Annotated in this window: 42 protein-coding genes and 1 tRNA gene (2 of these 43 only partly in view); 21 read left to right on the top strand and 22 right to left on the bottom strand. The window is 67.0% G+C overall.

The genetic code is table 11. The features are described from left to right. Positions 1-251: the beginning of a DUF6250 domain-containing protein gene (locus tag MF607_RS09420; RefSeq protein WP_242117840.1), read on the bottom strand. The gene continues 427 nt to the left of window position 1, outside the view; only the first 251 of its 678 coding nucleotides appear in the window; the start codon lies at positions 249-251; its stop codon lies off the left edge, out of view. After that, positions 248-3,445 carry a TonB-dependent receptor gene (locus MF607_RS09415; protein WP_242117838.1) on the bottom strand — a complete coding sequence of 1,066 codons (3,198 nt, stop codon included), beginning with the start codon at positions 3,443-3,445 and terminating at the stop codon, positions 248-250. Before MF607_RS09415 ends, MF607_RS09420 begins: the two co-directional genes overlap by 4 nt. A gap of 172 nt (positions 3,446-3,617) precedes the next feature. Between MF607_RS09415 and MF607_RS09410 the strand changes: the two genes are divergently transcribed. From MF607_RS09410 to bglB, 6 genes are all read left to right on the top strand, one after another. After that, positions 3,618-5,498 (top strand): rhamnogalacturonan lyase, encoded by a 1,881-nt coding sequence (locus MF607_RS09410; protein ID WP_242117836.1) that lies wholly within the window; start codon positions 3,618-3,620, stop codon positions 5,496-5,498. After that, a complete protein-coding gene (locus MF607_RS09405; RefSeq protein ID WP_242117835.1) occupies positions 5,495-6,694 on the top strand; it encodes a rhamnogalacturonan acetylesterase in 1,200 nt (399 codons plus the stop codon). The genes MF607_RS09410 and MF607_RS09405 overlap by 4 nt, the downstream gene beginning before the upstream one ends. Positions 6,695-6,708: 14 nt before the next feature. Beyond that, the gene (locus MF607_RS09400; RefSeq protein ID WP_242117920.1) at positions 6,709-8,181 is read left to right on the top strand and encodes a rhamnogalacturonidase; all 1,473 of its coding nucleotides are present in this window, start codon (positions 6,709-6,711) and stop codon (positions 8,179-8,181) included. 66 nt (positions 8,182-8,247) lie between these two features. Beyond that, positions 8,248-8,562, top strand: a complete 315-nt coding sequence (locus MF607_RS09395; RefSeq protein WP_242117918.1) for an L-rhamnose mutarotase — start codon at positions 8,248-8,250, stop codon at positions 8,560-8,562. A gap of 5 nt (positions 8,563-8,567) precedes the next feature. Beyond that, on the top strand, positions 8,568-11,570 hold the full coding sequence (locus MF607_RS09390; protein WP_431311923.1) for a glycoside hydrolase family 35 protein: 3,003 nt from the start codon (positions 8,568-8,570) through the stop codon (positions 11,568-11,570). Positions 11,571-11,739: 169 nt separating this feature from the next. Beyond that, a complete protein-coding gene (gene bglB, locus MF607_RS09385; RefSeq protein WP_242117830.1) occupies positions 11,740-12,852 on the top strand; it encodes a beta-galactosidase BglB in 1,113 nt (370 codons plus the stop codon). A gap of 167 nt (positions 12,853-13,019) precedes the next feature. On the opposite strand, the gene alaS is transcribed toward bglB, so the two are convergent. Next, positions 13,020-15,665 (bottom strand): alanine--tRNA ligase, encoded by a 2,646-nt coding sequence (gene alaS, locus MF607_RS09380; RefSeq protein WP_242117828.1) that lies wholly within the window; start codon positions 15,663-15,665, stop codon positions 13,020-13,022. A 109-nt stretch (positions 15,666-15,774) separates the two neighbouring features. Here alaS and MF607_RS09375 point away from each other — a divergent pair, with 109 nt between their 5' ends. From MF607_RS09375 to MF607_RS09360, 4 genes are read left to right on the top strand one after another with little or no spacing between them, the layout of a single operon-like run. After that, positions 15,775-17,109 carry a dicarboxylate/amino acid:cation symporter gene (locus MF607_RS09375; protein ID WP_242117826.1) on the top strand — a complete coding sequence of 445 codons (1,335 nt, stop codon included), beginning with the start codon at positions 15,775-15,777 and terminating at the stop codon, positions 17,107-17,109. Next, the gene (locus tag MF607_RS09370; protein ID WP_242117824.1) at positions 17,109-17,933 is read left to right on the top strand and encodes a tryptophan 2,3-dioxygenase; all 825 of its coding nucleotides are present in this window, start codon (positions 17,109-17,111) and stop codon (positions 17,931-17,933) included. Before MF607_RS09375 ends, MF607_RS09370 begins: the two co-directional genes overlap by 1 nt. After that, complete coding sequence (gene kynU, locus MF607_RS09365; protein ID WP_242117822.1) at positions 17,930-19,156, top strand: kynureninase; 1,227 nt, start codon at positions 17,930-17,932, stop codon at positions 19,154-19,156. Before MF607_RS09370 ends, kynU begins: the two co-directional genes overlap by 4 nt. Positions 19,157-19,204: 48 nt before the next feature. Next, positions 19,205-19,426, top strand: a complete 222-nt coding sequence (locus MF607_RS09360) for a DUF3072 domain-containing protein (protein WP_242117819.1) — start codon at positions 19,205-19,207, stop codon at positions 19,424-19,426. Positions 19,427-19,586: 160 nt separating this feature from the next. Here the strand turns inward: MF607_RS09360 and MF607_RS09355 are convergent, their stop codons facing one another. Genes MF607_RS09355 through ccmC form a run of 7 tightly spaced genes read right to left on the bottom strand, consistent with a single transcriptional unit; the run spans position 19,587 to position 24,311 of the window. Then, complete coding sequence (locus MF607_RS09355) at positions 19,587-20,222, bottom strand: tetratricopeptide repeat protein (RefSeq protein ID WP_242117817.1); 636 nt, start codon at positions 20,220-20,222, stop codon at positions 19,587-19,589. Continuing rightward, complete coding sequence (locus MF607_RS09350; RefSeq protein ID WP_242117815.1) at positions 20,219-20,623, bottom strand: cytochrome c-type biogenesis protein; 405 nt, start codon at positions 20,621-20,623, stop codon at positions 20,219-20,221. Before MF607_RS09350 ends, MF607_RS09355 begins: the two co-directional genes overlap by 4 nt. Continuing rightward, positions 20,620-21,147, bottom strand: coding sequence for a DsbE family thiol:disulfide interchange protein (locus tag MF607_RS09345; protein WP_242117813.1), 528 nt, complete (start codon positions 21,145-21,147; stop codon positions 20,620-20,622). Before MF607_RS09345 ends, MF607_RS09350 begins: the two co-directional genes overlap by 4 nt. Next, positions 21,144-23,060 (bottom strand): heme lyase CcmF/NrfE family subunit, encoded by a 1,917-nt coding sequence (locus MF607_RS09340; protein ID WP_242117811.1) that lies wholly within the window; start codon positions 23,058-23,060, stop codon positions 21,144-21,146. The genes MF607_RS09345 and MF607_RS09340 overlap by 4 nt, the downstream gene beginning before the upstream one ends. After that, positions 23,057-23,485: a cytochrome c maturation protein CcmE gene (ccmE, locus tag MF607_RS09335; RefSeq protein ID WP_242117809.1), complete on the bottom strand. Its 429-nt coding sequence runs from the start codon at positions 23,483-23,485 to the stop codon at positions 23,057-23,059. Before ccmE ends, MF607_RS09340 begins: the two co-directional genes overlap by 4 nt. Beyond that, positions 23,482-23,589 carry a heme exporter protein CcmD gene (ccmD, locus tag MF607_RS09330; RefSeq protein ID WP_156359823.1) on the bottom strand — a complete coding sequence of 36 codons (108 nt, stop codon included), beginning with the start codon at positions 23,587-23,589 and terminating at the stop codon, positions 23,482-23,484. Before ccmD ends, ccmE begins: the two co-directional genes overlap by 4 nt. Then, positions 23,586-24,311, bottom strand: coding sequence for a heme ABC transporter permease CcmC (gene ccmC, locus MF607_RS09325; RefSeq protein ID WP_242117806.1), 726 nt, complete (start codon positions 24,309-24,311; stop codon positions 23,586-23,588). The genes ccmD and ccmC overlap by 4 nt, the downstream gene beginning before the upstream one ends. Positions 24,312-24,452: 141 nt before the next feature. Between ccmC and MF607_RS09320 the strand changes: the two genes are divergently transcribed. Next, a complete protein-coding gene (locus MF607_RS09320; RefSeq protein ID WP_242117805.1) occupies positions 24,453-25,220 on the top strand; it encodes a Crp/Fnr family transcriptional regulator in 768 nt (255 codons plus the stop codon). A 69-nt stretch (positions 25,221-25,289) separates the two neighbouring features. On the opposite strand, the gene MF607_RS09315 is transcribed toward MF607_RS09320, so the two are convergent. Both MF607_RS09315 and MF607_RS09310 read right to left on the bottom strand, forming a co-directional pair. Continuing rightward, complete coding sequence (locus MF607_RS09315) at positions 25,290-26,303, bottom strand: ferritin-like domain-containing protein (protein WP_242117802.1); 1,014 nt, start codon at positions 26,301-26,303, stop codon at positions 25,290-25,292. A 17-nt stretch (positions 26,304-26,320) separates the two neighbouring features. Continuing rightward, entirely contained in the window at positions 26,321-27,286 is a 966-nt protein-coding gene (locus MF607_RS09310; protein WP_242117800.1) for a ferritin-like domain-containing protein, read from the bottom strand. A gap of 141 nt (positions 27,287-27,427) precedes the next feature. Here MF607_RS09310 and MF607_RS09305 point away from each other — a divergent pair, with 141 nt between their 5' ends. Further along, positions 27,428-28,168 carry a Crp/Fnr family transcriptional regulator gene (locus MF607_RS09305; protein ID WP_242117799.1) on the top strand — a complete coding sequence of 247 codons (741 nt, stop codon included), beginning with the start codon at positions 27,428-27,430 and terminating at the stop codon, positions 28,166-28,168. Positions 28,169-28,171: 3 nt separating this feature from the next. On the opposite strand, the gene MF607_RS09300 is transcribed toward MF607_RS09305, so the two are convergent. Together MF607_RS09300 and MF607_RS09295 are read right to left on the bottom strand one after the other, a co-directional pair. Next, positions 28,172-29,482 carry a sigma-54-dependent transcriptional regulator gene (locus MF607_RS09300; protein WP_242117797.1) on the bottom strand — a complete coding sequence of 437 codons (1,311 nt, stop codon included), beginning with the start codon at positions 29,480-29,482 and terminating at the stop codon, positions 28,172-28,174. After that, a complete protein-coding gene (locus tag MF607_RS09295; RefSeq protein WP_242117795.1) occupies positions 29,479-31,197 on the bottom strand; it encodes a sensor histidine kinase in 1,719 nt (572 codons plus the stop codon). Before MF607_RS09295 ends, MF607_RS09300 begins: the two co-directional genes overlap by 4 nt. Before the next feature lie 241 nt (positions 31,198-31,438). Between MF607_RS09295 and MF607_RS09290 the strand changes: the two genes are divergently transcribed. The 4 genes from MF607_RS09290 (at position 31,439) to MF607_RS09275 (ending at position 36,537) form a co-directional block, all read left to right on the top strand. Beyond that, positions 31,439-32,779, top strand: coding sequence for a dicarboxylate/amino acid:cation symporter (locus tag MF607_RS09290; protein ID WP_242117792.1), 1,341 nt, complete (start codon positions 31,439-31,441; stop codon positions 32,777-32,779). Between the two features lie 84 nt (positions 32,780-32,863). Beyond that, complete coding sequence (locus MF607_RS09285) at positions 32,864-34,369, top strand: alginate export family protein (protein ID WP_242117790.1); 1,506 nt, start codon at positions 32,864-32,866, stop codon at positions 34,367-34,369. Between the two features lie 75 nt (positions 34,370-34,444). Further along, positions 34,445-36,058: an NAD-dependent malic enzyme gene (locus tag MF607_RS09280; protein WP_242117788.1), complete on the top strand. Its 1,614-nt coding sequence runs from the start codon at positions 34,445-34,447 to the stop codon at positions 36,056-36,058. A gap of 104 nt (positions 36,059-36,162) precedes the next feature. Beyond that, a complete protein-coding gene (locus MF607_RS09275) occupies positions 36,163-36,537 on the top strand; it encodes a hypothetical protein (protein WP_242117786.1) in 375 nt (124 codons plus the stop codon). A gap of 33 nt (positions 36,538-36,570) precedes the next feature. On the opposite strand, the gene MF607_RS09270 is transcribed toward MF607_RS09275, so the two are convergent. Both MF607_RS09270 and MF607_RS09265 read right to left on the bottom strand, forming a co-directional pair. Beyond that, entirely contained in the window at positions 36,571-36,771 is a 201-nt protein-coding gene (locus MF607_RS09270) for a hypothetical protein (protein ID WP_242117783.1), read from the bottom strand. A 38-nt stretch (positions 36,772-36,809) separates the two neighbouring features. After that, on the bottom strand, positions 36,810-39,014 hold the full coding sequence (locus tag MF607_RS09265; protein WP_431311922.1) for a TonB-dependent receptor: 2,205 nt from the start codon (positions 39,012-39,014) through the stop codon (positions 36,810-36,812). A 73-nt stretch (positions 39,015-39,087) separates the two neighbouring features. Between MF607_RS09265 and MF607_RS09260 the strand changes: the two genes are divergently transcribed. Then, a complete protein-coding gene (locus MF607_RS09260; protein WP_242117778.1) occupies positions 39,088-41,547 on the top strand; it encodes a PepSY domain-containing protein in 2,460 nt (819 codons plus the stop codon). A 7-nt stretch (positions 41,548-41,554) separates the two neighbouring features. Here MF607_RS09260 and hspQ read toward each other — a convergent pair whose 3' ends face one another. Next, complete coding sequence (gene hspQ / locus MF607_RS09255) at positions 41,555-41,929, bottom strand: heat shock protein HspQ (protein ID WP_242117776.1); 375 nt, start codon at positions 41,927-41,929, stop codon at positions 41,555-41,557. Between the two features lie 132 nt (positions 41,930-42,061). Between hspQ and MF607_RS09250 the strand changes: the two genes are divergently transcribed. Continuing rightward, positions 42,062-42,151: transfer RNA gene (locus MF607_RS09250), tRNA-Ser, on the top strand. Between the two features lie 176 nt (positions 42,152-42,327). Then, on the top strand, positions 42,328-45,630 hold the full coding sequence (locus MF607_RS09245; protein ID WP_242117773.1) for a trifunctional glycoside hydrolase family 18/polysaccharide deacetylase/glycosyltransferase family 2 protein: 3,303 nt from the start codon (positions 42,328-42,330) through the stop codon (positions 45,628-45,630). 10 nt (positions 45,631-45,640) lie between these two features. On the opposite strand, the gene MF607_RS09240 is transcribed toward MF607_RS09245, so the two are convergent. From MF607_RS09240 to MF607_RS09230, 3 genes are all read right to left on the bottom strand, one after another. After that, positions 45,641-46,912 carry a sensor histidine kinase gene (locus tag MF607_RS09240; RefSeq protein WP_242117771.1) on the bottom strand — a complete coding sequence of 424 codons (1,272 nt, stop codon included), beginning with the start codon at positions 46,910-46,912 and terminating at the stop codon, positions 45,641-45,643. A 71-nt stretch (positions 46,913-46,983) separates the two neighbouring features. Next, positions 46,984-47,667 (bottom strand): winged helix-turn-helix domain-containing protein, encoded by a 684-nt coding sequence (locus MF607_RS09235; RefSeq protein ID WP_242117768.1) that lies wholly within the window; start codon positions 47,665-47,667, stop codon positions 46,984-46,986. Continuing rightward, positions 47,639-48,037 (bottom strand): PDZ domain-containing protein, encoded by a 399-nt coding sequence (locus MF607_RS09230; protein ID WP_242117765.1) that lies wholly within the window; start codon positions 48,035-48,037, stop codon positions 47,639-47,641. The genes MF607_RS09235 and MF607_RS09230 overlap by 29 nt, the downstream gene beginning before the upstream one ends. Between MF607_RS09230 and MF607_RS09225 the strand changes: the two genes are divergently transcribed. After that, a complete protein-coding gene (locus tag MF607_RS09225) occupies positions 48,026-49,192 on the top strand; it encodes a LacI family DNA-binding transcriptional regulator (protein WP_242117763.1) in 1,167 nt (388 codons plus the stop codon). The two genes, MF607_RS09230 and MF607_RS09225, sit on opposite strands and share 12 nt — an antisense overlap. Here MF607_RS09225 and MF607_RS09220 read toward each other — a convergent pair. Further along, positions 49,189-52,287, bottom strand: coding sequence for a hybrid sensor histidine kinase/response regulator (locus MF607_RS09220; protein WP_242117761.1), 3,099 nt, complete (start codon positions 52,285-52,287; stop codon positions 49,189-49,191). The two genes, MF607_RS09225 and MF607_RS09220, sit on opposite strands and share 4 nt — an antisense overlap. Positions 52,288-52,336: 49 nt before the next feature. After that, positions 52,337-55,708 carry a trifunctional glycoside hydrolase family 18/polysaccharide deacetylase/glycosyltransferase family 2 protein gene (locus MF607_RS09215; protein ID WP_242117759.1) on the bottom strand — a complete coding sequence of 1,124 codons (3,372 nt, stop codon included), beginning with the start codon at positions 55,706-55,708 and terminating at the stop codon, positions 52,337-52,339. Between the two features lie 320 nt (positions 55,709-56,028). On the opposite strand from MF607_RS09215, the gene MF607_RS09210 reads away from it, so the two are divergent. After that, a protein-coding gene (locus MF607_RS09210; protein WP_242117756.1) for a beta-glucosidase family protein crosses the window boundary here: on the top strand, positions 56,029-57,671 show its 5' portion. The gene runs 649 nt beyond the window's last position; the window shows 1,643 of its 2,292 coding nt (coding positions 1-1,643); the start codon lies at positions 56,029-56,031; the stop codon falls past the right edge of the window.

Below are 57,671 nucleotides of genomic sequence, written 5' to 3'. Positions count from 1 at the left end.
CCCGCCGATACCGCCATCGCATCGAAGGCGATGCGTACCGGCCCGTCGAGCCGATCGGGATACCACAGGGTCAGCCCGCGCGGCGTGTCGATATCGATTACGCCGCCGGGGAGGTAGCGGACCTGTGCTCGCGGTGATTCCGCTTCGATCGACCACGCGATCACCGGCACCGGCGGATGCGCACAGCCGGTTAGCACCGCCAGCGCCAGCCAGCCGCCCTGACGTACAAGGCGGCCGGCATGGCAGGTCACAGCTTGAACTGCGCACCGACGAAGATGCGGCGGCCGAAATCGCTATATTCGATCGACCGGGCGTCATCGATATACGATCGGGCAAGTTCGTTGGTCAGGTTCAGCGCCTCGAAGAACAGGCTGTACTGCGGCGTGATGCGGAACTGCACCTTGGCATCGACATAGGTTTCGCCGCGGCGGAAAACCGGATTGTTGCTGGCACTCGCATCGGACGCAACCAGCAGATAGTCGCTCCGCTTGTTGTAGCTGACCCGTGCGTTCAGCCAGTCCTTGTCATAGAAGATGCTACCATTGTACGTGAACTTCGAGAGCCCTGGAAAGGCGTCTATCGGTTCGCCGGTCGCGACGTTCGTCAGCGAACTGTTCAGCGCGCGGCTGAAGGTAAAGTTGCCGTTGACGCCGAAGCCGTCAAATGGCGCCGGCAGGAAGGTGAACGCCGTCGACGCACTGATTTCGAGGCCGTCCAGCTTCGCGCCGAAACCGTTGGTCGGCTGCCGCACCGTGTAGAGCAGGCCGTCACCGAACAGGTCGACGCCCGTCCGGACCGATGCCGGCAGGACGAAGCTTTTGATGTCCTTGTAATAATAGCCGATGCTGACGATCGTGTCGGCATTGGGGTACCATGCTGCGTTCAGATCATACTGGTCGGCGCGATAGGGCTGAAGCGCCGGGTTACCGGCGGTACAGGTATCTTCCCCGGCGATGGTGTCGGCAAGGTCGATCACGCAGTTGACTGCCGGCGACAGATCGGTCGGACGCGGGCGTGCGAGATTCTTGGCATAGGTCGCCCGGACGAACAGGTTCGGCTGTACCTCCAGCGACAGGTTCACCGCCGGCAACCAATCGTGATAGTCGTTGGTCAGCGTGACTTCCTGCACCGCCGTCGTCGCGATTTCGATGACCGGCGGGATGCCGTTCACCCCGGTGCCGGGCCGAACCCGGTTTTCACGGCGCGTGTTGCTGCTGGTGGAGTCATCCCGCGTGTAAGTATAGCGCATGCCGCCGTTACCGGTCAGTGGCATGCCGAACACGGTGGTGCCGAAGTTCAGCTTGAGATAGCCGGCGACGATCTTCTCGTTGATGATGTACCCCGGAATCTGCGGCAACCCGTCGGCAAAGCGCACGCGGCTCTGATTGAAGTTCGACAGATCGTAAAATTTCGAAAGGTTGGCGAAGTCGAACAGGGGCTGGGCCAGACGTTCCGGTGCGCCTTCGATACCCTTGATGCCGCCGAACAGTGGAGCGCCACCGGTCACACCGCCATTGGTCGCCAGAAACTGCTGATACTGCGCAGCCGTGAAATAATAAGTGTTCGGCGCGGGACCCGTTGCCGGCGGGGCGCCGATAACGGTGTTGAGCGAGACGTTGTTATTATACTGGTACAGCGCGCTTTGCGTGACGGTACCGTTCGGTGCCCGGACTTCGGGCCGCAACAGGCGCGCGCCGCCCTGATTATAAAAGACTAGATCCTGGTTGCGATATTGTCCGCCGAACTCGAAGCTTCGCAGAAAGCCCCAATCGAGGTCGTAATCGACGTCGAGCTTCAGCTGGTCTTCCGCCGAGTCCCGCTGGCTGGGCCGATATTGGACTGACGGACCGGCCTGCACCAGCAACTGTCCATTGGCACCGCGCCGGGTGTTGTCACCATAGGCGGCGATGTTCGAGGGATCGAATGCCGACGGAAAGGTCAGAACCGGCAGCCCGTCCGCGTTGCGACGATCGACCGTGATACCCGACACGCCGGTGGTGATCGCTACCAGATTGGTTTCATCGACCCGGTTCCCTTCGGAACGCGAAGCCAGGAACACCATCTTCATCCGGTCGAGGTCCCATTTGAACCCCGACTGATAATAGCGCGTATTTTCGTCATAGGTGAAATCGCGCCGCTGTACGCCGACGATGTTGCTGGCCCCGCCCGAACCGGCGACGACACCGCTGCCCGGCGGCGTCCCGGCGTTCAGCGCGGTCGTCCAGCTCGTCAGGATATGGCCGTCGGTCGTGACATAGGACTGGGTCGGACGCGCCCGCGACGCACCGCCAGCGGCATTACTGGCCAGCGCCGCGTCGAGATTGTAGCGGGTGATGTCCGGCGTGCTGCTGACGATGCCCGAACTTGCAAGGCCGCCGCCCATATTCACCGCATAGTTGGTGTCGCGCAGATTCTGGTTGCGATAGTTGAGCGTCACCTGTCCCCAGGCGGAGAAGTTGTCGAAGAACTGGACTTGCGCCTGGAAATCGAGCGAGGTGCGCGCGTCGGTCCGTTCGTTGTTGCGATAGCGCACCGAACCCGGCGACCAGTCGAAGAATTGCGTTTCGCAGGCAAGGCGATTGGCGGTCGCAATCGCTGCCGTCGATCCGGTGGTGCCGGCGCAGCTCTCATAGGTGCCGAAATTTGCGTAATTGGGATCGGCAACCGTCTTTTCGGCCGAACGGTCGAAATCGAGATAGCGCTGCCAGTTGGTGTTCGCGATCGAGTCACCGCGGGTATCGACGACGCTGTGCGTGACGTTCAGCAGCAGACCCAGGCGACCGTCCAGAAGATCCGAACGCCCGGCCGTCAGGTTGAAACGTGGCCGCCACTTTTCGGTCAGGTTCAGACGCTGCGCCTCGCCCTTTATGCTGAACAGAGGTTTCGTCAGTTCAAGCGGACGACGCGTTTCCACCCGCACGGTCCCGCCGATGCCGCCTTCGGTCAGGTCGACCGTATAGCCCTTGTAGACGTCGACCGACTTGACCAGTTCCACCGCCAGTTCGCGAAAGTCGCCGCTGCGACCGCCGCCCGGTGACTGCTGGCTGACGCCGTTGATCTCGATACGGTTGAGGTCGGGCTCGACGCCGCGGATCGAGATCTGCGACCCTTCGCCAAAGTCGCGCTGCAACTGCACGCCGGTGACCCGCGCCAGCGCCTCGCCGACATTCTTGTCGGGGAAGCTGGCGATATCCTCCGCGACGATCGAGTCGACGACGGTATCGGCATTCTTCTTACGCGCGATCGCGGATTGCAGCGACGCGCGGGTGCCGGTGACGAGGATTTCGGCTTCTTCATCAAGCGGATCGGTCGGCGACTGGTTCGCTTCGCCGCCCGATGCGACGACCTGCGCAAAGGCCGGCGCGCTACCCAGCGCCACGATCAGCGCCAGGCCCGACGCGGCGGCGCGCAGCCTGGCTCCACGGATATTGGCGAACGACGTCATGCAAACCCCTCCTCATGTCCGGGACGGCGCGTGGGTGTTCCCCGTCGCCGATCAAAATCGCTTTGCTCGACCTCGGGCCTACCGTGGAACGGACCGCTTGCAAAGCAGAATCTTCGCAATATGATATTTGTGTCCATATGGTGAAACAATATGGTCGACAGGAGAGCGGACGATGCGCGGATTGATTCTGAGGATGCTGGCTGCGAGCGTGTCGGCAACCGCCTTCGCCGCGCCGAATGCCGCGACGGACGGCCGGCAAGTCGAGCGACTCGATCGGGGACTGGTGGCGGTGCCGGCCAAGGACGGCGGCAATCACATTTCGTGGCGGCTGCTCGCGACCGACCGGCCTGGAACCACGTTCCGCCTGCTGCGCGACGGCAGGGTGATCGCCGCGCGGGTGTCCAGGGCGTCGAGCTTCCACGACCGGAGCGGAACGTCCGCGGCGCGCTATCGGCTCGAGACGATCGGAATACGGGAGCCGGCGGCCACGGCGGGGGTCTGGTCGAAGGGATATTGGTCGATCCCGCTCGATCCGCCTGCCGAACGGGTGACGCCGGCCGGCGAGCGCTATGGATATACGGCCAACGATGCCAGCGTCGGCGATCTGGATGGCGACGGCCGCTATGAGATCGTGCTGAAGTGGGACCCGACCATTTCGAAGGACAATGCGTTCGGCGGCTATAGCGGCGAAACGTTGCTCGACGCCTATACGCTGGACGGCAAGCGGCTGTGGCGGATCGATCTGGGGCGCAACATCCGCTCGGGTGCGCATTATTCGCAGTTCATGGTCTATGACTTCGATGGCGACGGGCGCGCGGAGATCATGGTCAAGACCGCCGATGGCACGATCGACGGTGCGGGCCGCGTGCTGGGCGATGCCACGGCCGACTGGCGGGCGAAGGACGGTGAACTTCCGCAAGCCGACCGGACCGGTGCGACCACCCTGCCCGATGGCCGCAAGGTCGCCCGGGTGCAGGGGCGCATCCTGTCGGGGCCGGAATATCTGACCGTGTTCGAAGGAGCGACCGGACGGGCGCTCGCGACGCAACCCTATGCGCCGCCGCGCGGCAGCGATACGCCGGAGGGGCTGCAGGCACTGTGGGGCGATGGCTATGGCAACCGTTCCAACCGGTTCCTTGCCGGCGTCGCCTATCTGGACGGGAAGCGGCCGAGCGGGATTTTCGGGCGCGGCTATTATGCGCGATCGACGGTGGCCGCATGGGACTGGCGCGACGGCAAGCTGACGCAGCGCTGGCTGTTCGACAGTTCGGCGCCGGGCAATGCGAAATTCGCCGGACAGGGCAATCACAATCTGTCGGTCGCCGATGTCGATGGCGATGGCCGCGACGAGATCGTCTACGGTTCGATGGCGATCGACGACGACGGCAAGGGGCTGTGGAGCGCCGGTCTGGGGCATGGCGATACGATGCATGTCGGCGACCTCGATCCCGACCGGCCGGGGCTCGAAAAATTCGGCGTCCATGAAGAGGTGCCGCGCAATGGCGGGATCGGGTCGGCGATGCTCGACGCGCGGACGGGCGCGATCCTGTGGACGACGCCGGCGACCAAGGACACCGGACGCGGGCTGTCGGCCGATATCGACCCACGCTATCCGGGCGAGGAAAACTGGAACTCGAGCACACCCAACCTCTACACGGCCAAGGGGCAAATAATTTCCGGACCCAAGCCCAAAGTCGCCAATTTCGCAATCTGGTGGGACGGCGATGCGCAGCGCGAGCTGCTCGACCGCAACCGCATTACCAAATGGGACTGGAAGGCAGGGGTCGAGGTACCGCTGTTGATCGCGGACGGCGCGACGTCGAACAACGGCACCAAATCGACGCCCGCGCTGTTGGCGGACATACTGGGCGACTGGCGCGAAGAGGTGATCCTGCGCAGCGAGGATAATCGCGAATTGCGGATCTATGCGACGCCCTTCCCGACCAGCATCCGGCGCGAGACGCTGATGCATGATCCGATCTATCGGCTGGCCGTCGCGTGGCAGAACACGGCCTATAACCAGCCACCGCACCCGTTGGTCGCGCCGAAATGATCGTGGCGCTGGCAATGCTGCTTGCCGGACCGGTGACGCCGATCACCTATCGCCTCGACGATGCCCGACCGCGCGAGGGCGAGGTGCGGGTCGAGCGAGATCGTCCCTATCGGGATGGCTATGGTTACGAGCCCGAGGGGGGTCGTCGGTTCTCCGTGGCGTTGCCCGAGGGTAATTGGCGGGTGACGATGACGCTGGGTGATCGGCGGACGGCGACGACCACGGTGAAGGCCGAGGCCCGGCGGCTGATGCTCGACCGGGTCGTGACGCGCGCCGGACAGCGGGTGACCCGCAGCTTCGTGGTCAACACCCGGACGGCGATGCTGGCGCCCCCGCCGGCCAATGCGCCGGGAGGGACGATGGTCCGCCTGAAACCGCGCGAGACGGACAGTCCGACATGGGACGATCGCCTGACGCTCGAACTGCTCGGCGATGCGGCGGTCGACACGGTGCGGATCGAGCCGGCCGACGTGCCGACGCTGTATCTGGTTGGGGATTCAACGGTTACCGACCAGCCGTCCGAACCGGCGGCGAGTTGGGGACAGATGCTGCCAGCGTTTCTCGACGGGCAGGTCGCGGTCGCGAACCATGCGGAGTCGGGGGAGACGCTGAAATCCTTCCTGACCGAATTACGGCTCGACAAGGTGCTGGCGATGTTGCGCAAGGGCGACTGGCTGTTCGTCCAGTTCGGGCATAACGACCAGAAGGCGCAGTGGCCGCAGACCTATGTCGAGGCCGGGACGACCTATCGGGCCTATCTAAAGGCCTACATTGCCGAGGCGCGGCGGCGCGGCGCAACGCCGGTACTGGTGACCAGTCCCGAGCGGCGCAATTTCGATGCGGCAGGGCGGATCAAGCCATCGCTGGGCGATTATCCGGCAGCGGTCCGCGCGGTCGCGGCGGAGGAAGGGGTGGCGGTCATCGACCTGAATGCCGCCAGCATCGCCATCTATGAGGCACTGGGTCCGGCGGTTAGTCCGCAGGCGTTCAACGATAGCGGCAAGGACCGGACCCACCACAATAATTATGGCGCATGGCTGCTGGCGCGGGCAGTGGCGGAGGGAATTCGCACGCTGCCGGGCATGGCGGCGCATGTGACCGCCGCGCGCTTCGATCCGGCACGGCCGCCTTTGCCGGCGGCGGTGGCGATCGTGCCGAGTGCCGCGCGCAGCGACGTGCGGCCGGACGGCAATTGATCGACCGGCGCGCCATGTTGCTGGGAATGCTGGCCCTGCCCTTTCCCGCCCATGGCGCGCGCCGGTTCGATGTGCGGCGGTTCGGCGCGGTCGGCGATGGGCGGACGCTGGACACGGCAGCGGTGCAGCGGGCGATCGATGCGGCGCAGGGCGGCGGGACGGTCGTGGTGGCGAAGGGGCGTTACCGGTGCTTCACGCTGCGGCTGGCAAGCGATGTGACGCTGGTGCTGGAGCAGGGCGCGGTGATCGTCGCGGCCGATCCGGCGCGGGACGGCGGGCGCTATGCGCTGCCCGAGGATCGCGGCGAGCAGCTATATCAGGATTTCGGGCATAGCCATTGGCATAACAGCCTGATCGTCGGGGACGGCGTGGCGCGGGTCGCGATCCTCGGGCCGGGAATGATCGATGGCGAGGGACTGACCCGCGACGGCCCGGGTGCGCGGTGGCGCAAGCAGGCCGGCGAGCGACCGCTGTCGATGCGGCAGATGACGGCGGCGGAGATCGCGGCGCTGGAGCCGGACGCGGCGCGGATGAACGGGCTGGGGAACAAGGCCGTGGCGCTGGTCGAGGCGCGGGATGTCCGGATCGAGGGGATCACGATCGCGCGGGGCGGGCATTTCGCGATCCTGGCAACGGGCTGCCGGGGCATGGTGCTGCGCGACCTGACCATCGATACCAATCGTGACGGGATCGACCTGGACGGGGTGCGCGACGTGCTGATCGAGCGGTGCCGGGTGAATACGCCCAATGACGATGCCATTGTTTTGAAGAGCAGTTTTGCGCTGGGGCAAGCACTGCCCTGTAGCGATGTGACGGTGCGCGACTGTGTCGTGTCGGGGTTCGATCCGGGGACGCTGATCGACGGGACGCGGGGGCGGACACAGCAACTGGCGCCCGACCGCGACCGGGTGACCGGGCGGATCAAGCTAGGGACCGAGAGCAATGGCGGGTTCCGGCGGATCCGTATCGAGCGGTGCCGGTTCGAGCGGTCGCGTGGGCTGGCGCTGGAGACGGTCGATGGCGGGGTGATCGAGGACGTGGTCGTGCGCGACCTGACCATGACCGAGGTGACCACCGCGCCGCTGTTCCTGCGGATCGGGGACCGGCGGCGCGGGCCGGCGGGAACCGGGGTCGGTACGATCCGGGGCGTGACGGTCGAGGGGCTGCGGGCGACGGGGATCGACCATCGCTTCGCGGCGACGCTGGCGGGGTTGCCGGGGCACTGGATCGAGGACGTAACCCTGCGCGATATCAGCCTTTCCTATTTGGGCGGGGGACGGCCGGTGGCGATGCCGCCGGAGCTGGCCGATGCCTATCCCGAGCCGAGCATGTTCGGGCCAACGCCGGCCTGGGGGCTGTGGTGCCGGCATGTGCGGGGGCTGACCGTCGAGGGGCTTAACCTGACGACCAGGGGCGATGGGCGGGCGGCGATCCGGCTGAACAATGTCGCGGGGGCGAAGGTGACGAAGGTTACACGTAGCGATTGACCCACAGCACTGAACATTCTATTATTTGAATATAACGTTCACATAGTGAACATACAGGAGGGGCGGATGGCGCGGCAGGCGTTTCGGATGCAGTTGAAGCCGGGCATGGCCGCCGAATATCGCGCGCGCCACGACGCGATCTGGCCCGAATTGTCGGCGCTGCTGCGCGCGGCGGGGATTTCGGATTACTGGATCTTCCTCGACGAAGAGACCGGCGCGCTGTTCGCGACGCTGGAACTGGCCGAACAGAACCAGCGCGATACCTTGCCCGCTCATCCGGTCATGCAGCGTTGGTGGGAGTCGATGGCGCCGCTGATGGAGACGCAGGCCGACAACCGGCCGCTCGAATGGCCGCTCTCCCCCATGTTCCACATGGCATGACCGGCATGCTGCGTAGCCTGTTGCTGTGTGGCGTTGCCGCGTCGATGTTGACGCCGGCGGTCGCCCAGACGGCGAAACCGACCGCCAATCTGGCCGCGCCGGTCAAGAAATTCGGGCGTGTATCGTATGATGCACGCTCGCTGATGATCGATGGCAAGCGGCTCACCATCTGGTCGGCCGAGGTCCATGCGTTCCGCCTGCCCAGCCCCGATCTGTGGCGCGACGTGCTGCAGAAGATGAAGGCGAGCGGGTTCAATACCGTCGCCTTCTATTTCGACTGGGGGTTCCACAGCCCGAAGCGTGGGGTGTACGACTTCAAGGGCATTCGCGACATCGACCGGTTGCTCGACATCGCGGCCGAAGAAGGGCTGTACGTCATCACCCGCGCCGGGCCCTATGTGAATGCCGAGCTGACGCGCGGCGGCTTTCCCGGATGGTTGCAGAACCAGCGGGCGCGAGCGCGGACCGACGATCCCGACTATCTGGCCGCCGCCGACGAGTGGCTCAGCCAGATCAACCCGATCATCGCCCGCCACCAGATCAACGGTGGCCCAAAGGGAGAAAAAGGCGGCACGGTGATCCTGCACCAGATCGAGAACGAACTGGCGCTGACCACCCCGGCACAGGGGCGGTATATGGACCATCTCTATGCCAAGGCGCGGGCGGACGGGATCACCGTGCCGCTGTTCCACAACGACCAGGGGCGCAACGGGTATTGGGTGCCACGCGGGTCGAACGTCGCGAAGACGGTCGAGGGATCGCCCGACCTCTATGCGTTCGATGGCTATCCGGGCGGTACCTGCACCGTCGGCGGCAAGGTGACGCGCGGGTCGGCGGCACCCGACTGGGGTTTCTACGGTCCCGGCGGGGCGAAGGGTGGTGCTTCGGCCAGCCCCAACACACCGGGGTTCGCGGCCGAATTCGGCGGCGGCTGGTTCGATTACTGGGGATCGAACGGCGGCTATGAATGCAATGCCCGCCAGCGCGGCAAGCGGTTCCAGCGGGTATTTTACGGCACCAACCTGGCCAACGGCATCGCCATCCAGAGCTTCTATATGGGGTTCGGCGGGACCAGCTGGGGGTGGCTGCCGGCGCCGGTCGTCTTCACCAGCTATGATTATGGCGCGGCGTTCAGCGAGACGCGCGAGGTCCGCGAAAAGGCCGAGGAGCTGAAATCGCTGGCCGGCATGATCGCGGCGGTGCCCGATCTGGCCGGGATGGTGCCGGCGGGGCCGGTGACGATCTCTTCGCCGAACATCCAGGTCTATCACAACAAATCGCCCGAGACCGACGCCCGCTTCCTGCTGGTCACGCATAATCCGTCGAACAAGGCGAGCGACGACCGCTTCATCATCACCGCCGACCTGCCCGACGGGCGCTATGCGTTGCCCGAGATGCGGCTGAACGGGTTCGATGCGAAGTGGTTGATCGCGGGTGTCAATCTCGGCGGGCAGCGGCTGGTCTATGCGACGTCGGAATTGCAGTCGCATCTGCGGATCGATGGCGGCGATGTCCTGCTGCTATACGGGCGGGCGCAGGAGGCGGCGACAACGGTGCTGCGCTATGCCAGCGCGCCGACCGTACGGGTGATCGCCGGGGACGTGCGGTCGTCGTTCGATGCGGCGAAGGGGGATTTGCGGCTCGATTACACCCATGGGCAATTGGCGCGGGTGCAGGTTTCGGGCGGCGGGCGGCCGCCGATGACGTTGCTGATCGGCGATGAGGCCGAGGTCGCGAAAATCTGGAAATCGGGCGACGTGCTGGTGCGCGGGCCGGCGCTGGTGCGGTCGGCCAAGGGCGGTGCAACGCTGGCGCTGACCGGCGATACCAAGGAAGCGACGCCGCTGGAGGTCTGGGCACCGAAGCGGGTGCGCGCGGTCACGTGGAATGGCGCGCGGGTCGCGACCGGGGCGGGCAGTGCCGGCAGCCTGGTGGCGCGCGCGCCCCTGCCCGGCCCGGCGGCGGTGACGTTGCCGGTGCTGGCCGAATGGCGGATGGCGCCGGGAACGCCCGAGGCCGAGCCGGGGTTCGACGACAGCAACTGGGCCGCGATCGACAATCGCGCCTATGCCAGCATCACCGCGCGGCCCGATGGCCAGCCGAACATGCTGATGGACGCGTACGGCTTTCACGAAGGCGATGTCTGGTATCGCGGGCGCTTCAGCGGGACGGCGGATGCCGAGCGGTTGCGGCTCTATTACGGCGCCGGCGGATCGGGGATGGTGCAGGTCTTCCTCGACGGAAAGCTGATCGGGCAGGACGAACTGCCCGGCGGATTGCCGCGCCCGATCACGACGGGCACGGCGACGATCGCGCTTCCGCAAGCCGCGCGGATGCCGGGCGAGCATGTGCTGTCGGTGATGCTGCGCAACAACGGCCATAACTGGGACCTCGACGCCGACGATTTCCACAAGGAAGCGCGCGGGATCGTGTCGGCTTCGGTCGAGAAACAGGCGGGGCAGTCCTTCGCCATCCCCGTCGCGTGGAAGATTCAGGGGCGGCAGGGCGGCGAGGATATCGTCGACCCGGTCCGCGGGGTCGCCAATAATGGCGGGCAATATGGCGAGCGGATGGGATGGCACCTGCCTGGGTTCGACGATGCGCGCTGGGCCAAGGTATCGTTGCCGGCGACCTCGGCTCCGGCCGGGACCAACTGGTATCGGACCAGCTTCGACCTGAACGTGCCGAAGGGGCAGGATGCGACGATCGGCGTGTCGTTCGGCGATGCCGCCGTGCCGCGGTCGCCGGTAGATTACCGGGTGCTGGTGTTCGTCAATGGCTGGAACATGGGTCAGTTCATCGCCCATGTCGGGCCGCAGCGGACCTTCGTCGTGCCGGAGGGGATTTTGAACCATCGCGGGCGCAACTTCCTGTCGCTCGCCGTTACCAGCGATGGTGCGCCGGGCAACGCGCTGGAGCAGGTGCGGCTGGTGACGATGCGCAACGTTCGCGGCGGGGTGCCGGTGCGGATGGTCGATGCGCCGGCGGTGTTGGCGGCGGCGAAGTGAGCTGTGCGCCCGCCCTACCCCGACCTCGCCCCAGCGAAGGCTGGGGCATCCCGGTTGCGGAGGTGTCGCGCCTGCCGCGCGAGATCCCAGCCTGCGCTGGGATGACGACAATTTCCTGACGGATTGTCCGTCCGACCTACCTGAATACAACCCTTCACCCGGAGCTATCATGGCCGCGCTGACCCACGACATTCCCCGCCAACAGGTGACCGACGCCATCGCGCTGCTGATGGACAATCTGGTCAATATCAAGGACGAGACGGGCGAGTTCCTGCTCCATCTCGACGACGGGCGGATCATCGACACCAAGGGCTGGGCCGGGTGGGAGTGGACGCATGGCGTCGGCCTGTTCGGCATGTGGCGCTATTATGAGCAGACCGGCGACAAGGCGGCGCTGGCGATCATCAAGCAGTGGTTCGAGGATCGCTTTGCCGAGGGCACGCCGACCAAGAACATCAACACCGTCGCGCCGTTCATCACCCTTGCCTATCTCTACGAGCATGCGCCGGACCCGCGGTACATCCCCTATCTGGATACGTGGGCGGAATGGCTGATGGCGCCCGACGGCCTGCCCAAGACCGAAGAGGGCGGGTTCCAGCACATCGTCTATAACGACGAGAATCCGGGCGAGATGTGGGACGACACGCTGATGATGAGCGTGTTGCCGCTGGCCAAGATCGGCCTGTTGCTGAACCGCCCGCATTATGTCGAGGAGGCGAAGCGCCAGTTCCTCGTGCATATCAAATATCTGTTCGACAAGAAGACCGGGCTGTGGTTCCACGGCTGGGACTTTAACGGGCGGCATAACTTTGCCGAGGCGCTGTGGGCGCGCGGCAATTGCTGGGTCACGATCGCGATCCCCGAGATCATCGAGATTCTCGACCTGCCGCCCGGCGATGCGCTGCGCATGTTCCTGATCGATACGCTGGCGGCGCAGGTCAAGACGCTGGCCGAGACACAGGACGAGAGCGGGTTGTGGCATACGCTGATCGTCGACCCGACCAGCTATCTGGAGGCGTCGGCGGCGGCGGGTTTTGCCTATGGCATATTGAAGGCGGTGCGGAAGGGGTATCTGCCGCGTGCTTATGAGGCGGTCGGGATCAAGGCGGTGCGCGGGGTGCTGGCCAATATCGATGAAACGGGCGAGTTGAAGCAGGTCAGCTTCGGGACGGCGATGGGCGATACCCAGCAATTTTACAAGGATATCGCGCTGACTTCGATGCCGTACGGGCAGAGCCTCGCGGTGTGTGCGCTGGCCGAGTTTTTGCGGACGTATATTTGAGTTCCCGCACCCCCGCGGAGGCGGGGGTCCAGGGTCACGGGCAGTGCGCTGCTCGGCTCTGGATCCCCGCCTTCGCGGGGATACGGTTTGGGGCGGGTCTCGCCCTACCCCCATAAACGACGTACCCCGGCCTTCGCCGGGGTACGATAACGTCCGCGACCGGGCGGTCAGCCCGCCAGCAGCGTCTTAATCGCGTCGATCGCCTCGGCGCCCTTCGCTCCGTCCGGACCGCCGCCCTGCGCCATGTCGGGACGGCCGCCGCCGCCCTGCCCGCCGAGTGCCGCGACCGCCGCCTTGACCAGATCGACGGCGCTGATCCGGCCGACAAGGTCGCTCGACACGCCGACGCCGACCGAGGCGCGACCGTCATTGACCGCGACCAGCGCGACCACGCCCGAGGGAACCCGCGCACGGGCCTCGTCGATCGTGCCGCGTAGCGCCTTTGCCTCCAACCCGTCGATGACCTGGCCGAGGAACGCGATGTCGCCGACCTGTTCGGGACCGGCGGGCGCCGCTCCGGCACCACCGCCCATGGCCAGCGCCTTCTTGGCCTCGGCCAGTTCGCGCTCGAGGCGGCGGCGATCCTCGACGAGTTGCGTGACGCGGGCGGGGACTTCGTCAGGGGTAGCCTTGAGCGCGGCGGCGGCTTCGCGGAGCTTCGCGTCGCGGTTGCCGAGCCACTGGCGCGCGGCCTCGCCGGTCAGCGCCTCGACACGACGGACGCCCGAGGAGACGGCGCCTTCGGACACGATCTTGAACAGGCCGATCTCGCCCAGCGCATTCACGTGCGTCCCGCCGCACAGTTCGATCGAATAGGTGCCCTCTGCATCCTGCCCCATCGAGACGACGCGGACCTCGTCGCCATATTTTTCGCCGAACAGCGCCATCGCGCCCATCGCGATCGCGTCATCGGGGGTCATCAGGCGCGTCGTGACGGTGCCGTTGCCGCGCACCTGCGCGTTCACGTCGGCCTCGACCAGCGCCAGCGCGTCCGCCGCGATCGGCGAGGGCTGCGAGAAGTCGAAGCGCAGCCGTTCGGGCGCGACCATCGACCCCTTTTGCGCAACATGGGTGCCGAGCCGTTCGCGCAGCGCCTCGTGCAGCAGGTGCGTCGCCGAATGGTTGGCGCGGATCTGCGCGCGGCGGGTCGTGTCGATGGTCAACGCGACGCTGTCGCCGACCTTCAGGGTGCCGGCGTCGATCGTCGCGACATGGGCGTGGAGCTTGCCGAGCTGCTTGGCGGTGTCGGTGACGGTCGCCTTGAACCCGGCATCGGTGGTCATGGTGCCAGCATCGCCGACCTGCCCGCCGCTTTCGGCGTAGAAGGGCGTCTGGTTGGTCAGGACCAGCACCTCGTCGCCGGCCTGCGCCGATTCGACGCGGGCGCCGTCCTTGACGATGGCGACGACCTGTCCCTCGCCCGCCTCGACCGAATAGCCGATGAACTCGGTGGGACCGGCGGTTTCGAGGACGTCGAACCAGACATCGTCCGACGCCTTGGCGCCCGACCCCTTCCATGCGGCGCGGGCGGCGCGCTTCTGTTCGGCCATCGCCGCATCGAAGCCGGCGCGGTCGACGGCATAGCCCTGGGCGCGGAGCGCGTCCTCGGTCAGGTCATAGGGGAAACCATAGGTGTCGTAGAGCTTGAACGCGGTCTCGCCGGCCAGCGTCGCGCCTTCTGCGAAACCGGCGGTCGCTTCGTCGAGGAGCTTCAGCCCCTTGTCCAGCGTGCGGCGGAACTGGGTTTCTTCCTGTTGCAGCGTCGCTTCGATCAGCGGCTGCGCGCGGACCAGTTCGGGATAGGCGGCGCCCATTTCGGACACGAGCGAACCGACCAGCCGGTGCATCAACGGGTCCTTGGCACCCAGCAGATGCGCGTGGCGCATCGCGCGGCGCATGATGCGGCGGAGCACATAACCGCGCCCTTCATTGGCCGGCAGCACGCCGTCGGCGACGAGGAAGCCCGAGGCACGCAGGTGATCGGCGATCACGCGATGGCTGGCCTGGGTCGGACCCTCGGCACGGGTGCCAGTCAGTTCGCACGACGCGGCGATCAGCGCCTTGAAGGTGTCGGTGTCGTAATTGTCCGAGACGCCCTGCATCACTGCCGCGATGCGTTCGAGGCCCATGCCGGTGTCGATCGACTTCTTGGGCAGTTCGCCGACGATCTCGTTCGCGTCCTGCTCGAACTGCATGAACACGAGGTTCCAGATCTCGACGAAGCGGTCGCCGTCCTCGTCGGGCGAGCCGGGAGGGCCGCCGGGGATATGCTCGCCGTGATCGTAGAAGATTTCCGAGCACGGACCGCACGGGCCGCTGTCGCCCATCGCCCAGAAATTGTCCTTGGTCGGGATGCGGATGATCTTGTGATCCGGGAGCCCCGCGATCTTCTTCCACAGGTCGAACGCTTCGTCGTCGGTGTGATAGACGGTCGCGGTCAGTTTCTCCGCCGGCAGACCCCAGTCACGGGTCAGCAGGGTCCAGGCGTTCAGGATCGCCTGTTCCTTGAAATAATCGCCGAACGAGAAATTGCCGAGCATTTCGAAGAAGGTGTGATGCCGCGCGGTATAGCCGACATTGTCGAGATCGTTATGCTTGCCGCCGGCGCGCACGCATTTCTGCGACGACGTCGCCGTCACATAGGGCCGCGTTTCGAGGCCGGTGAACACGTTCTTGAACGGCACCATGCCCGCATTGACGAACATCAGCGTCGGGTCGTTCTGCGGAACGAGCGGGGCGGAGGCGACGCGGGCGTGGCCCGCCTTCTCGAAAAAGTCGAGGAACGAGCGGCGGACATCATTGGTCGAGGTCATGCGGGCTCGATACGCAGGCACGCGCGACTTGCCAAGCTGCGACAAGCACAGGGGTTGACCCGGACGAAACATTCCCGTCCTTTCCAGCGCAAACGATCAGGGATTGCGCATGGCCAAGCGGCTTACGACTTTCATTCTCATCGCCCTTGTCGCGGGACTCGTGCTCGGCTGGGCGCTGAACGCCGGCCTGGACGATGGGGGCGGCGCGGGCAGCGCGACGCTGAAGAACATCGCCTATTACCTCTCCGCCGTGACCACCGTGTTCCTGCGGCTCATCAAGATGATCATCGCCCCGCTGGTCTTTTCGACGCTGGTCGTCGGCATCGCGCATATGGGCGACAGTTCGTCGCTCGGCCGGGTCGGGCTGCGGTCGTTCGGCTGGTTCGTGATGGCGAGCTTCATCTCGCTGATGCTCGGGCTGGTGCTGGTCAATCTGTTGCAGCCGGGCGTGGGGCTGGGCCTGCCGGTTCCGCCGGTCACCGCCGCGACCGGCGTCGACAAGCCGGCGTTCGATTTCGTCAAGTTCGTCGGCCATATCTTCCCCGCCTCCGGCATCGAGGCGATGGCAACCAACGAGATATTGCAGATCGTCATCTTCTCGCTGTTCATCGGCGTCGCGCTGACGGCGGTCGGCGACAAGGGCAAGCCGCTGGTCCGCGCGCTCGAAGGCCTTGTCGCGGTGATGTTGCAGGTCACCGACTATGTCATGCGCTTCGCCCCGTTCGCGGTGTTCGCGGCGGTGACGGCGACGCTGGCCGAGCGGGGACCGGGGATCATCGGCGACCTCGCCTATTTCATGGGCAGCTTCTATCTCGGCCTCGCCACGCTGTGGACGGTGCTGATCGGCATCGCCTTCGCGATCATCGGCCCGCGCGTGAAGATGCTGCTGCGCTATCTGCGCGATCCGATCCTGCTCGGTTTTTCGACCGCATCGTCGGAAGCGGCCTATCCGCGTACACTGGAGGCGCTCGACCGGTTCGGGGTGCCGCCGCGCATCGCCAGCTTCGTGCTGCCGCTCGGCTACTCGTTCAACCTCGACGGGTCGATGATGTATATGACGTTCGCGTCGATCTTTATCGCGCAGGCGTACGGCATCGACCTGAGCTGGGGACAGATGTTCCTGATGCTGCTGGTGCTGATGGTCACGTCGAAGGGGATTGCCGGCGTGCCGCGCGCCAGCCTGGTGGTAATCGCCGCCACGCTAGGCATGTTCAACATTCCCGAGGCCGGGCTGTTGCTGATCCTCGCCATCGATCACTTCCTCGACATGGGGCGGACCGCGACCAATGTCGTCGGCAATGCGATCGCCGCCAGCGTCATCGCAAAATGGGAGGGCGGGTTCGACGCACCCGAATCGCCGGTGATCGAACCGTTGCCGACGCCGTCGGGGCATCCGCGTACCGACGTCCCCGACAGCTTCCGTGACATGGGCGAGCCGAGATAATGGAGAGCCGCGAGGCGGACCACTCCGCCCCGCCCGCCAGTGGCCCGACCTATGGCAGCTATCTGCGGCTCGACCGGCTGCTGACGTCGCAGGAGCCGTTGTCGGACACGCATGACGAATTGCTGTTCATCGTCATCCATCAGGCGTCCGAACTGTGGATCAAGCTGTGCCTGCACGAGCTGGAGGCGGCGCGGCAGGCGCTGATCGCCGACCGGCCGGACAGCGCGTTCAAGATGATGGCCCGCGTCGCCCGCGTGCAACAGCAGCTGATCCAGAGTTGGGAGGTGCTGGCGACGATCACCCCGGCCGATTATTCGGCGATGCGCGGCAAGCTGGGCGGCAGTTCGGGGTTCCAGTCGGTGCAGTATCGGCTGCTCGAATATATGCTGGGCGCGAAGAATGTCGGGATGCTGGCGGCGCATGACGGCGACCCGGATGCGCAGGCGGTGTTGCGCGAGGCGCTTGGGCGGACCAGCCTGTATGACGAAGCGCTGCGGATGCTGGCGCGGCGCGGGTTCGACATTCCGGCGGACCGGCTGGAGCGCGATTTCACGCAACCCTATGCGGCGTCGGCAGCGGTCGAGGCGGCGTGGCAGGCGGTGTATCGCGACCCCGATCGCTGGTGGGACCTGTACGAACTGGCCGAGAAGCTGGTCGACCTCGAATATCGGGTCCAGTTGTGGCGGTTCGGGCATCTGAAGACGATCGAGCGGATCATCGGCTTCAAGCGCGGCACCGGCGGGACGGCGGGCGTCCCCTATCTGGCGAAGGTGATTGACGAAGTGTTTTTCCCCGAATTGCTGGCCGTGCGGGTGGCGCTGTGAAGTCGCTGGCGGAGGCCGAGGCGCTGGATGCCGCTGAGCCGTTGCGCGGGTTTCGCGATCGGTTCGCGCTGCCTGAGGGGGTGATCTATCTCGACGGCAATTCGCTGGGCGCGCTGCCGAAATCGACGCCGGCGCGGTTGCAGGCGGTGACGGTCGAGCAATGGGGCGACGGGCTGGTCCGCAGCTGGAACGCACATGACTGGGTCGGCGCGGGACGGCGCGTGGGGGCGAAGATCGCGCCGTTCGTCGGGGCGCAGCCGCACGAGGTGGTGGTCGCCGATTCGACCTCGGCCAATATCTACAAGCTGCTGGTCGCGGCGGTGAAGGCGCAAGACGGGCGGCGGACGATCCTGTCGGAGCCGGGCAATTTCCCGACCGACCTGTATATGGCCGATGGGGCGGCATGGAGCATTGGCGACGCGCGGGTGAGGACCGTGCCGGTGGCGGAGATCGTCGATGCGATCGACGACGATGTCGCGGTCGTGCTGCTGACCCATATCCATTACAAGAGCGGCGCGATGCTCGACATGGCTTCGATCACTGCCGCTGCGCAGGCGAAGGGCGCGCTGGTGCTATGGGATCTGAGCCACAGCGTCGGGGCGGTGCCGGTCGGCCTCAATGGCTGCAACGCCGATCTGGCGGTCGGGTGCGGCTATAAATATCTGAACGGTGGGCCGGGCGCGCCGGCATTCCTGTATGTCGCAGAGCGGCATCAGGCGGTGTTGCGATCGCCGCTGTCGGGATGGTTCGGCCATGCCGCGCCGTTCGACTTCGGCGACGATTATGCGCCGGCGGGCGATATCGGGCGGTTCCAATGCGGGACGCCGCCGATCCTCGGCATCGCTGCGCTGGAGGAAGGAATTGCCCAGTTCGATGGTGTCGATCGGGCGGCGCTGTTCGCCAAGGGACGAGCGCTTGGGGATGCGTGTATCGCGCTGATGGCCGAACATTGTCCCGAAATGGAACTGGTGTCACCGCGTCGGGCGGCGGCGCGGGGCAGCCATGTCTCGTTCCGGCATCCACAGGCCTATGCGATCTGTCAGGCGCTGATCGATCGCGGGGTGATCGGCGATTTCCGCGCGCCCGACGTGCTGCGACTGGGCTTCGCGCCGCTCTATGTCGGCTTTGCCGATCTGTGGCGGGCGGTGGCGGTGCTAGCGGAGGTGCTCCGCGATGACAGTTGGGACGCGCCGCACTATCATGCCCGCAACGCGGTGACCTGACGGAACGAATTGAGAACGCGGCGGTTGGTGGCGGCGAAAGGAACTGCCATGACCGAACATGCCAATCCCAAGAGCGAACCCTTTTCGAATGCCGAGAAGGACCCGGACGACTGGACGACCGGCGACGAGAAGATGACCGGGGCGCAGGCGTCGTATCTGAAGACGCTGAGCGAGGAAGCGGGCGAGCCGTTCGACGACGGGCTGACCAAGGCGGAAGCGTCGAAGGCGATCGATGCGTTACAGGAGAAGACCGGGCGCGGGGCAGGCTGAGGTTCGGCACTTCCTCTTTCCCTCCCCTTCTTTCCGCGCCGCGTTCGCTTCGAGCATGTCGAGAACCGTAGTCGAGAGGGAGTTGCCCCAGGCGACCCATTCTCGACGGACGCTTCTCGGCATGCTCGAAGCTGCTCGAACCGAACGGTTGCGCGTGTGGTCAGGACGTCGGCCGCATCGCCATCAGTCGGTCGAGCAGCACCAGTCGGGTGGCGAGGTCGACGCGATAGGGCGCATTCGGCCGCGATCGCTTGAGCGCGGCCAGCCATGCCCGCTTCGCACCGGGTAGGTCGCCGGTCTGGATCAGCGCCATGCCGTAGTAGAAATACGGTCCGGGATGGTCCGGCGCGTAGGCGATGCCTTGTCCAAACGCGAGTTTGGCGGCGGGCGACAGGACGCGGCCGCCGTCATGCGCGAGGATCGCGGTGCCGAGTCGCGTCCACAGGCGCGCGCTTTGCGGATTACCCTGTAGCCCGCCGAGCACCGCGTTCACCGCCGCCTGCGTCGCGCCGGCGCGCGCCAAGCCGTCGGCGGCGACGGCATAGGCATAGTCGTAGGTGAACCGGCCCCAGATCGCGTCGCGCAGATCGTCGGCGGCGATATCGACCGGTTCGGTTTCGCGCTGTGCGGCGCGCGGCGTGCCGGGTAGCTCGGGGCTGCCCTGCCATGCATAGCCAGCTGCCCCCAGCATCAGCGCGGCGCCGACGAACCCCCGGAGCGGCCTGGCGACGCGTGCCACGACCAGCAGCGCGAAGCAGCCGACCAGCAGCGCAAACAGGATCAGCCAGCCGTTCATCGCCGTCTCCGCTTCAGGCTGCGCCGTGCGAGCACGATGCCGATGCCGAGCAGCAGCAGCGGCGTCGCCCAGAGCAGGATGCTGGCCGGCGAGAAGGGCGGATCGTAGCTGACATAATCGCCATAGCGCTGGATCAGCCAGTCGCGGACCTGATCGGGGCGTTCGCCTGCGGCGATGCGTTGCCGGACGAGCGCACGCATATCGGCGGCCATGTCCGCATCGCTGTCGGCGATCGACTGGCTCTGGCAGACGAGGCAGCGCAACGTTTCCATCAGCGCCTTGGCAGATCGTTCCTGCGCGGGATCGGGCAATTGCGTGTCGGCGAGTGCCGGGGGCGGCACGTTCGACTGTGCCGATGCGGGGCCGGCGAGCAGCAGCGCGAAAGGGAGCAACAGCCTCATCGCGCGGCCTTCAGCCTGGCAAGCAGGATCGGTACGTCCTCGTCGCGGATCGCGCCGATATGCTGGTGGGCGATGCGGCCCTGCCCGTCGATCACGAAGGTTTCGGGCACCCCCGACGATCCGAGCGCCAGTTGCACCGAGCTGTTGCGGTCGTCGCCGATCGCGGCATAGGGGTCGCCATAGTCGCTCAGGAAGGCCGCGACCTTGTCGGGCGTGTCGCGGATCGCGATCGCGTCGATCTTTGCGCCTGCCCTGGCCAGTTTGGCGAGTTGCGGGGCTTCGGCGGCGCAGGGGACGCACCAGCTGCCGAAGACGTTGAGCAGGCGCGGCTGGCCGGTGCGGAAGGCGGCGGTGGTCAGGCCCGGCTTGGTCGGGACGGCGGGAGCGAGGGTGAAGGCCGGCAGCGGCTGGCCGATCAGGCGCGAGCGGACCTGCCGGTCGGGCTCTTGCGACAACATCCATGCGAACAGGCCCGCGACGGCGACGAACGCCGCCAGCGGCACCCAGAACAGACGCCGCTTCACCGTGCCCTCCGCCGCCGGACGCGGCCGATCAGCGACACGAACCCGCCGAGCGCGATCAGCCCGCCACCGGCCCAGATCAGCGTCACAAACGGCTTCCACCACAGCCGCAACTGCCGCCGCCCGCCATGATCGTCCCGGCCAAGCACGGCGTAGAGCTGTCCGTCCCAGAAGGTCGCGAGCGCCGCTTCGCTGGTTTCGGTCGGCGGGTTGGCGAAGAAACGCTGTTCGGGGCGCAGCAGGAAGGGCTGGCCGCCGTCGCGGGTGACGATCAGCCGCCCCTGTATGGCGGACCAGTTGTCGCCAACGACTGGCTTGATCCCTTCGAAGCGAATGGCGAAGGGGCCGACCCGGTTGATTTCGCCCGGCCGCGCGGCGACAAGGCGTTCGGCGGTGAAGGCGCTGTCGCTGGCCATGCCGGCAAGGCTGACGGCGATGCCAAGATGCGCGACGACCATGCCCCAGATCGGCATCGGGGTCCGCCACGGGCTGCGCCCGACCAACGGCAGAATACTGGCAACCGCCAGCCCGGCGGCGAGCGACAGGCCGAGGAGCGGCATCAACCCGGCATCGGTGAACAGCAGCGCTATGAAAACAATTAGCGTCACCGCCGCCGGCATCGCGATCCGCCGGGCGACCGCCCTGCCGCGATCACGCCGCCAGCGCAGCAACGGCCCGACCGCCATGCCGGCGACCAGCAGCAATGCGATCGGCCCGGCGGCGCGGTTGAAGAAGGGCGGGCCAACCGACAATTGCACGCCGAACGCCTCGGCCAGCAGCGGATAGAGCGTGCCGATCAGGACGATGCCGAGAATGACCGACAGCAACAGGTTGTTGAGCACCAGCCCGCCTTCGCGGCTGACCGGTTCGAACAACGCCCCCTGCCGGACCGTGCCGACGCGGAAGGCGAACAGCGCGAGCGCCCCGCCGATATAGAGGATCAGCAGCGCGAGGATGAAGCTTCCGCGCGTCGGATCGACGGCAAAGGCATGGACGCTGGTGAGGATGCCCGAGCGGACGAGGAAGGTGCCGACCATCGACATCGAAAAGGCGACGACCGACAACATGATCGTCCATGCGCGCAGGCCGTCGCGGGTCGCGAGCACCGTCACCGAGTGGAGCAGCGCAGTCGCCGCCAGCCATGGCATCAGCGAGGCATTCTCGACCGGGTCCCAGAACCACCAGCCGCCCCAGCCAAGCTCATAATAGGCCCAGTAGCTGCCGGCGGTGATCCCGATCGTCAGGAAAATCCATGCGCCCAGCACCCATGGCCGCATCGCCCGCGCGAAATCGCGGCCGACATCGCGGGTGACCAGCGCCCCGACGGCGAACGAAAAGGCCACCGACAACCCGACATAGCCGAGATACAGGGTCGGCGGATGGAAGGCGAGGCCGGGGTCCTGCAAAAGCGGATTGAGACCAAGACCATCGAGCGGTGTCGGCGACAGGCGCGCGAAGGGATTGGAGGCGAACAGCAGGAACGCATAGAAGCCCGCCGCGATCGCCGCCTGCGCCGCCAGTGTCGCGACATGGGTGCGCGTGGCCAGCAGCCGCTCGAAGAGTGCGATCGCCCCGCCCGCCACCGCCAGCACGGTGACCCAGAGCAGCATCGACCCTTCGTGATTGCCCCAGGTCGCCGCGACCTTGTACAGCATCGGCTTGGCGCTGTGGCTGTTTTCGGCGACCAGCAGCACCGACAAGTCGGTCCGGGCGAACAGGGCGACCAGCGCGGCGAAGGCGCCGAGCGCCAGCAACCCTTGCGCAACGGCGACCGGCCGAACCGCAGCGAGCAGATCGCGGACGATCTGCGGCGGTTCCGTCGCGCGCGACGACAGCGCGATCGCCGCCATCGCCAGTTGCAGCAACGCCATTGCCGCCGCCAGCCACAGCGCCGCCAGACCGGCTTCGGCGATCACTGCGCGATGCTTTCGCTCTTGTGCATCTTTCCGGCGACCTGCGGCGGCATGTAGCGTTCGTCATGCTTGGCGAGCAGATTGTCGGCGACGAAGCCGCCGCCAGCCACGAATTTTCCTTCGGCGACCACGCCCGAATTCTCGCGGAACAGGTCGGGGACGATGCCCGAGAAACGGACCGGCACGGTCGCCTTGCCATCGGTGACCGTGAAGGCGATCGTCACGCCATCGGCCATGCGCTTCACCGATCCGGGTGCGACCATGCCGCCCAGCCGCACCGGCTTGTCGACCGGGGCCGAGGCGGCATCGGCGGGCGCGTAGAAGAATGCCGCTTCGTCGCTGAGAGCCGACATCGCCAGCAGCACCGCGCCGACGATCGCGACCACGGCCAGCAATGCCAGCGTCATGCGTTGCCGTTTCGGGCTCATCCCCGCTCCGCGCGGCGCATCGCCACCCATGCGAACAGGATCAGCGCGACGATCGCACCGATGGTCAGCCCATAGGCGGCGAGGATGAACGGCCAATGGTTCATGCCGCGGCCCGGCGACGCATCCGCGCCTCCGCCTTGATCCGCGCGAGATCGGCGCGCATCCGCATCAGCACGATGCCGCCGAACAACAGGCTGGCACCGCCGGCGGTAAAGCCGAGCGGCCACAGGATCGACGGATCGATGGTCGATTTCGTCAGCGTGATGCTCGGCCCCTGATGCAGCGTGTACCACCATAATACCGAATAGCGGATGACCGGCAGCAATGCGGTGCCCGCAATGCCGAACAATGCCGGGATCCGCCCGTCGCCATCGCGTTCGGCGTCGGCGCGGGCCAGCGCCAGATAGGCGAGATAGACGAAGAACAGAAGCAGCATCGAGGTCAGCCGCCCGTCCCATTGCCACCACGTGCCCCAGGTCGGACGACCCCAGATCGATCCGGTCGCAAGGCAGATGCCGGCAAAGACCGCACCGGGCAGCGCGATCGCCCGCGCCGCAACCGCCGCCAGCGGATGCCGCCATACCAGATAGACGATGCTGGCGATGGCGAGGCTCGACCAGCCGCCCATACCGAGCCATGCGGCGGGGACATGGACGTACAGAATGCGGACGCTTTCGCCCTGCAGATAGTCCGCCGGCGTCCGGGTCAGCCCTGCCCAGCAACCGAACAGGAACAGCGCAAGGCCGCCCCAGACCAGCAACGGGGTAAGCGGTCGCGCGATCGACAGAAATCGACGGGGATTGGCAAGGGCATGAATGCTGGGCACGGTCGCGCCCTGTCTATGCAAGCCGGGCGCAAACGGCAATGCGGATCGACGTCGCATCGACGCCCGCAACCGTAACGATAGATTACCGTTGGTACGCTACGGACTTGGACCCATGACAGGCTGGTTTGTACGGGAGCAATCATGAGTTTGCAGCACGATCATACCGGATTTGCGAACCGGACCGCCACCGCCCCCGCCGGCCGGCGCATATCGGCCAACCTGTTTCTGGCCAATCTGAGCGACGCCGATTTCGCGTTGCTTTCCCCGCACTTCGAACGGGTTTCGATCGCGGTCGGCGACGTGATCATGCCCGCCGGTGGACGGATCGAGCATCTGACCTTCCTCGATTCCGGCATCGCCGCGCTGCTCGACACGATCGAGGGCGAGCGGCTGCATGCGGTCGGGCTGATCGGTAACGAGGGGTATCTGGGCTGGCCAGTGCTACTGGGCGACGACCGGTCGCCCTATGCCACCATCCTGCGCGCCGAAGCCGGCACCGCGCTGCGCATTCCGGTCGAGCGGGTGGTCGCGGCGGCGGAACAGAGCGATACGTTGCGCCGCGCGCTGCTGCGCTTCATCGAGGTGTTCATGATCCAGATGGGGCGGACCGTCGTGTCGGCGCTGGGCCATTCGGTCGAGCGGCGGCTGGCGCGATGGATCCTGCTGTATCACGACCGGGTGCGCGGCGACGAGATCACCATGACGCACGAGGAATTCCGCATCATGCTGGGCGTGCGGCGCAGCAGCATCACCGACGCGCTGCACCGGCTGGAGGAGCAGCATGCGATCCGGTCGGTCCGCGGGCGGGTGATCGTGCGCGAGCGGGAAAAGCTGCTGGCGCTGGCCGCCGATACCTATGGCTCCGCCGAAGCGGCCTATGAACGGCTGGTGCGCACACTCGGAAACTGATTGAGAGCCGCGACCCAAAAAAAGGGCCGCCCCGGAACGGAGCGGCCCGAAAACCACAGGGGGCTGGGATCAGCTAGACGCGCTCTGGCGGATCGTGCCGTTGACGCCGTTCGGGAAGAAGCCGCCGGCGGTTTGGACGGTGTTGTTTAGGTAGACGATGTTCAACACCTGGCCCGGCGTGCGGCTGAAGGCGATGCCCATATTGTCGGCGGGGACGATGTTCGACACGAGGACAGACCCGCTGCTGGTGGCGCGGATGCCCTGATCCAGATCGGTGCTGCCATCGAGGCTGTCGCGCGCGTTCGAGATCGCATCGGCCGCATCGATCAGCGCCGGAGTGGCGACGCCCTTGCGATACAGCACGGTGCGGACCAGCCCGGCATGATAGGCCTCCGCCGCGTGGATGCCGGCAGCGGCTTCGAGGAAGGTCTTGTTCGAGATGAAACCGACCGCGCCCTTGTATGCCGTGACGCCGACATCCTCGAAGATATAGGCGCCGAGCAGGAAATTCTCGTCGCTGGCATAGACGTCGAAGGCCGCGCCTGCCCCGATCAGCCCCGCCGCGCGCGCCGCGTTCGAAAAGGCGCTGGTCGCAGTCACGCCGATATCGATCGCCGGTTGCGCCACCGCCGCCGATCCCAGCGCGAGGCGCAGGAAGTTGACGTGCGCGATCTCGTCCGCCGCAATTTCCCGGGCATAGCGGGCAACGAGCGGATCGGTGAAGGTCACCTGCCGGCCGCCGGTGACCGCTCCCTGATTGCCGGTACCCGACAGGCTGCTGCTGGGCAGGCCGGTACCGAGCGCGGCGTAGGAGTAGAATTGCGCTTCGAGATATTCGAGGTTCAGCGCGAAGTTCAGCACGTCGGCGTCGCTGATCGCGCTGGTCGGAGTCGGGGTGGGCGTAGGCGTGGGCGTCGGAGTGCCCCCGTTGATCGGGCCGCCGCCGCTATCGCTGCACGCGGCGAGCAGCGAGGCACCGGCGGTCGCCATCGCGGCGCCACCGGCATAGCGCATGAACTCGCGCCGGGCGTTGCGGCGTTCGTCACAGGCTTCGAGCACCTGAAGAATCGGATCGTTGGTCATGATACTGTCTCCCTGGCTCAGTTCGCGGCGCTGACGCGGATGGTGCCGTTCACCCCGTTGGGGAAGAAGCCACCGCCGCTGACCTGGGTGTTGTTCAGGTACACGATGTTCAGCACCTGCCCGGTCGAGCGACTGAAGGCGATGCCGTCGCTGTCGAGGGGCACGATGTTGCTAGCGTTCGGGTTGCTGGCGAGCGGCGTCAGCCCCTGATCGAGATCGGTCGTGCCGTCGAGGCTGTCACGCGCATTCGAGATCGCGTCGCTGGCGGCGATCAATTGCGACGAAGGCGTCTCGATCCCCTTCGCATAGAGCGTCGTGCGGACGATCGCGGCGTGATACGCCTCCACCGCAAGGATCCCTGCCGCGGCTTCGAGGAACACCTTGCTCGAGAGCAGCGGCGCTGCGCCCTTGTACGCGGTCACGCCGACATCCTCGAAGATGTACGCGCCGAGCAGGAAATTCTCGTCGCTGGCATAGGGGTCGAAGCTGGCCCCCGCGCCGATCAATCCAGCGGCGCGTGCGGCGTTCGAAAAGGCGCCGGTCGCCGACGCGCTGATGTCGATCGCCGGCTGGGCGACGGCGCTGGTGCCGAGGCCCGCGCGCAGGAATTCGACATGCGCGCGTTCGTCGGCGGCGATCTCCCGCGCATATTGCGCGACGATCGGGTCGGAGAAGGTCACCTGCCGTCCACCGGTCACCGCACCCTGTGCTCCCGTACCGCTGAGCAGCGAGGTGGGCAGGCCGGTGCCGAAGGCGGCGAAATAGTAGAATTGCGCTTCGAGATATTCGAGGTTGAGCGCGAAATTCAGCACGTCCGCGTCACTGGGCGCGGATTGCGCGATCGCTTCGTTCGATTCCGAGGCGAAGATCACGGCACCGCCGATCGCGGCCGCTCCCCCCAGCATCCGAAAGAAGTCTCGCCGGTCCTCGCGGCGTTTGGCGCGTGCTTCGAACGCCTCCGTCAACAACGTCTGATCGGTCATGGCACCGTCTCCCTGCATCGTTCTTGCGATGGAACGAAGCCTGTTCGAATAAAGATGCACGTCCAAACCGGACGTACGGTTCCGTACAGGGAGGGGCCGACGACTGGATTGCAAAAAATCTTGCAGGCAAAAGGTCGGCAAATGGCGTTCGTAGTGCAAACAGACATTTCGCCCGATAGCGGCAGTTTTCTGCCGACCACGGACAACCGGCTGATCGGGTCGCTGCGCGCGGAAACGCGGCGACGACTGGCGATGGCGGCGACCCGGATCGAATTGAATACGGGCGACGTGCTAACCCGTGCCGGCGAACCCATCGATCGACTGGTCTTTCCCGAAGGCGCGCCGGCGATGCTGTCGGTATCGACCGGTGGATCGTCGCAGGATGTCGGCATGATCGGTCGCGACGGCGTGGTCGGATGGTCGCGGCTGTTCAGCGACCAGCCGACACCGTTCACCGCGCGCGTCCATATTCAGTCGGGTAGCGCGATCGAGATCCCCGCCTCGGCGGTGGTCGACGCAGCGAACGAAGACCCGGCGCTGCTGAAGGCGGTGCTGACCTTTGCCCAGCGTTTCACGATGCAGATGGCGCGGACGCTGGCATCGGCGCTGCGCGACGTGCCCGAACGGCGCATCGCCCGCCTGCTGCTGATGATCGACGACCGGATCGACGGCGAAACCATGTCGGTGACGCATGCATCGATCGCGGCGACGCTGAACCTGCGCCGGGCGACGGTGACCGACTGCCTCCATATCCTCGAAGGCGAGCATATGGTGCGGTGTTCGCGCGGGCGGATCACGATGCGCGACCGCGCGGCGCTGGAGGCGCGGGCGGGTCTTGCCTATGTCGCCGATGACGGCCTCGCGCCCGAAACGCCGCGCTGATCGTCAGGGCTGGCCGCGCACCGTCTTCAGGTCGATGCCGAGCCGCTGCACCTTGTAGTAGAAGGTCTTGCGCGGGATGCCGAGGCGATCGATCGCCGCGCCGATCTCGCCGCCGGTCGCGGCGATCGCCGCGAGGATCGCCTCGCGCTCGAACGCGGCGATGCGTTCGGGGAGCGGGCGGCTGGCATCGTCGGCCGCCGCCATGCTGCCGCTGCCGTCCAACCCCAGCACGAAGCGGTCGGCGAAGTGCGCCAGTTCGCGGACATTGCCCGGCCAGTCGTGATGCGCAAGCAGGTCGCGCGCCTCGTGCGTCAGCGACGGCACCTCGCGCCGCAGCCGCGCCGCCGAGGCATCGACCAGATGCGCGAACAGCAGCGGCACGTCTTCGCGCCGTTCGCGGAGCGGCGGAATGCGCAGCCGCACCGCCGCCAGCCGGTAGAGCAGTGCCGGGGCGATCGCGTCGGGGCCCCGCTGCGCTTCCTCCGCAGCGGTCGCGATGACGCGGATGTCGACCGGCACGGCGTCGCGCGGGCCGCGGATCGCGCGATCCTCGATCACCTGGGTCAGCCGCCCTTGCAGCGCGCGGGGCGCCTGGTCGATATCGTCGAGGAACAGCGTGCCGCGCTGCGCCCCGACGATGCCGCGGTCGCCGACGGTCGCGAACAGTTCGTCCTCGATCGCCGGTCCGGGAAGCGCGGCACAGGCGACCGCGACGAAGCGATGCCGGGCCCGGCGGCCGGCACGGTGGATCGATCGGGCCAGCAATTCCTTGCCGGTGCCGGTCTCCCCCTCGATCAGCAGGTCGATATCGGTGTCGGCGAGGACCGGGATCATCTCGCGCAGGCGAAGGATGGCGGGCGAGCGGCCGATCAGCGCGACCTGTTCGCCGCCCGCCGCCTGCGCCCGCAACCGGCGATTGTCGAGCGCCAGCGCGCGCGCCGCCACGGCACGGGTGGCCGCTGCGACCAAGGCGTCGGGGTCGAACGGCTTGGACAGGAAATCCCATGCCCCGGCCTTCAGCGCATCGACCGCCATTTCGACATCGGCATGGCCGGTGACCAGCACGACCGGCAGCGTCGGGTCGCGTTCGCGTAGAGTTCGAAACAGTTCGATTCCCGACATATGCGGCATGCGCACGTCGGTGACGACGATGCCGTCGAAATCGGCGTCGATCGCGAGCAGCGCAGGCTGTGCCGCAACGAAGGGTACGACGTCGAACCCCGCCAGCGTCAGCAATTGCTGCGTCGAGGCACGCAGGTCGGCATCGTCCTCCACCAGCGCCACCCGCCCCCTGATCGCGCTCGCGTCGGTCATGACGCCCGCCGCAGCGTTGCTTCGAAGCGCGCACCGCGTTCCGTAGGCAGGAGGCGGAGCGTACCGCCAAGGTCGGTCATGATGTCCTGCGCGATCACCAGCCCGAGGCCGAGACCGTTCGGGCGGCTGGTGACGAACGGCGTGAACATGCGTTCGACGACCGTCGGATCGATGCCCGGCCCGTTATCGGCGACGATCAGCGAGACGATGTCGCCATCGACGCGCACCTCGATCGCGATCGCCGGATCGGCGCGGCCGTCCAGCGCCTCCAGCGCGTTCTGCAACAGGTTGACCAGCACCTGTTCCAGCCGGACCCGTCCCGCGATCACCAGCAGGTCGGCGGGAATGGTCGGTGCGGTGAAGTCGACCTCCGACAGCCGCTCCTTCAGGATCAGGCGCGCCCCGTCGACGATATCGGCCAGCGGCACCGGGCCGATCACGCCGCTGCCCTTGCGCGCGAAACCCCGCAGTTCGGCGGTCACGAGGCCGATGCGGTCGGTCAGCCGGGCAATGGCGCCAAGATTGTCGTCGACCTGCCGGGTGTCGCCGCGCCCCAGCAACTGGCGGGCGGCGGCGACATAGTTGCGGATCGCGGCGACCGGTTGCGCGGTTTCATGCGCCACGCTGGCGGTGATCTGTCCGAGCGCGGCGAGCCGATTGGCCTGTCGCAACCCTTCGCGCAATTCGGCGGCGCGCGCCTCGGCAGCGGCCCGTTCCTCCATCTCGTCGCGCAGCAGGCGGGTCCGATCGGCGACCGCGGCCTCCAGCTCGCTGGTCCGGATCGCGCGGCGGCGCGACCGTTCGCGCAGGCCCCACGCCATGGCCAGCAGCGCAAGGGTGGCAAGCGCGGCGGCGATCGCGCTGCCGCGCACGACACCCCCGACCGCCGGTTGCAGCGGCATGGCGAGATGGACGCGCCAGCCGGCCGCATCGGGTTCGGTCTGGACATGCTGCAACAGCCGCCGTTCGCCGTTCAGCCGGATCGCATCGCCGACCATCGCGAACGGTCGCGGGCGCAGCGATGCGGCTCCGCTGTCGGCGCGCATGGCGGCGGCGATCGCCGGCGCGATCGGCAGCGTCGCGGCGAAGCGCCATTGCGGGCGGCTGGAGATCAGCACCACCCCTGCCCGGTCGGTGACGAAGGTCAGCCCGCCCGCCGCGCGCCATTCCTGCTCGATCCGGTCGAATTCGAGCTTCACGATCAACACCCCGCCTTCCGCCGTCCGGCGGCTGAGATACAGGCCGGGCCGGTGGCTGACGGTGCCGAGCGCGAACTGCATGCCGGCCCCTGTCCGCATGGCGTCACGGTAATAACGACGGAACGTATAGTCCTTGCCCACGAAGCTTTGCGGATCGGCCCAGTTGCTGGCCGACACCGCCAGTCCGTCGCGTCCGATGACGTAGATGACCGACGCCCCGGTCGAGGTGGCGAGCGCGCTGAGCTTAAGGTTCAGCGCCTGTGCCGCGCCATCGACCCGGCGCACCGCGGCGACGACGTCGCGATCGTCGGCCAGCGCCACGGGCAGCAACCGGAACCGGGCGATCTCGCTGGCGAGCAGTACCTGTCGCAGCCGGGCATCGGCCTCCAAGGAAGCGACGAGATCGCCCCGGGCGCGGCGTTCGGCGACCCGGCCGACCAGCGCGGCGGCAAGCGCGCTCAGGAGCAATGCTCCGAACACCCACCGGATCCATGTCGATCTGAGTCCCGCCCGCATCGGCGTGCAGCTTTACGATCCGGAAAGCTTTTGTGCAAGAAGTTGCACTTTCAGGCAGCTGCCATGGCGGAAATCGGCGCAACATGCACGCAGTCGAATGTCTATGTCATTGTTTTTAAAACATATAATGACACAGATTGCACGAAAGACAACCCTGATTGCAATTCGCTAAACCATCCCGGTCGCGCCAACCGCCAGGGAAGAGCAGGGTCGGGCGCACCAGAGGATGAAAGGTCGTCACATGATAATCACTGGTCATTCAACCCACCCGCCGGTCCCGCCCGTAGCCAGGCCGTGGTATGCGCACCTCTACGTCCAGGTGCTCGTCGCCATCGTGTGCGGCGTGCTGCTCGGCCATTTCTACCCGCAGACCGGCGAAGCGCTGAAGCCGGTCGGCGACGCGTTCATCAAGCTCGTCAAGATGATCATCGCGCCGGTCATCTTCCTGACGATCGTCACCGGCATCGCGGGCATGCGCGATCTCGCCAGCGTCGGCCGCGTGGCGGGCAAGGCCTTCGCCTATTTCCTGTTCTTCTCGACCCTCGCGCTGATCGTCGGCCTGATCGTCGGCAACGTCATCCAGCCGGGCGCCGGGCTGAACATCGATCCCTCGACGCTCGATACGTCGAAGGTCACGGAGTACGCCGAAAAGGCGCATGACACGACCATCACCGGGTTCCTGATGGGGATCATCCCGGATACGTTCATCTCGGCGCTGACCGAGGGCAACATTCTCCAGACGCTGTTCGTCGCGATCCTGTTCGGCATCGGCCTCGCCATGATCGGTGACAAGGGTGAACGCGTCCTCGACGGCCTGAACGAAATCTCGATCGCCTTCTTCAAGGTCGTGGCGATCGTCATGAAGGCCGCCCCGATCGGCGCGTTCGGCGCGATGGCGTTCACCATCGGCAAATACGGCATCGGCACGCTGTTCAGCCTCGCGGCACTGGTCGGTACCTTCTACCTGACCGCCCTCCTGTTCGTCATCGTCGTGCTCGGCGCGGTCGCCCAGTTCTGCGGCTTCTCGATCTTCAAGCTGATCTCGTATCTGAAGGCCGAACTGCTGCTGGTGCTCGGCACCTCGTCGTCGGAAAGCGCCCTGCCCTCGCTGATCGAGAAGATGGAGCGTGCCGGCATTCCGAAGTCGATCGTCGGCCTGGTCGTCCCGACCGGCTATTCGTTCAACCTCGACGGTACCAACATCTACATGACGCTGGCGGCGCTGTTCATCGCGCAGGCGTGCAACGTCGACCTGACGCTCGGCCAACAGCTGCTGCTCCTCGCCGTCGCGATGCTGTCGTCGAAGGGCGCGGCGGGCGTCACCGGTGCGGGCTTCATCACCCTTGCCGCGACCCTGTCGATCGTGCCGACCGTGCCGGTCGCCGGCATGGCGCTGATCCTCGGCGTCGATCGCTTCATGAGCGAGTGCCGCAGCCTGACCAACTTCATCGGTAACGCGGTCGCAACCGTCGTCGTCGCAAAATGGGAAGGCAAGCTCGACAAGCACCAGTTCGACGAGGCATTGGCCGGTCGCAGCGTGCGGGTCGACCAGATGCCCGAAGGCGCCGTTCCCGCCGAATAATCGACCAAGGGGGATGCCGGTGCAGGGGTAACAGCCCGCACCGGCATTCGGTTTTCTGCCCCGCGAGGCACCGGAGAGATTTTGATGAACATGTTCCTGCGGCTCTGCTGCACCACCGCCGCCCTGATCGTCCCCGCCGCCGCGTGGGCCGGCGAGGCCCCCGCCCCCGAATCGGCCGTCACGGCCGCGGGTCAGGTCGCCGATCGCGGCAATGCACGCCCGGTCGCGCAGGAATATCCGACCGCCGGTGTCGGCGACGGCGTGACCGCCGGTGGCTACAACCAGTCGCGCTGGGCGGAGGACTGGACGAAGTTTCGCGATCCCAAGAAGCGCGACGACATTCTCGACCGGCTGAAATATATTCCGATCGGTGGCGACGACGTCTATCTGACGCTGTCGGGCGAGTTCCGCGCCCGCGTCAACCTGACCACCAATCCCAATCTGCGCGACCGCGAAGCGCAGCGGCAGGACATTTTTCGCGTGGTCGGTGGTGCCGACCTGCATCTGGGCGAGCATGTCCGCCTGTACGGCGAACTGGCGCATGCCGGCATGTCGGGCCGCAACCTCGGCGCGAAGGCCGGGCAGCTCCACAACGACCTGGTAGTGCAGCAGAGCTTCGCCGACGTGACCGGCACGATCGGCGGCGTCGATCTGGGGGTGCGCTATGGTCGGCAGACCTTTGCCGACGGCCCGAACCTGATGGTCGTGCCGCGCGACAACAACACCATCTTCTTCGTCTATAACGGCGTCCGCGCTTGGGCGAAGGGCGACACGATCCGCGGCGACGTGTTCGATTTCAAGACGACGCGCCTCGGCGTCGGCGGCACGCGCGACGATATCGTCGACGACAATCGCCGCTTTTCGGGGGCGACCGTCGGCTTCGTGCTGCCCAAGACCTTCCTCGGCGGATCGAACCTGTATTTCGACCCCTTCGTCTGGCGGCTGCGCAACAGCAACGCCGTGTGGGGCGGGCGGACGGCGGAGGAAGTCCGCAAATTCTACGGCCTGCACCTCTATGGCGACACCGGGCCGGTCAATCTCGACTGGACGGTCAACTATCAGGGCGGCGAGTTCAACAACCGTCCGATCTCCGCGTGGCTGGTGCTGCTGCAACAGATGTACAAGGTCGGCAAGTCGAAGACCGCACCGCGCGTCGGTTTCCACTTCGACTATGCCAGCGGCGGCGGCTCCTATGGCAACGGCACGCTCAAGACCTCGCTCGCGCCGTTCGGCAACAACATCTATTACAGCTATCAGCTGTATGCGACGCCAACCAACATGATCGCGTTCGCGCCCAGCGTGCAGTTGCAGCCGACGTCGAAGCTGCGGCTGGCGGCGGAATATCAGCTGTCGTGGCGCGACAGCCTGAACGACGCGGTGTACCGTGCCAACGGACAGGCCTTCGCCGGAACGCAGCTCGGCAATTCGCGCAAGATCGCCGACACGATCCGCTTCCAGGCGATCTATCCGCTGAGCCCGCGCGTCAGCCTGACCGCGCGCTACGAGCATCTGATCGCCGGACCCGCGCTGACCGATGCGGGGTACCGGAGTTCGGACTTCGTGGCAGGCTGGGTTAGCTTCCGCTTCTAGTTCCTTGAGCGACCTCGCGCCCCGGTGGTCTTCCACCGGGGCGTTTCTTTGTTTCCGAACCCGAAGGGCTCGCTTATGTCCCCCGCCGCCCATGCCGCCGCCCGCGCGCTGCTCGCCGATCCGCTGACCAACAAGGGCACCGCCTTTACCGAAGCCGAGCGCGACCTGTTCGGGCTGCACGGGCTGTTGCCGCCGCATGTCGGCACGCTCGACAGCCAGATCGAGCGGCGACGGCGGGCGCTGGCGGGGATGCCCGACGATTTCCACCGCTATTCCTTTCTGCGCGAATTGCAGGATTCGAACGAGATCCTGTTCCACGCGCTGGTCCAGCGCGATCTGCCGGCGATGCTGCCGCTGGTCTATACCCCGACCGTGGGCGAAGGGTGCGAACGGTTCAGCGACATCTGGCGCCGGCCACGCGGCCTGTTCCTGTCCTGGCCGAACCGGCACCGCATCGCCGATATCCTTGCCGATCCGGCACTCGACCGGGTGAAGGTGATCGTGGTCAGCGATGGCGAGCGCATTTTGGGCCTGGGCGATCAGGGTGCGGGTGGCATGGGCATCCCGATCGGCAAGCTGGCGCTCTACACCGCCTGCGCCGGCATCCATCCGGCGGAAGTCCTGCCGATCCTGCTCGACGTCGGCACCGACAATGCCGCGCGACGCGACGATCCGCTCTATGTCGGCTGGCGCAACCCGCGCATCCGCGGCGCGGAATATGATGCGTTCGTCGAGGATTTCGTGACAGCCGTCGCCGATCGCTTCCCCGGCGTGCTGCTGCAATGGGAGGATTTCGCGGGTCACAATGCCTACAAGCTGCTCGAGCGGTATCGCGGCCGGTTGCTGAGCTTCAACGACGATATCCAGGGCACTGCCGCCACCGCCGTCGGCACGCTGCTGTCCGCGATCGAGCGGACCGGCGTGCCTCTGACCGAGCAGCGCATCCTGCTGTTCGGCGCCGGGGCGGCCGGGTGCGGCATCGCGGACATGTTGTTGCAGGCGCTGCGGGCCGAAGGGCTCGACGAGGCGCAGGCACGCACGCGCATCTGGGCGGTCGATCGCGACGGGCTGATCCTCAGCGACATGGACGGATTGTCGCCGGCGCAGGCCGGACTCGCGCGCGATCCGGAGGACGTGGCGGCGTGGACGCGGACCGCGCATGGGGCGATCGACCTGTTCGACACCGTCGCCAATGTCCATCCGACCGTATTGATCGGCGCATCGGGCCAGCATGGCGCGTTCACCGAGGCGGTAGTGCGTACCATGGCACAGGCGGTCGCCCAGCCGGTCATCTTTCCGCTGTCCAATCCGGTGTCGCGGGCGGAAGCGCACCCCGACGACCTGTATCGCTGGAGCGCCGGTCGCGCGTTGATCGGCACCGGCAGCCCGTTCGGCGTGGCCGGTGTCACCCAGGTCAACAACGTCTATATCTTCCCCGGCGTCGGGCTGGGTGCCCTGGCGGCGGGTGCGACGAAGATCACCGACGGAATGTTCATGGCCGCCGCCCGGGCGCTGGGGGCGATGGGCGGCGAGGATATGCTGTTGCCACCGATCGAGCGATTGCGCGACGTAGCCCTCGACATCGCCGTGGTCGTGGCGGCGCAGGCCGTTGCGGACGGAGTCGCTTCGCCCGGCGCCGTGACCGACCGCGAGGGCATCGCGGCCCAGATGTGGACACCCACCTACTGACGATCGCGGAACCCTGCCGCTCCGATCGGCTTTCGCTTTGCTGTCGATACCGTCCAGCGCCGGTTCACTCGGACCGGCGCAGGACGGGGCAGAGAGGAACCGATATGAAGCAGTTGATGCAGATTCTTGCCGGTGTGGGCCTGACGCTCGCCGGGCTGACCGCCGTTCCCGCCGTGGCGGATGCGCAGCCGCGCCATCACGCGCACCGGCATGACGACGGTCCACGTGCGCGCGACCATGACCGCCGCCGCTGGGACGATCGCGGCCATTGGGACAACCGGCGTGGCTGGAACGACCGGCGGCGCTGGGACAACCGCCGGGCGTGGAACGACCGGCGTGGCGACGGGCGCCGGGACCGCTATGGCTATCGTGGCGAGCGGATCATCTATGGCGGGTCGCGCGAAGCTGCGGCGATGGGGGTCCAGTATCGCGGCCCATGCCGCTACGTGATCCGTAACGGCCGCCGCGTCTGCGGTTGAACTACCAGCCCCTCCTGACGATGTCGGGAGGGGTTATTTCTTGGGCGTGACCCAGACCGACACCGGCACCACTACCTTGCCGGGCGCGGGCTTGCCAACATCGACGCGGTCGGCAGTGACCAGTTCACCGGTTTTGAGATTGAACGACGCCCATGGCTTGGGCATGCGGCCGAAGGTCATCTTCTGGATCGGCTGGCCGGTGGTCGAATTCATGATCGTAGCGGTAATGGGCATGGCCGGGCGGGTAGCCCCGCCCGGCCCGTCCGTCCAGTTCAGAAACGCATGTCCCAGCCAAGGGTGAATGTCCGGCCGCGTCCGGCAAAGAAGGCGAAATTGTCGGTCGGCAGGCGGGTGTCGCTGTTATAATCGATATAGAAACGGTCGAAGATATTCTGCGCGCTGAGCGACAGTCCGCCGAATTTCGTCTGATAGCGGAGTTGCGCGTCGGTCACGTCATAGCCGGTGAAATTATTGTCGGGACTGGGGTTCGCCTTCCCCCGGAAATTGCGGGATAGGTAGAATTGCGTCTGCACCCGTGCGATCAGTGGACCGCTGGCGACGTCCGCTGCGAGGTTCAGGCGATCGGGCGAGATGTTGGTGCCGTCGAGATCGGTGTCGACCACCCCGTCGCCCGGTGCACGATCGCTGTCGTAGCGGCCGAGGATATGGGCATAGCCGGTCGACACGCGCAGGCCCGGCAGCGGGGTCTGGACGGCAAGGCTGACCTCCAGCCCCTCGATCTCGACCCGCTGGCGCTGGACCTCGAAAATGCCGTTGCCCTGCGCGATCAGCAACTGGCCACGATCGCTCGACGACCAGAAATAGGTGGTGCTCGCGTCGAGCGGTCCGCGCTTCACCTCGACGCCGATCTCGCGATTGTTCGACACGACCGGCTGGATATCGAGGAAGCTGTCGAGCCGGACATTGGGGGTGGCGATGGCGCGGGTGATGCGGCCGATATCGGCCATGGTGAAACCCTGCGCATAGCTGGCATAGGCGCGCACGCCGGTAACCGGCTCGACGATCGCGCCGCCGTTGAACAGCAGGTCGCTGAATTTCGGCGTGCCGCCGGTCACCGCGACGCCGCCATAGGTCGCCGCGTTGCGACCGTCATAGGTGGTGGAAGCGAGCGTGCGGAAATCGTCGATGCGGACCTGTACATTCTCCCAACGCGCGCCGCCGGCGAGGCGGACGACGCCGTCGAACAGCTTCAAATTGGCCTGCGCGAACGGCGCCAGGCTGCGGAAGTCGGCGGGCGGAACCCAAACGCGGTCGGTGGCGATCAGCCGCTGCTCGGTCTTGTCGAACAACGCGTCGAAGCCGATCGTCGCGACCAGTGCCTCGAACCCCGGCAGGGCGCGTTCGTAGCTCGCCTTCGCCCCCAATTTGCGCGAACGGTTTTCGGACTGGTCGAACAGCGTACCGATGGGGGCCAGCGCCGGATCCTGAAAGGTCGGGATGATCGTCACCTCGCCGCCGAACGTATCGTGGGTGCGATTGAAGAAGAACTGGGTGACGAGATTGCCGCCGAACAGGTCGCTGTCGGTATAGGAGAGCGACAGCGCCGCGGCCCGGTTGGCGGCGGGCTTGCCCGGCGGGTCGCCGCGCACCGCGCTGGTCGGCAGGCCGGTACGACGGTTGCCCGCGATCGGGAGATAATCGCCCTCGCCCTTCAGTTCGTAGCGATTGGCGATCAGGTCGAGCCGTCCGGTCGCGCCGACCTCTAACCCCAGCCGCGCGAAGAAATCGGTGGCGCGGGAGTCCTGCGTCTCGCCCTGCGTCAGGTTCACCCCGATGCGACGGTCCTGCGCATCATAGAACGCGCCACGCCGTTCGTAGCTGGCGCCGACCGTCGCATCGAACCGCCCGACCTTATACTGGACCAATCCGGCCGCCTTGCCGCCGAAACCATCCTTTTCGAAGCCGTCGGCGCTCGTGCCCTGCGCCAGTGCGCGGCCGCTGACGCCCTCCTGTTGGGGCGCACCGACCGTCACTTGATTGACGATGCCGCCGGTCCCGCCCACGCCCTGCAAGGCGTTCGATCCGTAGATCAGTTCGACGCGGTCGATGAAGAAACCGTCGATGGTGAAACCGTCACGGCTGCCGTCGCGCAGCGGCGTCGTCTGCGGAATGCCGTTGATCGCATAGAGCGGCGAGCGGCCGCGCAGCGTCTCCCCCGCCCCCGACAATTTGCCGCGCGTCGGCGAGAAGCTGGGCGTCAGCGTTGCGACGGCATCGGTGACGCTGCCCGAAAGCGCGATCTGCTGGTCGAGTGCCTGCTTGTCGATCAGGTCGATGGTCAGCGGCAAGGCGTTGGGCGGCAGGGTGGTGCGCGCGGCGGTGATGACGATGTCATCATCCGACGCTTCGTCGCTGGCGGCGGGCACGTCCTGCTGCGCGAATGCCCCTTGCGGGACCAGCGCGAACGCCACCGTCCCGATCAGCCAGTACGAACGTCCCCCATTCGACAACTCCATCATTCCCCCTTCGCAACGATTGACCTGTATCAACGCGCCCGCTATCGCGATCAATTATCAATAGCAACCCCAGATGAGCGAACCGTTGATGACCCGCACCGTGCTTTTCCAGCTTCACTGGTTCCTGGGCATCACTGCGGGACTGGTGCTGGCGGTCATGGGGGTGACCGGCGCATCGCTCAGTTTCGAACCGGAAATTCTGGCCGCACTGAACCCCGACCGCCCCGTCGCGGCGGGTGCGCGGCTGTCGGGGCCGGCGCTGGTCGAGCGGTTCGCGGCGCAACGGCCGGATGCGGCGATCACCCGATTGACCGTGCCGGCCGATTCGAACGAGCCGACGCTCGTCGGCTATACCCTGCCCGGGTCGAAGGGACGTCATGTCGAACGGATCGACCCGGCGACCGGGCGACTGGTCGGCGAATTGCGCGGCAGCGGCGTGTTCGAGGTGATGGAGGATCTGCACCGCTGGCTGGCGCTGCCCGACGGCGGCGACGGGTGGGGGCGGCAGATCACCGGATTTTCGGCGATCGCGCTGATCTACTTCGCATTGTCAGGACTGTATCTACGCTGGCCGAAACGGCCGCTCGACTGGCGCAACTGGTTCGTGCTCGACCTGAAGAAGACCGGACGCAACCTGTATCGCGCGCTGCATGCGGTGGTCGGCGGCTGGGTGCTGGTTTTCTACCTCGTCAGCGGCCTGACGGGGCTGTGGTGGTCCTATGACTGGTATCGCGACGGGGTGAAGGCGATGCTGGTCGCCGAGGCGCCTGCCGAGCGGACCCGTCACGCCAAGGGGGCCAAGGCCGACCTGGTGCTCGCATGGCGCGGTTTCGAACGTGCGACCGAAGGCCGCCGTTACGACCGCATCGTCGCGAGCGTCCGCGACGATCAGGTGCAGTTCCGCGCGAAGCTGCCCGATGCGCGCCATGACCGGGTCAGCGACGAACTGACGATCGACGGCATCAGCGGCGCGGTAGTATCGGCGACACCCTATGCCGCGCGGACGCTGGGCGAGGATATCGTCACCAGCGTCTATGAACTGCATCGTGGCGCCTATTTCGGCATTGCCGGCCGGATCGCAATCCTGCTGAGCAGCCTCGCGATGCCGTTGTTCACCATCACCGGCTTCCTCCTGTATTTCGCGCGGCGACGGCGCAAGGCGGCGTTGGCCGCGGTCGTGACCGACACGCCCGAGGTGCCGATGGCAAAGGCGACGACGCTGGTCGCCTATGCCAGCCAGACCGGATCGGCCGAGCGCATCGCGCGGCTGACCGCGGAAGCCCTACCCTCCGCCACCGCACTGCCGATCGCAGCGCTGGACGATGCCGCGTTGGCGCGGGTCAGGCGGCTGTTCGTGGTTGCCAGCACCTATGGCGAAGGGGAGCCGCCCGACGCTGCGCGCGCCTTTGCCCGGACACTCGACGGAACGGCGCCGGACCTGTCGCACCTCGAATATGCGGTGATGGCGCTCGGCGACCGCGAATATGCCGATTTCTGCGCATTCGGCCACCGCCTCGACCGCTGGCTGCACGATAGCGGCGCCACCCGGCTGTTCGATGTGGTCGAGGCCGATGGCGAGGATGCCGACGCCCAGCGCCATTGGCAGCGGCAACTGGCGGGTCTGGGCGGGCGGACCGATCAACCCGACTGGGCACCGGCGGCGATGGGCGACTGGCGGCTGGTCGAACGACAGTTGCTCAATCCCGGCAGCAGCGGGGGAGAAGCATGGCATGTCGCGCTCGAACCGGTCGGCGCGAACGCCGACTGGATGCCGGGCGACATCGTCGAGATCCTGCCGCAGCAGGATGCCCGCCGCGTCGCTCCCTTCATCGCGGCAAACGGGATCGACGACACGGCGGAGACCCGGGCGTGGCTGATGACGCGCATCCTGCCCGAACAACCGGAAGCCGGGATCGCCGCGTTGATGCCGCTTGCCCACCGCGAATATTCGATCGCCTCGATCGCCGCATCAGGCCGGGTTGAACTGATCGTGCGGCGGTGCCGGGCGGCCGACGGCTTTGACGGGCTGGGGTCGGGCTGGCTGTGCAACGGCGCGCCGGTCGGCGGGATCGTGCAGGCGCGGGTGCGGGCCAACCCCGCCTTCCACCCGCCGCAGGACCCCGCCACGCCGCTCATCCTGATCGGCAACGGCACCGGGTTGGCCGGGCTGCTCGCCCATCTCCGTCACCGGGCGGCCGGCGGCGGGCCGGTGGCGCTCTATTGGGGCGAGCGACAGGCGGCGCACGACGATTTCCATGCGGCGGAGCGGCAGGCGCTGATCGAGCGCGGGGTCCTGACCCGCTCGGTCACCAGCTGGTCCCGCGATCCGGGCGGGCATCGCTATGTCCAGGACGCCGTGGCGGCGGATGCAACGGCGATCGCGCAGGCGGTCGCGGGCAGGGCCGCGATCTATGTCTGCGGCAGCGTGCAGGGCATGGCACCAGCGGTCCATGCAGCCCTCACCACGATCCTCGGCGATTCGATGGTCGAGGCGATGCTGGCCGATGGTCGCTATCGCCGCGATATCTATTGAGCGGCGGTCAGTGGCGGTGCTCGCGCCGCAACCGGTAGCGCCCATGGGCATAATCGTCGAACAGGCCGGTGATCGCCGGATGGTCGACCGGTTCCTCGCTATCGTCGGCGATCAGATTCTGCTGGCTGACATAGGCGACATAGCTCGCATCGGCATTTTCGGCGAGCAGATGGTAGAAAGGCTGGTCCTTGCGCGGACGAGCCTCGGCCGGGATCGACTGATACCATTCCTCGCTATTGGCGAAGATCGGATCGATATCGAACACGACCCCGCGAAAGTCGAACAGGCGGTGGCGCACGACGTCACCGATCGAAAAACGGGCATGGGCGACCGGCGGCAACGGCGTGCCGCGGTCGAGCGAGGGGGAGGACGGGGCCTTCATGCGAAATAATCTAGGTCCGATGTGCGATTGCAGCAAGGAGGCGCTTGCAAGTCTCGAATCCTTGGGCTAACCGACCGCCCTCGCTGACCACCGTGCCGCGCTGACCTGCGGCATGGAGCGAGAAACCTCTGCGGAGAGGTGGCAGAGTGGTCGATTGTACCGCACTCGAAATGCGGCGTGCCTTTACGGGTACCGAGGGTTCGAATCCCTCCCTCTCCGCCACTTCCTCCCCATCATGATAAATCCGGTACGTGACGCTTTCGCGGCAGCCCGCTTGTTCGTCCGCGCCTTGCGCCATGACCAAAAGTTCATCGCGCGCTCACCGCCCCGCCCGGCCCGTTCGACTAGGCGGCGGTCGATGACCGTAGCATTCGGTCGGTGCAGCCAGGGTCGACCGTGTGAGCAAGCCAATCTTCTTCGATCCTACCGGCCGCCGGAGTGTCTGGGCACGGCGCGGGGTCGCGTTGCTGATCCTTGCGGTGATCGCGGCGGCGATCGCCTTTGCGACGACGCTGGTGGCCACGCCCCGGACGCTGGGCATCCCCCTGCCCTTCGCCCGGCGGCATGGCGAGGCGTTTGCGCCGCGCGCCGACAAGACCGCGCGGCACGGCCGCTGGTTGCCGCGCACCAGTTCGCCCACGGTCGGCGGCACGCCGCTGACGATTGGGTTCTACGCCCCCGATACGGCGGGCGGGATCGCGTCGCTGCAACGCCATCTCGGTACGCTCGACTGGGTGGTGCCGGCGTTCGTCAGCGTCGTGGGTACGCAGATGCGGGCGACCGACGATCCGCGACTGGAGCAGGTGTTGGCCGGTGCCCGCCATGCGCCCAAGCTGTTGCCGATGGTGCAGAACCTGACCGATTCCGACTGGGACGGCGCCGGTGCGGCGAAGATGTTGGCCAATCCGGCGGCGCGTTCGGCGCTGATCGCGCAACTGGCGGGCTATGTCCGTGCGCGCCATGCCGCCGGTCTGGTGATGGACTATGAAAGCCTGCCCGCCGCCGCCGTCGCCCGCTATCCGGCGTTCCTCGCGCAGTTGAACGCGGCATTGCCCAAGGACGCGGTGCTGGCGGTGACGGCGCCGGCGGGCGATCCCGACTGGCGGCTGGCCGACCTAGCGCGCGCCACCGACCGCGTCATCCTGATGGCCTATGACGAACATTGGGAGAGCGGATCGGCCGGGCCGATCGCGTCGCACCCATGGTTCGTCGGGCAGGTCGAAAGCGCGCTGCGACAGGTCGGTCGCGACAAGCTGGTCGTGGCACTCGGCAGCTATGCCTATGACTGGCACGACGGCAGTGCCGATGCCCTGTCGATCGAGGAGGCATGGCTGGCCGCGCATGATTCGGCGGCGGCAATCGGCTTCGACCGGGCGAGCGGCAATGCCGGTTTCGCCTATCAGGACGAACGCGGCAGCCGGCATCAGGTGTGGATGCTGGATGCGGCGACCAGTTGGAACCAGATGGCCGCGCTGCGCCGGCTGGGGATCGATGCGGTCGCGATGTGGCGGCTGGGCAGCGAGGACGCCGGCTTCTGGAATGACCTGACCGCCTATCGCACCGCCGATCAAGTGCCGCGCATCACCCGGTTGCAATCGGCGCTGAACGTCGATGTCGAGGGCAGCGGCGAGGTGCTGCGCATTACCGCACGGCCGACGCCGGGAGCGCGCAGCGTCAGCTTCGACCGTAACGGCATGATCGCTGACGAAGCCTATGTCGCGCTGCCGACGCCTTACGTCGTGCAACGAACCGGGGCGGCCGATCCGAAGGCGATCGCGCTGACCTTCGACGACGGGCCCGACGCGACATGGACGCCGCCGATCCTCGACGCGCTGGAGGCGGCGCATGTCCCGGCGACGTTCTTCGTCGTCGGCGAGAATGCGATCGAGCATCCCGGGCTGTTGCAGCGGATCATCCGCGATGGGGACGAGATCGGCAACCACAGCTATACCCACCCCAATCTGGCGACGACGGGCGAACGGACGACGACGCTGGAGCTGAACGCCACGCAGCGGCTGATCGAGGCCTATACCGGGCGGTCGACGACGCTGTTCCGTGCGCCCTATTTCGGCGATGCCGAACCGACGACGATGGACGAGATCGCGCCAGCGCTGCTCGCGCAGGATCTGGGCTATACGGTGGTCGGGCTGCACGTCGATCCCAATGACTGGCAGCGACCGGGCACCGACGCCATCGTGCGGCAGGTGGTCGAGCAGGTCGAGGGTGCCAGCGCCGACAGTTCGCGCAACGTCGTGCTGCTGCACGATGGCGGCGGCGACCGGGCGCAGACGATGGCGGCGCTGCCGCAGATCATCGCTGTCCTGAAGGCAAAGGGCTATCATTTCGTCACCGCGTCCGCGCTGGTCGGGGTACCGCGAGCGATCGCGATGCCGGCGGTGACCGGGCGCGATCTTGCGGCGGTACGGACCGACGTCGCGATCTTCATCGTGATCGCGGCGATATCGGTACTGCTGGCATGGCTGTTCTACCTCGCCATTGCGCTCGGCATGGCGCGGGCGGTACTGTTGGCCGCCCTGGCATGGTTCCAGTCGCGACGCGAACGGCCGACGCCGCCGGTGTTTCAGCCGAGCGTCACCGTCATCATTCCCGCCTATAACGAGGAACGGGTGATCGCCGATTCGGTCGCGCGGGTCCTGGCGAGCGACTATCCGGGATTGCAGGTGATCGTTGCCGATGACGGGTCGAAGGACGGGACGAGCGCGGTGGTCCGCGCCCGGTTCGATGCCGACCCGCGCGTCACGCTGCTGACGCTGGTCAATGGCGGCAAGGCTGCAGCGCTCAACCGCGCGTTGCTGCAGGCCGATGGCGAGATCATCATCGCGCTGGACGCCGATACCCAGTTCGAGCCGACGACGATCGCCCGGCTGGCACGCTGGTTCGAAGACCCGGCGTTGGGCGCGGTGGCGGGCGATGCGCGGGTCGGCAACCGGGTCAATCTGGTCACGCGCTGGCAGGCGGTAGAATATATCACCGCGCAGAATCTCGAACGGCGCGCGCTGGCCGGATTCGATGCGATGACGGTGGTGCCGGGTGCGGTCGGTGCATGGCGGCGGGCGGCGCTGGACGCGGTCGGCGGCTATCCGGAGGATACGCTGGCCGAGGATCAGGACCTGACCATCGCCATCCAGCGCGCCGGCTGGCGCGTGACCTATGATCCGAATGCCATCGCGTGGACCGAAGCGCCCGAGACGTTCAAGGCTCTGGCCAAGCAACGCTATCGCTGGGCGTTCGGGACGCTGCAATGCCTGTGGAAGCATCGCGCGATCCTGCGCAGCGGCAAGCCGGCGGGTCTGGCGCGGATCGGGCTGCCGCAGGCATGGCTGTTCCAGATCGCCTTTGCCGCAATCTCGCCGCTGATCGACCTGGCGTTGCTGCTGTCGATCGTCGGTACGGCAGTGCGGGTGGCACAGCATGGCTGGGCGCAGACCAGCGGCGACGTGTCGCAAATGGGGCTGTACTGGCTGTGCTTCACCGCGATCGACGTGGCGTGCGGCTGGGTCGCATATCGGCTTGACGGGAACAAGGCACGCTATCCGGCGCATCTGCTGGTCGCGCAGCGGCTGGTCTATCGTCAGATCATGTATTGGGTCGTGCTGCGCGCGATCGCCTCCGCGGTCGGCGGGTTCGTGGTCGGATGGGGCAAGCTGGAGCGGACCGGCAGCGTGCAGGCAGCGGCCTGACGCCGGACGATCAGCGGGGAAAGGTCAGCCGGACGACCAGTCCGGGATGATTGTCGCCGAGTTCGATCGTCCCGCCGTGCAGCCGGGCGACCGCAGCGACCAGCGACAGGCCCAACCCCGCGCCGCTTTCGTGCCGCGACGGATCGAGTCGGCCGAAACGTTGCAGCGCCGCCGCCCGGCGATCCGCCGGGATGCCGGGTCCGTCGTCGCCGACGATGATCGCGACGCCGCCGCCCTTGTCCTCTATCGACATTCGGATGGTTCCTGCGCCATATTTCAGCGCGTTATCGATCAGATTTGACACCGCCTGTCCGATCATCTCGCGGTGGACGGTGGCGATCACCGGGGCGGACGGCGTGACCGCGATCGCCAGCCCGCGGTCCTCCGCCAGCGGTTCGAACAGGTCGGCGAGGTCGGCCAGCAACTCGGTCAGATCGGTCGTGGTGAAGGCGTCGCGACCGATCCCCGCCTCTGCCCGGGTAATGCGCAGCGCGGTATCGAGCATGCCGAGCAACCGCTCGCCCTCCTCCATTCCCCGCAGGACGGCGACCCTGGCATCTTCGCTATCCGCCGCTGCCAATGCGCGTTCCAGCGTCGCGCGCAGGCGGGTCAGCGGGGAGCGCAGGTCGTGCGCCAGCGCGTCGGTCGCCATCTTCAATTCGCCGACCAGCGACGCGATCCGGTCGAGCATGGCGTTTACCGATCGCCCCAGATCCTCGAACGCATCGCCACCACCCTCCAGCGGGACGCGCCGGTCGAGATCGCCGCCAGCGACCGCCGCGACAGTATCGACCGTGCGTCGCAGCCGCCGCGCGATGATCTGGGCCGCGACCCACCCGGCAAGTCCCGCCAGCACCAGCGCGACCAGCATGGCGGCGACCATCGCCATCTCCATCGCGCCGACGAACGCGCGCTCGCCCTCGATCACGTGACCGGTCAACAGGCGGGTGCCGTCGGGCAGGACCGTGCCGATCACGCGCATCGATTCGGGGTGGTCGCGGCGGATGCGGAACAGCTCGATCGTGGCCGGCGGGCCGGGCACCACATTGGGGGGCCAGGCACCGACATTGCCTGCCAGCGTCGTGCCGTCGCGCGCCGTCACCAGCACCACCGATTGCGGCCGGTCGCTGCGATCGAGCCGCGCTTCGGCAGCCTTGCGCAATCCCGCGATGCCCCCGGCCGCCCATGCCTCCAGCAGCGTCGCGCGCAGCCGCTGTGCCTCATCCGTCGCGCTGGCGGTCAGTCGGGTTTCGGTCACGGTCCGGACGGTGAGCAACGTCACCGCCGCCCCCGCCAGCTGCAACGCAAAGACCAGCGCCGCGAAGCGCAGCGTCGCCGACCGGGTCAGCAGCGTCAGGGCTCAACCCCCAGCTTATAGCCCGAGCCACGAACCGTATGCAGCAGGCGGCGCTCCTCGCCATCGTCGATCTTGCGACGCAGGCGGCTGATATGCACGTCGGTCACGTTGCTGCCGGGATCGAAATGATAATCCCATACGCCCTCCAGCAACATCGTGCGGGTGACGACCTGCTCGGCGTGGCGCATCAGATATTCGAGCAGACGGAACTCGCGTGGTTGCAGGTCGATGACCCGCGTGCCGCGCCGCACCCGTCGCGCCAGCAGGTCCATCTCCAGATCGTCGCAGGTCAGCACCGTCTCCGCTGCCGGACCGCCCGCAGGCTGCCGCCGGGAGAGCAGCCGCACCCGCGCCAGCAATTCGGCGAAGACGAACGGCTTGGTCAGATAATCGTCGGCGCCTTGGGTCAGCCCCGCCACCCGGTCGTCGGGAGTCCCCATCGCCGACAGGATCAGGACCGGCGTCGTCACCCCCGCCGCGCGCATCGCGGCGATCGTCGCCATGCCATCCATCTGCGGCAGCATCCGGTCCATGACGATACAGTCGTAGCCACCGTCGATCGCGTGGAACAGCCCGTCGCGGCCATTGGAGGCACGATCGACGACAAAGCCGGCTTCGGTCAGCCCCTTGCCGATATAGGCTGCGGTTTCTTCATCGTCCTCGACGATCAGGATCTTCACGTGACGCCACCTCCGCCGCCCGCAATATCAGCGAGTGGGCACCGACGTCACCCCTTGCCGCGACGTGCAGCAACACCGGACCGGTCGCATGGTCGGGAAAGTCGGCGATGCCGGGCGCATGGTCGCCGACAGCGTCGATCACGTCGCCGACGCGCAGGCCGGACCGGGCTGCCGCGCCATCGGTGCGCAGGCTGGTGACGACCCATCCGCCCGATGCGGTTTGCGGCGCCAGCGTCGCACCATCGGCCGCGACGCCCCCCGCATCGGCAAATGCCCCGCACCAGCCCGCCGCGAGCAGCGCAGCCGCCGTCACTGCGGCCAACGCCGCGCCGCGGGCCGGACCGAAACGGGGTAGGTCGTGAACCGGCATCTGCACCTCCTCGCCCGCCATCCTGCGCGCGACGCGCCGACCGGACGATGGGCGACAGATGAAGACCCGGTCATGTTGCGATTGACATGGGCGCGGGGGCGTGGCGGTGATGCGGATATGCAACCAGCCCGATCGCGTCCGCCGCGGCGCATCACCATCGTCGACGTCGCACGCCATGCAGGCGTTTCGACCAAGACCGTCTCGCGCGTGTTGAACGGCGAGCCGCACGTCACCGATGCGGTGCGCGACCGGGTGCGCGAAGCGGTGCGCACGCTCGACTATCACCCCAATATCATGGCGCAGGGACTGGCGCGGCAGCGGTCGCACCTGATCGGGCTGGTCTATGAAAACCCTTCGCCCAGCTATGTCGTCGACCTGCAAATGGGTGTGCTCGACCGGCTGCGCGGCGAACGCTACCGGCTGGTGGTGCTGCCGGTCCGATCGGTCATAGACCATGCCGACGAAGTCGTCGGGCTGCTGCGATCGGCGGCGGTCGACGGCGTCGTGCTGGCCCCGCCGGCATCGGACAGCCGCCGCATCCTCGACGAACTGACCGCGATCGGCATGCCGTTCGCGCGGATCGCGCCGACCCGCTGGCCCGAATTGACGCCGGGCGTGGTCGTCGACGATGTCGTCGCCGCCTGCGAAGTGGCCGCGCTGGTGCTCAACCAGGGGCACCGGCGCATCGGCATCATCAAGGGCGACCCGACCCACGCCGCAGCCGAGGCGCGGATGACCGGCTATCAGCAGGCGTTCGCGGCCGCGGGGCAGCCGATCGACCCCGATCTGGTAATCGACGGCCTGTTCACCTTCGATTCCGGATTCGCGGCGGCACAGACCCTGCTCGCACGTCGCGACCGCCCGACCGCGATCCTCGCGGAGAATGACGACATGGCGGTCGGCGCGCTGATGGCCGCGCGCGAGGCGGGGATCGAGGTGCCCGGCAAGCTGTCGATCGTCGGGTTCGACGATTCGGAGATCGCCCGCATCACCTGGCCCCGGATCACCACAATGCGCCAGCCGGTGTTCGACATGGCAGTCAGCGCGACGACGCTGCTGCTCGACCAGCTCGCCGGCGCGCAGGTGCCGGCCAGCGTCGAACACGAACATCACCTTATCGAGCGCGATTCGGTAACGGTCGCACCGGACGCCTAGGCTTCCGGCTTCTCGACCACCGCCCGCGCTGCGTCGCCCTTGCGCACCGCCGCCAGCAACGCACCACGGGCATAGGGTTTGGCAAGGACGGTCGCATCGGCTTCGTCGGCGACCGCGCCGGGGTCGCCGGTCGCGAATATGACCAGCGCGTCGGGGCGGAGCGTACGCGCGCGCTGCGCCAGTTCGCGACCCGATGCGCCGGGCAGGTTGACGTCGGTGATGAGGATATCGACCGGCGCGGTCTGCAGCGCGGTGATCGCCTCTTCCGCGCTGGCCGCTTCCAGCACGACGAACCCGGCTTCCTCCAACATTTCGGCGCTGTTCATACGGATCAGCCCATCATCCTCGACCAGCAGGATCGTACGCCGGAGCGTCGGCGGCGTGGTGATCGCGACCGGCCGGCTGTCGGGAGACGGCGACGTTGCAAGGTTGCGCTGCTGCTGGTTCGACAGGACGTGACGGATCTTACGCGCCAGCGCCTCACGCGTATAGGGTTTGGACAACAGCTCGACGCCCTTGTCGAGCCGTCCGCCATGGACGATCGAGTTCTCGGTATAACCGCTGGTGAACAGGACCGCGATGCCGGGCAGCCGCTCGCGCGCCTTGCGGGCCATTTCGGGGCTTTTGAGCGTACCCGGCATGACGACATCGGTGAACAGCAGGTCGATCGGTACCCCGCTTTCGATCACCGCCAGCCCGCTGGCGGCATCGGACGCCTTGAGCACCCGATAGCCAAGGTCGCCGAGCATCTCGACCACGGTCGCGCGGACTTCCTCGTCATCCTCGACGACCAGCACCGTCTCGCTCCCGCCCCGCACCGGGCCGCTATCGACCTGCACCTCGATATCCTCGGACTGCATCGCCCGCGGTAGGTACAGCTTGATCGAGGTGCCGTGCCCGATCTCTGAATAGATCTTCACATGGCCGCCCGACTGTTTGACGAAGCCATACACCATCGACAGCCCCAGCCCCGATCCCTTGCCCTCCGGCTTGGTCGAGAAGAACGGCTCGAACACGCGTTCGACGACGTCGGGCGCCATGCCGCTGCCGGTATCGGTCACCGCCAGCATCACATACTGCCCCGGCACCACCTCTTCGTGCGTACGGGCGTAAGCGTCGTCCAGATGCGCGTTGGCCAGTTCGATGGTCAGCTTGCCGCGCCCGTCCATCGCATCGCGGGCATTGATGGCGAGGTTCAGCAGCGCATTCTCGATTTGGCCGGGATCGATGAAGGTATTCCACAGGCCGCCGGCAAAGACGGTTTCGATCTCGATCGCCTCGCCGATCGCCCGGCGCAGCATGTCGTCCATGCCCTGCACGAAGCGGGTGACGTTGACCACCTTCGGCTCCAGCGCCTGTCGCCGCCCGAACGCCAGCAACTGGCTGGCCAGCCGCGCCCCGCGCGATACGCCGGCCATCGCATTTTCGACGCGGCGTTCGGCCTTTGCGTTGCCGACCACGTCGCGGGCCAGCAATTGCAGGTTGCCGCCGACCACCTGCAGCAGATTGTTGAAATCATGCGCGACCCCGCCGGTCAGCTTACCGACGGTCTCCATCTTCTGCGCCTGCGCCAGTTGCGCCTCGGCCTGACGGCGTTCCGCGATTTCGGCGATCACCCGGCTTTCGAGCGTTTCGTTGAGGCTGCGAAGCTGTTCCTCGGCGCGCTCGCGATGCCGCACCTGCTGTGCGAGATTGTCGGCCTGCTCGCGCAGTGCCGCCTCCGCCGCCCGGCGGTGCGAGATGTCGGTATGGACCCCGACCCATTCGGTGATCTCGCCCGCGCCATCAAGGATCGGCAGCGCGCGAATGGCGAAGGTACGCCATTCGCCGTCGCGCCGCCGGACGCGATGTTCGTGGACGAACATGCTCCGCGCGGCGACCGCGATGTTCCACGCGTCGACCGATCCCTGCGCATCGTCGGGATGGACCGCCGATGCCCAGCCGAAATCCTGATATTCGTCGTACGACTGCCCGGTCAGCGCCGCCCAGCCGGGCTGTTCGCCGACCATCCGGCCATCCGCGCTGTTGGTCCACAACACCCCGTGCACGGCCTGCATCGCCGTGCGGAAGCGTGCGTTGCTCGCCTTGATTGCGGCGGCGTCGCGGGCGCGTTCGGTAATGTCGATACCCAGGATATAGGCACCGACCGTCTCGCCGGTGTCGTCCTGATGCGGAACGTACCGGATCTCCACCGCGCGGGGGCCGAGTGCCTGATGGTGCAAGACCGTTTCACCGACCACCGGTTCGCCGGTCAACGCCCGCTCGATATCGGCCCGGCGGTCGCGATACATTTCCTCGCCGATCACGTCGCGGATATGGCGTCCGACCATCGCATCCGGCTCGCCCCCGAACCAGCCTTCGTAATGCGCATTGGTGAAGCGGTAGCGATGGTCGGAGTCGATATAGGATACGAGCATCGGCACGGCGTCGGCGATGCGACGCAGCTCCGCCTCGCTCGCCGCCAGGCGGGATTCGATCGCCTTGCGTGCGCTATTGTCGACGACCGTGCAGAGTACCCCGCCGGCTACCCCGCGCCCGTCGACCACAGGCGTGTAGTGAAGATCGAGCGTGAACGTTTTCGATTCGCAAGCACGCGACAGAACGGTCGTCCGATCGAGAAACGACTGGCTCTGCCCGCGCAGCGCCGCCGGCAGGACGATACGAAGATGCTCCCACAGCTCAGGGAATGCCTGCTCCACCGGGGTGGCGAACACCTGCGGATGGCGGTCGCCGACGATCGCGCGATAGGCGTCGTTGTAGAACAGGATGTGGTCCGGTCCCCACATGAGCATCTTGGCGACCGGCGAATTGACGATGTTGGCGATCGTCGCGCGCATTTCGGGCGGCCAGTCGGCCGGCGTTCCGAGCGGGAAGTCGGCCCAGTTTCGCGTCCGGATCAGCGCGGCGCATTCCCCGTCCGCCGCCGGCCAGTCCTTCGCCAACACCCCGCGTCCCGCCGCGCCGTTGCGCAACGCACGCAAACCGGCGCGGACGACCTCGCTGGCATTGGCATAGTCGCCGCCCGCCACGGCCTCCGCGATGAACGCCTTGAGTTCGGGCGTCAGCGATACGTTGCTGGTATGTCGTCCGGTCATCGCGAACATCTCCTGCAGCGCACCGGGTGTGTCAACAAGTGCCACAGCTTCATGCGGCAGCAGCGATTTCGGCTGCGACCGGCCGCGCCGCCCGCTCCCCGATCGACGCCACTACCGAACCATCCTCGGAAGTCGTGACGCTTCCGCGGCGCTCCAGCTTGCCCCAGCCAACCTTCGGACCGGTCAGCGCCGCCGTTACGGCGCGCAGGACGACCGCATAGAGCAACTGTCGATAGCCGAAGCGTTGCGCCAGCATGCGAAGCACGGGCAGTCGTTCGCCCCGTCCTTCCAGACGATAGGCGACCCAGCCGCAGGCGAGATCGATGCCAGTGAATGCAGCCCAGTGCAGCGCGACCCAACCAGCATCGCCCCCCGCCGCATCCCAACCGCGATCGGCGATCCGCCATGCGGTCGTGACGATGCTGGCGAGCAAGGCCAGGTCGATCAACGGCGCGGCAAGCGAGAACAGCAGCTGGAACACCAGCGCCTGCGGCAGGCCCAGCATCGCCAGCCCGCGCGGACGCCCCCGCCCGATGATCGCACGATGCTTCCACAGGCACTGCAACGTGCCATAGGCCCAGCGATAGCGCTGGCGGAACAGCGCCCGCGCCGTTTCCGGCGCCTCGGTCCATGCGATCGCTTCCAAGTCGCAGGCGACTCGCCAGCCGGCACGCTGGATGGCGATGGTCAGGTCCTGATCCTCGGCCAGCGTATCGTCGGGATAGCCGCCGACCGCGTCGAGCGCCGCGCGTCGCCACGCCCCGACCGCACCCGGCACGACCGTCACCGCGCCCAGCGCATGCAGCGCGCGCCGTTCCAGATTCTGGGCGGTGATATATTCGAGCGCCTGCCAGCGGGTGATGACGTTCACGCGGTTGCCGACCTTCGCATTGCCCGCGACGGCGCCGATCGCCGGATCGGCGAACCAGCGCAGCAGGCGGGCGATGGTATCGGGTTCGAACTGGGTATCGGCGTCGAGGGCGACGACCACGTCGCCCCTCGCCATCTGCAACCCGGCGTTGAGCGCGCGCGCCTTCCCGCCATTTTCCAGCGTCAACAGCCGCACGCGCGGGTCGATGCCGAACGCCGCCTCCACGATGTCGGACGTGCCGTCGGACGACCCGTCGTCGATCACGATCACGTCGATCCGTACGCCGACGCTGCCGAGGATACGACGCACCGACGCCTCGATCACGCGCGCCTCGTTGAATGCCGGGATTAGGACCGAGACCGAGGTCGGGATCAGATGTGGCGCGGCAGGCGGCGGACCGTCCCGGCGTGACGCGCGCAACGCCAGCCCGGCCAGCGCCACCGACCGCGCGATGCCGATCGCGATCACCAGCAGGAACGCCGTCATCACCAGGTCGCGGGTCAGGCTGACCCCGCCAAACAGGCCGCGCGCGCTCGCCGCCTCGCTCGCCTGCGCCCCCTTCAGCACCGGCATCACCTGATCGCGCGACAGTCCTGCCAGCAGCGACACGCCGACCAGTTCATAGCCCCGCGCGCGCAGGCCGCGAATGATGCCGGGCAACGCCGCCAGCGTGCCGCTGCGGTCGCCGCCGGAATCGTGCAGCAGCACGATGCGGGTCGGGCGATCGGCCGTGCCGGCCTCGACCTGCTCGATCGTTCGCGCGATGATCTGTTCGGGCGACGGCGTCTGCCAGTCATGCGGATCGACGTTCAAGCCGACGGTCAGATAGCCGAGTTCCGCCCCGACCCGCGTCGCGTGCAGTTCGTCGCGGCGATCGGGATCGGCGTCGCCGAGGAACGGCGGACGGAACAGCCGCATCGCCCGGCCGGTATAGGCCTCGACCAGCCGTTCGGTCGCGGTCAGTTCCAGCCGGATCGCCTCCGGCGTGCGGTGCGACAGGTTCGCGTGCGACGTGCTGTGGTTGCCCAGTTCGCTCCCCTCGTCGACGATCCGGCGCAGGATCGGCCCCTGCCCCAGCGCATTGGCGCCGGTGACGAAGAAGGTGGCGGGGGCGCCCTCGCGCTTCAGCACGTCGAGGATTTTCGGGGTCCACACCGGGTCGGGGCCGTCGTCGAAGGTCAGCGCGACCATGCGCCGCTGCGCGCCGGTCCGCTGCACGATATCGGGTCCGGGCAGACGATCGACCCGCGCCGCGCGGACCATGCCGCTGGCGTCGTGGCGCAGCGAGCGTTGGCCGGCGGTCGCCCCGGCATCCAGTCGCAAGACTTCCCCCTGCCCGATCAGCGTCACCCCGGCGGGCTTCGGCAAGCTTTCGGCCCCGGCGGCGGAGCCGGTCCGCGCGACGGTCCAGAAATGCGGGTCCTCGCTGCCCATCCGCCACAGCGCCACCGCCTGCGCACCCGCCGACGATGCGGCGCGAAGCTGGTTGGCGGCGGTGACGGCATCGAGCAACCAGACCCGATGGTCGCGGCCCTTCTGGCGATAGGCGAAATGCCAGTTGCCGCTCGCCCGATCGAATTGCGGGACGGTGCCGGCCTGTCGCGCGAGGTTCCACGCATCGCCGACGCTGAGGGGAACGGTCGTGCGGCCGGTCCAGTCATAGCCATAGTTGCCGAGCGCGACGATCGCGCCGGGGCCGGCGCTGCGCAATGCGTCGGCCACGACCTGCGCGAACCATGGCTGCGACGCGATCGGTCCCGCCTCGCCCCCCATCCAATGTTCGTCATAGGCCATCAGCACCTGCCGATCGACGACCCTGGCATAGCGGGCGAGGTCCCATTCGGCGTCGGCGACCGGCGCGGCGATCATCACCTGCCAATGGCGCCGGGCGAAGCGCGTGCGCAGTTCGGACAGGAACCGCCGGTAATCGGCGTGGGCGGTCGCGGGCAGGCTTTCGAGGTCGAGCATGACGCCGGTGCCCCGCTCCGCTGCGACCATCGCCTCAATCTGTGCCGCGAACCGGCGACGCGCGGGGGCATCGGCCAGCAACGCAGCGGTGCCGGGGCCGTCCCAGCTGCCGTCCTCGCGGGCGTTCTGCACCATCGGAATGAGCGCGGGTGGCCGCTTGGCCCGTGCCAGCACGCGGTGGAGATAGTCGTCGCTTTCATAGGCAAAGCGATGATCACGCCCCGAAACCGATGCGAGGCCGGGCGCCAGCCAGTCGACCTCGTCCACATGGGCGAGCAGCGACTGGCGCGACGCCGCGTCCCACGGCATGTAGAAGCCGAGCACCGGCAGATGCCGTGCCGGGGCCGTCGCCTGCCCCGCCGGCAACCACGGGCCGGGGGCGGTCTTCACCGGCGCGACGGCGATCGCGCGCGGACGTGCGGCATCCTCGGGCAGCGCCAGCGCCGCACGCTGCGGCATCCGCGTCAGTGCCGATACGACCAGCGCGACGATCCCCAGCAAGGCGACGACCATGATCGTCGCACCCCACCGCACCCACCGGGCACGCCGCCCGCTGGCATCGTAGAAGATGGGATGTGTCACGCCGCCCCCTGAAAACTGGTAGGCTGCGCATAGGCATCGAAACCGAAAATGCGGTTAAATACCGAAATATTGCTCGCCGTCGCGGGCTTGCCTCGCCCGCCTAGGGACGGATTGATTTACCGGGTCTGACAACGCTATCACAGCGACCATCACGACGACGCCGACATGGCGCGCGGGGAGAGGGGAAAGGGTACGATATGCGCCGCATCGCGCCACGCCATCATGGTCCGCCCCGGCTTCGTTTTGCCGGACGACTCCCTACCGCAATCGCCCCGTCCCGCCTGATCGCCCCCTCGTCCCCTTCGCGAAAGACCCTGTCGATGTCCCCATCCCTTCGAATCGCCGCCCTGCTCGGCAGCACGCTGCTCACCACCGCCCCCGCGTTGGCGCAGACGACCAACAACGCGCCGCAGGCCGCGACCCGCCCGGCCGACGGCCCGCAGGCGCGGCCATGGATGAACCGCGCACTCGACGCCGATGCCCGCACCGAACTGGTGCTGAAGGAAATGACGCTCGACGAGAAATTGCAGCTCACCTTCGGCTATTTCTCGACCAAGGCCGATTGGCAGCGCACGCCGATCAAGAATTACGAGATGCCGAAGGACGGCCTGCCCGATTCGGCGGGCTATATTCCCGGCATTCCGCGGCTCGGTATTCCGGGTCAGTGGCAGACCGATGCCGGACTAGGTGTCGCGACCCAGCGGTCGCCGACGCCGCGCCTGCGCACTTCGCTGCCATCGGGTATCGCCACTGCCGCGACGTGGAACCCGGAGGTCGCACAGGCGGGCGGCGCGATGATCGGGCGCGAGGCGTTCCTCTCGGGCTTCAACGTGCAACTGGCGGGCGGCATGAACCTGATGCGCGAACCGCGCAACGGCCGGAATTTCGAATATGGCGGCGAAGATCCGCTGCTCGCCGGCATCATCACCGGCCATGAGATCAAGGGCATCCAGTCGCAGAACGTCATCTCGACGATGAAGCATTACGCCTTCAACGGGCAGGAAACCAACCGCTTCAACATCGACCATCGCATCGACGAAGCAGCGGCACGCCAGTCGGACCTGCTCGCGTTCGAATTTGCGATCGAGGCGGGCGATCCCGGATCGGTCATGTGTTCCTACAACCGCGTCAACGGCTTCTATGCCTGTGAGAATGACTGGCTGCTAAACCGCACCTTGAAAAAGGACTGGGGCTATAAGGGCTATGTCATGTCCGATTGGGGCGCGACCCATTCGACGACGCAGGCCGCCAATGCCGGGCTGGACCAGCAATCGGGATGGGCGTTCGATCGCTCACCCTATTTCGCCGACGCGCTGCGCGAAGCGGTGAATAACGGTTATGTTCCGGAGGCGCGGGCGACCGACATGGCGCGGCGCATCCTGTGGGCGATGTTCAGGAACGGGCTGTTCGACACGCCGGTCGCGGGCGACCGGGCGACGACGATCGATTATGCCGCCCACGCCGCCGTCACCCGCGCCGATGCCGAGGAAGGCATCGTCTTGCTCAAGAACAGCGCCGGGCTGTTGCCGCTGGCGTCGACCGCGAATTCGATCCTGCTGATCGGTGCCCATGCCCATGTCGGCGTGCTGTCCGGCGGCGGGTCGAGCCAGGTCTATCCGCATGGCGGCCCGGTCAACGGGCTTGCCGTCGCCGATGAATATCCGGGCGGCTTTCCGGGGCCGAAGCTCTACCACCCCTCCTCGCCGATGAAGGCGTTGCAGGCACGCACCAAGGCGCAGGTCACCTATCTCGACGGCAAGGACGTGAAGGCCGCGGCGACCGCCGCGCGCAAGGCCGATGTCGTGATCGTGTTCGGCGAACAATGGACCGGCGAGTCGATCGACGCACCGAACCTGAACCTGCCCGACAATCAGGATGCGCTGATCGACGCGGTCGCCCGTGCCAACCGCAGGACGGTGGTCGTGCTCGAAACCGGCGGCCCGGTGCTGATGCCATGGCTCGG

The organism is Sphingomonas lacusdianchii, assembly GCF_022664395.1.
Taxonomy (GTDB): Bacteria; Pseudomonadota; Alphaproteobacteria; order Sphingomonadales; family Sphingomonadaceae; genus Sphingomonas; species Sphingomonas lacusdianchii.
This window is presented reverse-complemented; position numbering and strand designations above follow the sequence as displayed.

Bases quoted from the DNA above. Each gene is read 5' to 3' on its own strand.
- MF607_RS09310 (WP_242117800.1), bottom strand. From the start codon at position 27,286: ATGACCGATCAGACGTTGTTGACGGAGGCGTTCGAAGCACGCGCCAAA.
- alaS (WP_242117828.1), bottom strand. From the start codon at position 15,665: ATGACCTCGACCAATGATGTCCGCCGCTCGTTCCTCGACTTTTTCGAG.
- MF607_RS09270 (WP_242117783.1), bottom strand. From the start codon at position 36,771: ATGCCCATTACCGCTACGATCATGAATTCGACCACCGGCCAGCCGATC.
- MF607_RS09375 (WP_242117826.1), top strand. From the start codon at position 15,775: ATGGCCAAGCGGCTTACGACTTTCATTCTCATCGCCCTTGTCGCGGGA.
- MF607_RS09410 (WP_242117836.1), top strand. From the start codon at position 3,618: ATGCGCGGATTGATTCTGAGGATGCTGGCTGCGAGCGTGTCGGCAACC.
- MF607_RS09285 (WP_242117790.1), top strand. From the start codon at position 32,864: ATGAACATGTTCCTGCGGCTCTGCTGCACCACCGCCGCCCTGATCGTC.
- MF607_RS09370 (WP_242117824.1), top strand. From the start codon at position 17,109: ATGGAGAGCCGCGAGGCGGACCACTCCGCCCCGCCCGCCAGTGGCCCG.
- MF607_RS09395 (WP_242117918.1), top strand. From the start codon at position 8,248: ATGGCGCGGCAGGCGTTTCGGATGCAGTTGAAGCCGGGCATGGCCGCC.
- MF607_RS09415 (WP_242117838.1), bottom strand. From the start codon at position 3,445: ATGACGTCGTTCGCCAATATCCGTGGAGCCAGGCTGCGCGCCGCCGCG.
- MF607_RS09265 (WP_431311922.1), bottom strand. From the start codon at position 39,014: ATGGAGTTGTCGAATGGGGGACGTTCGTACTGGCTGATCGGGACGGTG.
- MF607_RS09220 (WP_242117761.1), bottom strand. From the start codon at position 52,287: ATGACCGGACGACATACCAGCAACGTATCGCTGACGCCCGAACTCAAG.
- MF607_RS09300 (WP_242117797.1), bottom strand. From the start codon at position 29,482: ATGACCGACGCGAGCGCGATCAGGGGGCGGGTGGCGCTGGTGGAGGAC.
- MF607_RS09405 (WP_242117835.1), top strand. From the start codon at position 5,495: ATGATCGTGGCGCTGGCAATGCTGCTTGCCGGACCGGTGACGCCGATC.
- MF607_RS09275 (WP_242117786.1), top strand. From the start codon at position 36,163: ATGAAGCAGTTGATGCAGATTCTTGCCGGTGTGGGCCTGACGCTCGCC.
- MF607_RS09290 (WP_242117792.1), top strand. From the start codon at position 31,439: ATGATAATCACTGGTCATTCAACCCACCCGCCGGTCCCGCCCGTAGCC.
- MF607_RS09350 (WP_242117815.1), bottom strand. From the start codon at position 20,623: ATGAGGCTGTTGCTCCCTTTCGCGCTGCTGCTCGCCGGCCCCGCATCG.
- MF607_RS09260 (WP_242117778.1), top strand. From the start codon at position 39,088: ATGAGCGAACCGTTGATGACCCGCACCGTGCTTTTCCAGCTTCACTGG.
- MF607_RS09360 (WP_242117819.1), top strand. From the start codon at position 19,205: ATGACCGAACATGCCAATCCCAAGAGCGAACCCTTTTCGAATGCCGAG.
- MF607_RS09305 (WP_242117799.1), top strand. From the start codon at position 27,428: ATGGCGTTCGTAGTGCAAACAGACATTTCGCCCGATAGCGGCAGTTTT.
- ccmE (WP_242117809.1), bottom strand. From the start codon at position 23,485: ATGAGCCCGAAACGGCAACGCATGACGCTGGCATTGCTGGCCGTGGTC.
- bglB (WP_242117830.1), top strand. From the start codon at position 11,740: ATGGCCGCGCTGACCCACGACATTCCCCGCCAACAGGTGACCGACGCC.
- MF607_RS09355 (WP_242117817.1), bottom strand. From the start codon at position 20,222: ATGAACGGCTGGCTGATCCTGTTTGCGCTGCTGGTCGGCTGCTTCGCG.
- hspQ (WP_242117776.1), bottom strand. From the start codon at position 41,929: ATGAAGGCCCCGTCCTCCCCCTCGCTCGACCGCGGCACGCCGTTGCCG.
- MF607_RS09320 (WP_242117805.1), top strand. From the start codon at position 24,453: ATGAGTTTGCAGCACGATCATACCGGATTTGCGAACCGGACCGCCACC.
- MF607_RS09295 (WP_242117795.1), bottom strand. From the start codon at position 31,197: ATGCGGGCGGGACTCAGATCGACATGGATCCGGTGGGTGTTCGGAGCA.
- MF607_RS09315 (WP_242117802.1), bottom strand. From the start codon at position 26,303: ATGACCAACGATCCGATTCTTCAGGTGCTCGAAGCCTGTGACGAACGC.
- ccmD (WP_156359823.1), bottom strand. From the start codon at position 23,589: ATGAACCATTGGCCGTTCATCCTCGCCGCCTATGGGCTGACCATCGGT.
- MF607_RS09400 (WP_242117920.1), top strand. From the start codon at position 6,709: ATGTTGCTGGGAATGCTGGCCCTGCCCTTTCCCGCCCATGGCGCGCGC.
- MF607_RS09230 (WP_242117765.1), bottom strand. From the start codon at position 48,037: ATGCCGGTTCACGACCTACCCCGTTTCGGTCCGGCCCGCGGCGCGGCG.
- MF607_RS09390 (WP_431311923.1), top strand. From the start codon at position 8,568: ATGCTGCGTAGCCTGTTGCTGTGTGGCGTTGCCGCGTCGATGTTGACG.
- MF607_RS09280 (WP_242117788.1), top strand. From the start codon at position 34,445: ATGTCCCCCGCCGCCCATGCCGCCGCCCGCGCGCTGCTCGCCGATCCG.